Source organism: Empedobacter sp. UBA5987 (assembly GCF_002429865.1).
GTDB lineage: Bacteria > Bacteroidota > Bacteroidia > Flavobacteriales > Weeksellaceae > Empedobacter > Empedobacter falsenii_B.
In genome coordinates this window covers 1-57,671 of sequence record NZ_DJBB01000063.1, presented here as the reverse complement: position 1 = coordinate 57,671, position 57,671 = coordinate 1, and the positions used below count along the sequence as shown (strand labels likewise).

At 32.0% G+C, this 57,671-nt stretch carries 52 protein-coding genes and 3 tRNA genes (1 of these 55 running past the window's edge); 27 read left to right on the top strand and 28 right to left on the bottom strand.

Going from position 1 to position 57,671, the window contains the following annotated elements:
* Both B3J26_RS11025 and B3J26_RS11020 read left to right on the top strand, forming a co-directional pair.
* Positions 1-918, top strand: the end of a protein-coding gene (locus tag B3J26_RS11025) for a S46 family peptidase (RefSeq protein ID WP_038333656.1). 1,245 nt of this gene lie to the left of the window's left edge; only the last 918 of its 2,163 coding nucleotides appear in the window; its start codon lies off the left edge, out of view; the stop codon is at positions 916-918.
* Positions 919-1,014: 96 nt separating this feature from the next.
* Complete coding sequence (locus B3J26_RS11020; RefSeq protein ID WP_291074564.1) at positions 1,015-1,746, top strand: MBL fold metallo-hydrolase; 732 nt, start codon at positions 1,015-1,017, stop codon at positions 1,744-1,746.
* A 242-nt stretch (positions 1,747-1,988) separates the two neighbouring features.
* Here the strand turns inward: B3J26_RS11020 and B3J26_RS11015 are convergent, their stop codons facing one another.
* The 6 genes from B3J26_RS11015 to B3J26_RS10990 all read right to left on the bottom strand — a co-directional run bounded on the left by B3J26_RS11015 (position 1,989) and on the right by B3J26_RS10990 (position 7,730).
* The gene (locus tag B3J26_RS11015) at positions 1,989-2,216 is read right to left on the bottom strand and encodes a DUF6814 family protein (protein WP_125350389.1); all 228 of its coding nucleotides are present in this window, start codon (positions 2,214-2,216) and stop codon (positions 1,989-1,991) included.
* A 14-nt stretch (positions 2,217-2,230) separates the two neighbouring features.
* Positions 2,231-3,763 (bottom strand): MFS transporter, encoded by a 1,533-nt coding sequence (locus B3J26_RS11010; protein ID WP_180906341.1) that lies wholly within the window; start codon positions 3,761-3,763, stop codon positions 2,231-2,233.
* A gap of 37 nt (positions 3,764-3,800) precedes the next feature.
* Complete coding sequence (locus B3J26_RS11005) at positions 3,801-5,033, bottom strand: hypothetical protein (protein ID WP_291074563.1); 1,233 nt, start codon at positions 5,031-5,033, stop codon at positions 3,801-3,803.
* 429 nt (positions 5,034-5,462) lie between these two features.
* Positions 5,463-5,882 (bottom strand): pentapeptide repeat-containing protein, encoded by a 420-nt coding sequence (locus B3J26_RS11000; protein ID WP_291074608.1) that lies wholly within the window; start codon positions 5,880-5,882, stop codon positions 5,463-5,465.
* A gap of 401 nt (positions 5,883-6,283) precedes the next feature.
* Positions 6,284-6,658: a VOC family protein gene (locus B3J26_RS10995; RefSeq protein WP_291074561.1), complete on the bottom strand. Its 375-nt coding sequence runs from the start codon at positions 6,656-6,658 to the stop codon at positions 6,284-6,286.
* A gap of 157 nt (positions 6,659-6,815) precedes the next feature.
* Positions 6,816-7,730, bottom strand: coding sequence for an N-acetylmuramoyl-L-alanine amidase (locus tag B3J26_RS10990; protein WP_291074559.1), 915 nt, complete (start codon positions 7,728-7,730; stop codon positions 6,816-6,818).
* Between the two features lie 145 nt (positions 7,731-7,875).
* On the opposite strand from B3J26_RS10990, the gene B3J26_RS10985 reads away from it, so the two are divergent.
* The 3 genes from B3J26_RS10985 to B3J26_RS10975 all read left to right on the top strand — a co-directional run bounded on the left by B3J26_RS10985 (position 7,876) and on the right by B3J26_RS10975 (position 8,165).
* Positions 7,876-7,959, top strand: a tRNA-Ser gene (locus B3J26_RS10985).
* A 30-nt stretch (positions 7,960-7,989) separates the two neighbouring features.
* Positions 7,990-8,064 (top strand) — tRNA-Pro (locus B3J26_RS10980).
* Between the two features lie 27 nt (positions 8,065-8,091).
* A tRNA-Arg gene (locus B3J26_RS10975) sits at positions 8,092-8,165 on the top strand.
* A gap of 965 nt (positions 8,166-9,130) precedes the next feature.
* Here B3J26_RS10975 and B3J26_RS10970 read toward each other — a convergent pair.
* Positions 9,131-9,382 (bottom strand): hypothetical protein, encoded by a 252-nt coding sequence (locus B3J26_RS10970; RefSeq protein ID WP_291067372.1) that lies wholly within the window; start codon positions 9,380-9,382, stop codon positions 9,131-9,133.
* 101 nt (positions 9,383-9,483) lie between these two features.
* On the opposite strand from B3J26_RS10970, the gene B3J26_RS10965 reads away from it, so the two are divergent.
* From B3J26_RS10965 to B3J26_RS10945, 5 genes are all read left to right on the top strand, one after another.
* Positions 9,484-9,885 carry a hypothetical protein gene (locus B3J26_RS10965; RefSeq protein ID WP_221855789.1) on the top strand — a complete coding sequence of 134 codons (402 nt, stop codon included), beginning with the start codon at positions 9,484-9,486 and terminating at the stop codon, positions 9,883-9,885.
* A 64-nt stretch (positions 9,886-9,949) separates the two neighbouring features.
* Entirely contained in the window at positions 9,950-10,684 is a 735-nt protein-coding gene (locus tag B3J26_RS10960; RefSeq protein ID WP_125350403.1) for a lysophospholipid acyltransferase family protein, read from the top strand.
* A gap of 9 nt (positions 10,685-10,693) precedes the next feature.
* On the top strand, positions 10,694-11,695 hold the full coding sequence (locus B3J26_RS10955) for an acyl-ACP desaturase (RefSeq protein ID WP_280051685.1): 1,002 nt from the start codon (positions 10,694-10,696) through the stop codon (positions 11,693-11,695).
* 102 nt (positions 11,696-11,797) lie between these two features.
* On the top strand, positions 11,798-13,135 hold the full coding sequence (locus B3J26_RS10950; RefSeq protein ID WP_291074557.1) for a cytochrome ubiquinol oxidase subunit I: 1,338 nt from the start codon (positions 11,798-11,800) through the stop codon (positions 13,133-13,135).
* 2 nt (positions 13,136-13,137) lie between these two features.
* The gene (locus tag B3J26_RS10945; protein WP_291074555.1) at positions 13,138-14,145 is read left to right on the top strand and encodes a cytochrome d ubiquinol oxidase subunit II; all 1,008 of its coding nucleotides are present in this window, start codon (positions 13,138-13,140) and stop codon (positions 14,143-14,145) included.
* Between the two features lie 163 nt (positions 14,146-14,308).
* Here B3J26_RS10945 and B3J26_RS10940 read toward each other — a convergent pair whose 3' ends face one another.
* Positions 14,309-15,553: a GTP-binding protein gene (locus tag B3J26_RS10940; protein ID WP_291074554.1), complete on the bottom strand. Its 1,245-nt coding sequence runs from the start codon at positions 15,551-15,553 to the stop codon at positions 14,309-14,311.
* Positions 15,554-15,819: 266 nt separating this feature from the next.
* Here B3J26_RS10940 and B3J26_RS10935 point away from each other — a divergent pair, with 266 nt between their 5' ends.
* Both B3J26_RS10935 and B3J26_RS10930 read left to right on the top strand, forming a co-directional pair.
* A complete protein-coding gene (locus tag B3J26_RS10935; RefSeq protein ID WP_312356108.1) occupies positions 15,820-16,941 on the top strand; it encodes a metallophosphoesterase in 1,122 nt (373 codons plus the stop codon).
* 102 nt (positions 16,942-17,043) lie between these two features.
* Positions 17,044-17,361 carry a GNAT family N-acetyltransferase gene (locus B3J26_RS10930; protein WP_115002024.1) on the top strand — a complete coding sequence of 106 codons (318 nt, stop codon included), beginning with the start codon at positions 17,044-17,046 and terminating at the stop codon, positions 17,359-17,361.
* 82 nt (positions 17,362-17,443) lie between these two features.
* Here the strand turns inward: B3J26_RS10930 and B3J26_RS10925 are convergent, their stop codons facing one another.
* The 4 genes from B3J26_RS10925 to kbl form a co-directional block, all read right to left on the bottom strand.
* The gene (locus tag B3J26_RS10925; RefSeq protein WP_280037926.1) at positions 17,444-18,712 is read right to left on the bottom strand and encodes a dicarboxylate/amino acid:cation symporter; all 1,269 of its coding nucleotides are present in this window, start codon (positions 18,710-18,712) and stop codon (positions 17,444-17,446) included.
* A gap of 138 nt (positions 18,713-18,850) precedes the next feature.
* Positions 18,851-21,538: a PD-(D/E)XK nuclease family protein gene (locus tag B3J26_RS10920; protein WP_291074549.1), complete on the bottom strand. Its 2,688-nt coding sequence runs from the start codon at positions 21,536-21,538 to the stop codon at positions 18,851-18,853.
* Between the two features lie 67 nt (positions 21,539-21,605).
* Positions 21,606-22,094, bottom strand: coding sequence for a hypothetical protein (locus tag B3J26_RS10915; RefSeq protein ID WP_291074547.1), 489 nt, complete (start codon positions 22,092-22,094; stop codon positions 21,606-21,608).
* Positions 22,095-22,162: 68 nt separating this feature from the next.
* Entirely contained in the window at positions 22,163-23,362 is a 1,200-nt protein-coding gene (kbl, locus tag B3J26_RS10910) for a glycine C-acetyltransferase (protein ID WP_114999975.1), read from the bottom strand.
* A 194-nt stretch (positions 23,363-23,556) separates the two neighbouring features.
* Between kbl and B3J26_RS10905 the strand changes: the two genes are divergently transcribed.
* Positions 23,557-24,330, top strand: coding sequence for a GNAT family N-acetyltransferase (locus B3J26_RS10905; RefSeq protein ID WP_257468073.1), 774 nt, complete (start codon positions 23,557-23,559; stop codon positions 24,328-24,330).
* A 296-nt stretch (positions 24,331-24,626) separates the two neighbouring features.
* Here the strand turns inward: B3J26_RS10905 and B3J26_RS10900 are convergent, their stop codons facing one another.
* From B3J26_RS10900 to queA, 4 genes are read right to left on the bottom strand one after another with little or no spacing between them, the layout of a single operon-like run.
* Entirely contained in the window at positions 24,627-25,559 is a 933-nt protein-coding gene (locus tag B3J26_RS10900; protein ID WP_180906365.1) for a polyprenyl synthetase family protein, read from the bottom strand.
* Positions 25,560-25,615: 56 nt separating this feature from the next.
* Positions 25,616-26,569: a hypothetical protein gene (locus tag B3J26_RS10895; protein WP_291074544.1), complete on the bottom strand. Its 954-nt coding sequence runs from the start codon at positions 26,567-26,569 to the stop codon at positions 25,616-25,618.
* An 11-nt stretch (positions 26,570-26,580) separates the two neighbouring features.
* Positions 26,581-27,630, bottom strand: a complete 1,050-nt coding sequence (rlmN, locus tag B3J26_RS10890) for a 23S rRNA (adenine(2503)-C(2))-methyltransferase RlmN (RefSeq protein ID WP_038336309.1) — start codon at positions 27,628-27,630, stop codon at positions 26,581-26,583.
* 7 nt (positions 27,631-27,637) lie between these two features.
* Entirely contained in the window at positions 27,638-28,687 is a 1,050-nt protein-coding gene (gene queA, locus B3J26_RS10885; protein WP_038336356.1) for a tRNA preQ1(34) S-adenosylmethionine ribosyltransferase-isomerase QueA, read from the bottom strand.
* Between the two features lie 158 nt (positions 28,688-28,845).
* Here queA and B3J26_RS10880 point away from each other — a divergent pair, with 158 nt between their 5' ends.
* Positions 28,846-29,430 (top strand): TlpA family protein disulfide reductase, encoded by a 585-nt coding sequence (locus B3J26_RS10880; RefSeq protein WP_291074542.1) that lies wholly within the window; start codon positions 28,846-28,848, stop codon positions 29,428-29,430.
* A gap of 205 nt (positions 29,431-29,635) precedes the next feature.
* Positions 29,636-32,461, top strand: coding sequence for a GEVED domain-containing protein (locus B3J26_RS10875; protein ID WP_291074540.1), 2,826 nt, complete (start codon positions 29,636-29,638; stop codon positions 32,459-32,461).
* 402 nt (positions 32,462-32,863) lie between these two features.
* Here the strand turns inward: B3J26_RS10875 and B3J26_RS10870 are convergent, their stop codons facing one another.
* Genes B3J26_RS10870 through B3J26_RS10860 form a run of 3 tightly spaced genes read right to left on the bottom strand, consistent with a single transcriptional unit; the run spans position 32,864 to position 35,186 of the window.
* Positions 32,864-33,946: a glucosaminidase domain-containing protein gene (locus tag B3J26_RS10870; protein ID WP_291074538.1), complete on the bottom strand. Its 1,083-nt coding sequence runs from the start codon at positions 33,944-33,946 to the stop codon at positions 32,864-32,866.
* Positions 33,943-34,860: a 1-aminocyclopropane-1-carboxylate deaminase/D-cysteine desulfhydrase gene (locus B3J26_RS10865; RefSeq protein ID WP_291074536.1), complete on the bottom strand. Its 918-nt coding sequence runs from the start codon at positions 34,858-34,860 to the stop codon at positions 33,943-33,945. The genes B3J26_RS10870 and B3J26_RS10865 overlap by 4 nt, the downstream gene beginning before the upstream one ends.
* Positions 34,860-35,186 (bottom strand): hypothetical protein, encoded by a 327-nt coding sequence (locus tag B3J26_RS10860; RefSeq protein WP_114999988.1) that lies wholly within the window; start codon positions 35,184-35,186, stop codon positions 34,860-34,862. Before B3J26_RS10860 ends, B3J26_RS10865 begins: the two co-directional genes overlap by 1 nt.
* 161 nt (positions 35,187-35,347) lie before the next feature.
* Between B3J26_RS10860 and B3J26_RS10855 the strand changes: the two genes are divergently transcribed.
* Both B3J26_RS10855 and B3J26_RS10850 read left to right on the top strand, forming a co-directional pair.
* Positions 35,348-35,509: a DUF5522 domain-containing protein gene (locus B3J26_RS10855; RefSeq protein WP_160279602.1), complete on the top strand. Its 162-nt coding sequence runs from the start codon at positions 35,348-35,350 to the stop codon at positions 35,507-35,509.
* Between the two features lie 4 nt (positions 35,510-35,513).
* Entirely contained in the window at positions 35,514-36,245 is a 732-nt protein-coding gene (locus B3J26_RS10850; RefSeq protein ID WP_084106931.1) for a DUF2911 domain-containing protein, read from the top strand.
* A 36-nt stretch (positions 36,246-36,281) separates the two neighbouring features.
* Here B3J26_RS10850 and B3J26_RS10845 read toward each other — a convergent pair whose 3' ends face one another.
* Positions 36,282-36,716: a potassium channel family protein gene (locus B3J26_RS10845; RefSeq protein ID WP_280049537.1), complete on the bottom strand. Its 435-nt coding sequence runs from the start codon at positions 36,714-36,716 to the stop codon at positions 36,282-36,284.
* 185 nt (positions 36,717-36,901) lie between these two features.
* Here B3J26_RS10845 and B3J26_RS10840 point away from each other — a divergent pair, with 185 nt between their 5' ends.
* Positions 36,902-38,521 carry a glycoside hydrolase family 10 protein gene (locus B3J26_RS10840; protein ID WP_291074534.1) on the top strand — a complete coding sequence of 540 codons (1,620 nt, stop codon included), beginning with the start codon at positions 36,902-36,904 and terminating at the stop codon, positions 38,519-38,521.
* A gap of 49 nt (positions 38,522-38,570) precedes the next feature.
* On the opposite strand, the gene B3J26_RS10835 is transcribed toward B3J26_RS10840, so the two are convergent.
* The 3 genes from B3J26_RS10835 to tsaD form a co-directional block, all read right to left on the bottom strand.
* Entirely contained in the window at positions 38,571-38,924 is a 354-nt protein-coding gene (locus tag B3J26_RS10835) for a hypothetical protein (protein ID WP_038336316.1), read from the bottom strand.
* A 171-nt stretch (positions 38,925-39,095) separates the two neighbouring features.
* Entirely contained in the window at positions 39,096-39,803 is a 708-nt protein-coding gene (locus tag B3J26_RS10830) for an RsmE family RNA methyltransferase (protein ID WP_291074532.1), read from the bottom strand.
* On the bottom strand, positions 39,803-40,822 hold the full coding sequence (gene tsaD / locus B3J26_RS10825) for a tRNA (adenosine(37)-N6)-threonylcarbamoyltransferase complex transferase subunit TsaD (RefSeq protein ID WP_219034198.1): 1,020 nt from the start codon (positions 40,820-40,822) through the stop codon (positions 39,803-39,805). The genes B3J26_RS10830 and tsaD overlap by 1 nt, the downstream gene beginning before the upstream one ends.
* Positions 40,823-40,885: 63 nt before the next feature.
* Between tsaD and B3J26_RS10820 the strand changes: the two genes are divergently transcribed.
* From B3J26_RS10820 to B3J26_RS10790, 7 genes are all read left to right on the top strand, one after another.
* Positions 40,886-45,481, top strand: coding sequence for a translocation/assembly module TamB domain-containing protein (locus B3J26_RS10820; RefSeq protein WP_291074529.1), 4,596 nt, complete (start codon positions 40,886-40,888; stop codon positions 45,479-45,481).
* A gap of 212 nt (positions 45,482-45,693) precedes the next feature.
* Positions 45,694-46,164 carry an Lrp/AsnC family transcriptional regulator gene (locus B3J26_RS10815; protein ID WP_038336320.1) on the top strand — a complete coding sequence of 157 codons (471 nt, stop codon included), beginning with the start codon at positions 45,694-45,696 and terminating at the stop codon, positions 46,162-46,164.
* A 33-nt stretch (positions 46,165-46,197) separates the two neighbouring features.
* On the top strand, positions 46,198-46,899 hold the full coding sequence (locus B3J26_RS10810) for an NUDIX hydrolase (protein ID WP_038336322.1): 702 nt from the start codon (positions 46,198-46,200) through the stop codon (positions 46,897-46,899).
* Positions 46,900-46,908: 9 nt separating this feature from the next.
* Positions 46,909-47,391 (top strand): hypothetical protein, encoded by a 483-nt coding sequence (locus B3J26_RS10805; protein ID WP_219034200.1) that lies wholly within the window; start codon positions 46,909-46,911, stop codon positions 47,389-47,391.
* A 207-nt stretch (positions 47,392-47,598) separates the two neighbouring features.
* Complete coding sequence (locus B3J26_RS10800; RefSeq protein ID WP_291074527.1) at positions 47,599-49,014, top strand: L-serine ammonia-lyase; 1,416 nt, start codon at positions 47,599-47,601, stop codon at positions 49,012-49,014.
* A gap of 263 nt (positions 49,015-49,277) precedes the next feature.
* A complete protein-coding gene (locus B3J26_RS10795; protein WP_038336326.1) occupies positions 49,278-51,167 on the top strand; it encodes a DEAD/DEAH box helicase in 1,890 nt (629 codons plus the stop codon).
* Between the two features lie 116 nt (positions 51,168-51,283).
* Complete coding sequence (locus B3J26_RS10790; protein ID WP_219034202.1) at positions 51,284-52,981, top strand: AMP-binding protein; 1,698 nt, start codon at positions 51,284-51,286, stop codon at positions 52,979-52,981.
* Positions 52,982-53,047: 66 nt separating this feature from the next.
* On the opposite strand, the gene B3J26_RS10785 is transcribed toward B3J26_RS10790, so the two are convergent.
* From B3J26_RS10785 to B3J26_RS10775, 3 genes are all read right to left on the bottom strand, one after another.
* Positions 53,048-53,374 carry a hypothetical protein gene (locus B3J26_RS10785; protein ID WP_115000004.1) on the bottom strand — a complete coding sequence of 109 codons (327 nt, stop codon included), beginning with the start codon at positions 53,372-53,374 and terminating at the stop codon, positions 53,048-53,050.
* Positions 53,364-53,708 (bottom strand): phage holin family protein, encoded by a 345-nt coding sequence (locus tag B3J26_RS10780; protein ID WP_115000006.1) that lies wholly within the window; start codon positions 53,706-53,708, stop codon positions 53,364-53,366. Before B3J26_RS10780 ends, B3J26_RS10785 begins: the two co-directional genes overlap by 11 nt.
* A 63-nt stretch (positions 53,709-53,771) precedes the next feature.
* A complete protein-coding gene (locus B3J26_RS10775) occupies positions 53,772-54,131 on the bottom strand; it encodes a YtxH domain-containing protein (protein ID WP_125350224.1) in 360 nt (119 codons plus the stop codon).
* A gap of 100 nt (positions 54,132-54,231) precedes the next feature.
* Here B3J26_RS10775 and B3J26_RS10770 point away from each other — a divergent pair, with 100 nt between their 5' ends.
* Positions 54,232-55,434, top strand: a complete 1,203-nt coding sequence (locus tag B3J26_RS10770) for a pyridoxal phosphate-dependent aminotransferase (protein ID WP_291074524.1) — start codon at positions 54,232-54,234, stop codon at positions 55,432-55,434.
* A gap of 13 nt (positions 55,435-55,447) precedes the next feature.
* On the top strand, positions 55,448-56,467 hold the full coding sequence (gene murB, locus B3J26_RS10765) for a UDP-N-acetylmuramate dehydrogenase (protein WP_291074522.1): 1,020 nt from the start codon (positions 55,448-55,450) through the stop codon (positions 56,465-56,467).
* 26 nt (positions 56,468-56,493) lie between these two features.
* Here murB and B3J26_RS10760 read toward each other — a convergent pair whose 3' ends face one another.
* Together B3J26_RS10760 and B3J26_RS10755 are read right to left on the bottom strand one after the other, a co-directional pair.
* Positions 56,494-56,805: a hypothetical protein gene (locus tag B3J26_RS10760; RefSeq protein ID WP_219034206.1), complete on the bottom strand. Its 312-nt coding sequence runs from the start codon at positions 56,803-56,805 to the stop codon at positions 56,494-56,496.
* Between the two features lie 4 nt (positions 56,806-56,809).
* A complete protein-coding gene (locus tag B3J26_RS10755; RefSeq protein ID WP_219034207.1) occupies positions 56,810-57,601 on the bottom strand; it encodes a cobalamin-binding protein in 792 nt (263 codons plus the stop codon).
* Between the last annotated feature and the right edge of the window lie 70 nt (positions 57,602-57,671).

The window sequence follows — 57,671 nt, the reverse complement described above, 5'->3', positions numbered from 1 at the left end:
TATGCAGCAGCGAATGATGCAAAACGTGATGAAATGCGTCCGAAAATTCAGAATGCAATCAATGCATATTACGAAAAAATGTATTTACCTTTAGAAAAAGATTTATTGGCTGCTCAATTAAATCTTTATGCTTCTAAAGCGAGCGAAGCTGGTTTAGCGCCTTATGTTGCTGATTTAGCGAAGCAAAATAACAAGAACTTTACAGCTTATGTAAATGATGCTGTTGAAAGAAGTTTCTTCGCTGATCAAAAACAAGTTGAGAATTTCTTAATTTCTCCAGATGTAGAAGTCTTGAAAAAAGATCCTTTATATGTTTTGTCAAATGCGTTGGTAGAAAGAGCTTCTAAGCAAACAGATGAACAAGCAAAATTGAATGATGTTTATTCTAAAAACTTCCGTTTATTGGTAAAAGGTTTACGTGAGTCTAAAATTGGAAATATCTTATATCCAGACGCAAATTCTACGTTACGTTTAACTTACGGTTCTATTCAAAATTTACCAAAAAGTACAAATCCAAAACGTCAACCAGATGTTGCTTCTAACTATTTCACAACATTAGAAGGTACAGTTGCAAAACACATTGCAGGTGACGAAGAATTCGAAAATCCACAACGTTTATTAGATTTAGCGAAAGCAAAAGATTATGGACAATATGGAGATAAAGATGGATATTTACACGTAAACTTCTTATCAAATAACGACATTACAGGAGGTAACTCTGGTTCTCCGGTAATGAATGGTAAAGGTGAATTAATCGGTATTGCATTTGACGGAAACATTGAAGCAATGGCTGGTGATGTAATCTTTGATCCTAAATTACAACGTACGATTTCTGTAGATATTCGTTATGTTTTATGGGTTGTTGATAAATTTGCTGGAGCAAAACACATCGTTGATGAAATGACAATTGTAAAATAAGATTTGAATCATAATAATTTTTAAGGCTTCCTATTTTGGAAGCCTTTTTTTGTAGAGAGAATCTAAACGAATTACCTTTGTAAAAAATAAAAGTAAATGAAAGTTATTCCTCTTTTAGAAGGTGTTTTTCATGTTGATGCAAAAAAAGAGTTTCATTATTTAGGTGATAATATTGATGTTAAAAATCCCGCTGACGGATATAATCTTATTGTTCGTCCATTTTTGATACAAATTGGAGATGAAAATATTTTGATTGATTGTGGTTTCGGAACTGAAGTAGATTGTGAACCTATCATTCTAAAAAAATTACGCGAATATAATATTAATCCAAATCAAATTACGAAAGTATTGATTTCGCATTTACATAAAGATCATATCAACGGAATTGGAAATTGGGTAGGGGATCAGTTTGTATGTAACTTTCCTGAAGCAAAAATTTATATTCAACAACGCGAGTATGATTATGCGGTTGTTCAAACAAATAATTCTTATAACTATGATCGTTTAGAAAAGTTGAAATCATTCAAAAATATTGTATGGATGAATGATGATAGTGGAAATATAACGGATAATATCAAATTCGAAGTAACAGGAGGACACGTTCCGTTTCAACAAGTTTTTTGGATCAAAGAAAATGATGAAATTGTATTTTATGGAGCTGATAATCTACCTCAATTAAATTATCTAAAATATCATGCCGCTTTCAAGAATGATGCAGATGGTGTAAAAGCGATGGAAGATCGTTTGCGTTGGGAAGTTGATGCGAAAACAGAACACTGGAAAATACTTTTCTATCACGGAAAAAGAACAGATATAAAACAATTTTAGAAGTTATATTATAAATGAAAAGCCTTGTAAATGCAAGGCTTTTTGTATTTGAATTATATTTCAGTTTAACTTCGAGTACCTTTGTTGATTTTAAAATTAATTGACATAAACTATGCTAAAACTCTTAAAAAGATATTAACGTTTTATGATTTGTTTTTTATGGATTTAATAAAAAGGTTTATTGAAAATACATTTATATAAAAAAATCCTCAACATGTGTTGAGGATTTCGTGTATAGTTTTTTACATTTTTTCTTCACTGTATTCACCAAGTAACGCATAATAGCCAAAGAGTGCCATTCCAATAACAATAATTGGTGTAAGGACAAATAGAATAATAATTCCGAATACTAAATCATCTTGAGAGCCTGATGATAATTTAGGAATTCCAAATTCCATGATACAAAAGTAGGCTAAAACAAGTGATAATGCGATCCAAACGATTCCTAATATTTTTTTAATTGTTTCCATTTCTAATTAGTTTTTTAGTTAACATTTCTGTCTTTATTACTGATATAAATTGCTCCGATGATAAAACAAACAGCCGCAATTCCAATAGGATACCAAAGACCCTCTAAGTAAAACTGTGGATCTCCGTTGTTTTTGGCATTTGTTACCAAATAAGTAGAAACAGCAGGTAAAAGACCTCCAAAAATTCCGTTTCCTACGTGGTAAGGCAAAGACATCGATGTATATCTAATTTTAACAGGGAACATTTCTACTAAGAACGCAGCAATTGGACCATAAACCATTGTGATAAAAATAATTTGAATCCAAATTAATCCAACTAATTTCCATTTATCACCACTATTAATATGTGTCGATTTTTTTACAATTTCACTTACTTTTCCATCTACAATTTTTGCTTGACCATTTTCTAAATGAAGCGTTGTAACTTGTTTATAAGTCGTGCCATCTGTAAATGATTTTTGAATTGTATAAATAGAATCAGATTTTTCGTCAACATTTTTGATTTCAGCTTTTTCAATTGTTTGTGCTGCAATTACTTCTTTATTTTCAAGATTTGTTGTTTGATACATTGATTCGTAAATTGGTCGATACGAGAATACAGCGACAATCATTCCGATTAACATCACCCATTTTCGACCAACTTTATCACTCAGCCATCCAAAGAACACAAAGAAAGGTGTACCAAATAATAAAGCAATTCCTAACAAAGAATCTACTTGATCAGATTCTACATTCATCACCGTTTTCATGTAGCTCATCGAGTAAAACTGACCTGTATACCACACGACTCCTTGTCCCATTACAGCTCCAAAAAGTGCTAATAAAACGAATTTCATGTTGTAACGATTCCCGAAAGATTCTTTCAAAGGATTTTTAGAAGTTGTTCCTTCATCTTTTGCTTTTTTGAAAGCTGGCGATTCGTCCATATTTTTACGAATCAAGTATGAAACGTAAACCATCAAAATTGATAAAATAAATGGAACTCGCCATCCCCAAAGGTCAAATTGTTCTTCTGATAATAATGTTTTTGTCAATAAAATAACCAGTAAGGAAACAAATAAACCGACTGTTGCAGTGGTTTGTATCCAAGACGTCCAATATCCTCTTTCTCCGTCTGGTGCGTGTTCTGCTACGTATGTTGCAGCACCTCCATATTCGCCTCCAAGTGCTAAACCTTGTAATAAACGTAAGATTAATACTAATAAAGGTGCGATAAAACCAATTGATTCATAAGATGGAATACATCCGATCAAAAAAGTTGCTCCTCCCATTAATACTAAAGTTGCCATAAACGTATATTTACGACCAATAATGTCTCCTAATCGACCAAAGAATAATGCGCCAAATGGACGTACAACAAATCCAGCAGCAAATGTTGCTAAGGTTGATAAAAAGGCTGCTGTAGGATTATCAGCGGGAAAAAATTTAGTAGAAATTACAACAGCTAAACTTCCAAAAATAAAGAAGTCATACCATTCAATTAGCGTTCCCATAGAGGAAGCACCAATTACTTTCCAGATTGTTTTTTTGTTAGCAGTTTCGCTCATAAATAATGTGTTTTTGTGTTAATTCTTGTGTGTTTTTTTATAATAATATCATTGCTTGTATTGTTATCATGTCGTCCATGTGTTTTGGTTGATCGAAAGATTTTTGATATTCTACAGAAATTTTAGCATTCTGACCATCAATGTACCAGTTTCCACCTAATTTTAATTCGTTTGCAGGTTTTATTAGACCTTTGAAATCTCTGTAAGAATACCCTACATACGGCTGAATTCTATTACGGAATTTCCCTTCTCCTTCTTTGATGTTTTTAGGCAATAAATACCCGACATGTCCAGAAAACTGATTTCCATCTCCTACAACATTTCCTTGTACATAATTTTCGCCCATGTCCGAATTTTGATATTTCGCATAAGCTGTTATCGAAGAAGATTTTCCGATTGGCGCATCGTAGAAAGCATCAATAGCAAGATGAGTTACATTTTCTCCAATCAAATTATCATTTTCTTTTTTGACAATTGCATTACTTTGATTGAAAAATCCTGCTCCAATGTTAAATACTTTTTTAGTTCCTAAATAGGTTCCAACGCGATAAGGTAAAGCATTCGATTCTTGATCTAAGAATTGATAATCAAAATATCCTGAAACCGCATATTTTCCTTCTCCAAGTATCGCTTTTCCTAAATACTTTTCTTGTCCGTTTTCTAAAACTGTCGAAGAGTTTCCATCTAAAGTATTCGTAATAGCATCACTTAATGCTAAACGATAATTCAGTTTTCCAATTCGCCCTTTTGCAAACATTCCCAAATGATTTGAAAATTGATCAGACAAACCAAGTGTAGACCAGTCAGCTCTATTATTATCTAAGGTCAACATATTGATAGAACCTTGACCATTTCCACGAGAAATTCCACCAAAATTGTGAACTCCAGCACCAATTGCTAAATTGTTCGTTACTTTATATTGTAAAAACATTTCGTGCATGAAAAACGATACATCTGTACTTTTCCCCATCGGAGAAAGATTATTATCATAAATTCCATTTGCACCAAAATGCGTTAAAATCATGAATCGATCATTGATTTGTGAATAAGCAAGAACGCGCGCTCGTTTGATAGAAAATCCATCATTGGCGTGTTTTCCTTCGTAATCCTGAAACCAAGTTTGTCCCCAAAGAATAAATCGGACATATTTACTTCCTTCTGGATTTAATTTAACAACCAAACCGCCATCATATTCAGAAGCGTATTGAGCCTTCAATTCCGTGGCTCCAAAAGTGGATAGTAGAGCAAGTGCGACAAAAATTTTTTTCATTTTTTAATAAATGGTGTTAGTTGTACATTATTTGTGATTTTGTATTGACTTAATTAATAGACTTAAGTTTGTCTAAAATAATGTATTGAATAATAATAATGCTTTTTTTGATAAAGAATTTCTTTTTTATTTTATTAGTGTAAATAATACGCTAATATTTTTTTTAATTTCTTAAAAAAATGTCAAGAAAAGTTTTAAGTTGATAATCTGAGTTGGATTTATTTCAGAAAATTTATCAAAAAAAGATGCAATAATAATCTTATTATTTATTAAATCAAGAAATAATTATTGACTAATTGATAAAATATAGAAGTAATTTATTCTAAAATGTTATGATTTAGTAAAATATAATCTGAAATTATTTATTCTGATTAGAATAGTATAAGTAGAAAGCATAAAAAAGGTTTCGATTTTGTTCGAAACCTTTTTTTAATTTATTGTAATTCTAAGATAATCTAACAATGCGATACAATTCTCTTTGGAAAATTGCGCGCCTTTTAATTGATTATCATTCGGATTTATCGTGAAGTTATAAGCCGTTTTGAAATTGGCTTGTTTTAAATTGGTCTGATAGAAAATGGAGTGAGCCAAATTGCAGTTCATAAAATAGGCTTGACTAAGATCTGCAAAAGAAAATTCTACATTTTGTAAAGAACAATTGCTAAACTTCGTCTTTTCTAGCGGTAGTTCATAAAAAGATGAATCGTTTAACGTACAATTTTCAAATGAAATGCTTAATCCAAATTTATTCGAATTTTCGAGATTAAAACCAATCATTTTACAATTGATAAATTCAACTTGCTGAAAGCTTGTGTTTTCTAAAGTCGAATTACTCAAATTACATTCGATAAATTGACATTGAATAAATTTGATGTCGCTTAAATCTAATCAATTCAAATCACAATTTATAAACTCACAATTCTCATATTCACCAGATATATTTTGATTTTCTGAGAAATTAATTTGTTCAAATTTTTCTTCGAAATGATAATCCATAAGCTATTTTTTTACGATCAAATTTCTTAGGGCTAACCAGAAAATCATCACAATCATGTCAATGTAAATAGTAACTTTTAATTGATCGATTTGCGAACAAAGATTTTTTCCTGTTATAGTAGAAATACAAATGTCAACTCCGTCGGTTTCATATTTTATATGAACCATAGTGTTAATAATCATGTAAAAAACAATTGGAATAATCAGAATAATTATTGCTAATACAATGTTGTAATATCGTTTTGAGATCATAATTAATCTTCGAATGTAACTTCTATTTCTTGTCCAAATTGTAAGATATAACCATTGTTGTCGTAGATTGCAAATTCGCGCATATCCCATTCAAAGGCTTCAATTTCATACACAACTTCGCAATCATCTTTTACTTGATTCCACAACTCGTCTATATTGTCTACAACAAAATAAAAAGAACCTGTGAAATTAGCTCGTTCAAAATCAGCACCTTCATTTGGATAAGCCAACATAATTTCTACATCGTCTTTTTGCAAGCAAGCCCAAATCCAATCTTCATTTTGATCAGCAATTTTAAATCCTAATTTTTTATAGAATTTTGTTGTTTTTTGTAAATCTTTTGTCCAAATTATTGGGCGCAAACTTTTAAAAGCCATGTTATATTATTTTGGATAAAATTACTTCAATTTTTCTTAACTCTCAATTCCATTTTAAATGATAATTATGCTATTTATTCATATTATTTGACCGAAAGTTTATCCCATAAAAAAACTCCTAACAAGTAGGAGTTTTATTCTCTAAATCAAAACTGATTTATGGATTATATTTTTTGTTCAACGCTTTCAAGATAGCCCAAGTTTCAGCATCTACAACTCCATCGTATTTTTCTGGACGGAAATGCATCTGAAATGCCACAATCGCATTCTTAGTTTGCGAATCTATCATTCCATTTGTAGGAACGTTGTACCCATATTTCTTAAGATCTGTTTGCACTTGAGTGATAAAAACCGAACTTGTAGTATCCCAAGGGTATTGTTGCATAAATAGATATTTATCCGCATCATCGTACCACGCACCAACACCATAATCTGTATACAATTTTTTCCAAGGGAAAAGTGGTCCTGGATCTGGCTTTCTACCTGGCGCAACATCTGCATGCCCAATTACATTGAAAGGAGAAATATTGTAACGTTTTACAATATCTTGCGCTAATTCACCCACTTTTTTAATTTGATAATCTGGATAAGGCGTGTAATTTGGATAAGCATCTGTTCCTTTGTTTCCAAGATTCACGATTTCGATACCAATAGAAGAAAAATTTAGATTATCTAACCCTTTCCAGCTACTAACACCTGCATGCCATGCACGTTTTGTTTCGTCAACTAAAAGATTAATTGTTTTGTCATCATAATCATTTACCAAATAATGCGCACTTACATCTTTCTGAGTCAATACTTTTAACGATAATTCTGTATTGATTGCTGTGTAATGTAACACTAAAAATCGCACACGCTCATCTTGCGAAATAGATGGATAATAATCTGTTGTTACCTTGTACTTGTCGAGTTTTGCAGCTCGAGTCATTTCCGGTTGATCTGTTTTTGAATTAATAATGACTGTGTCACGAATTACTTTTGTAATTGTTTTTGGTGGAACTGTTTTAGTTGCACAACTAGCCAAAATAAAAAAACAAGAAATTGCGGAAAATACTAATCCTTTAAAATTCATTCTTTTAGTTCTAAATAGTCTTTTGAATAGCCAAAATTAAGCCAAATAATTTAATTTTTTTTCTAAAAAGACTTGTTTTGCAATAAAAGTCAATATATATTTGCAACCGCTTTATGAGACTAATCAGTCTTATTTTTAAAAGTTAGGAGAGGTGCCAGAGCGGTAATGGAGCAGATTGCTAATCTGTCATCGGGAAACCGATGCCAGGGTTCGAGTCCCTGTCTCTCCGCTTTTTTAAAGCTAGAAATAAAACACCACTCGGGGTGTAGCGTAGCCCGGTCATCGCGCCTGCTTTGGGAGCAGGAGGTCGCAGGTTCGAATCCTGCCACCCCGACGAATTTTAGTAATAGAATTTTGGATTGGTCCAGTAGCTCAGCTGGATAGAGCAACTGCCTTCTAAGCAGTAGGTCTCAGGTTCGAATCCTGACTGGATCACAATCTAAAGAAAACCCATACTGATTATCAGTGTGGGTTTTTTATTTATTTCTGATTTATTATAGTTTAATTTTCAAGTGAATTGTAAATCACTATTTTCAGTGAGATGCTTTATGTAATGTTTACTTATTTTTATTTTAAATAAATTGTATGAATCAACCAACTAGAATTAAAATATTAAGAATATTTTTAGGATTGACAATATTCTTTTTTTTCTGTTTTATAATTATGTTTAGTATTAATGGAACTGAAATAGCAAGAAGTCAAATTTTTTTGTTTGATTTTATAGCATTTACAGGAATTTTATCTTTTATTTTGTGTCCACTTTTTTCAATAATATCCATTATTTTTAACTATAAAAACTGGATATTATATCTTGTATTACTTCTAAGTTTTATTCCTTATTTTGGAATTTCAAAACTATTTGAACATGCTAATTTCGGAGGAAGTTTTTAATAAAATTTCGTCTTTCTAAATATGATTTTTCATTTTTATACTCAAACGTATTCATACATAAACTGATTATAAATTTTTATCTTTTCGTAACCAATGATAAAATGACTTATTTGGTATTTTGTTGATTTTTCAAAAAACGAAGACTTATAAAGATACTAAAAAAAGTTAGAATACTTACAAAAAAACATTTTTGTGTCCGCATTTGTCCACATTTGTCCGGTTTTGTCCACATCTGTCCTATTATTATTTATTCAATAAAGGTAACAAGAAAAATAAAATTCTTTTCTACGCCTCTATTTATCATGTTTTTGAGCAATATAGATTTTTAGTTGTTTTTTAGCTTGTTCGACCATCCTTCGACCGTTGTTCGACGAAACGGCATTTTCGTCGAACAACGGTCGAAGAAACCTCGAAGGAAAGTAGAAGAAAAAATGTAGAATTCTATTTTTTCAACAATGGATATTGTATTGTTATTTAATTGTGTTTTTAGGGGAAATTATTTTATCACATTATTGTAAAACATCTTTCCCTTTTTCACTCAACTGCTTAAAGTTAATTGCAGGAATAGTTGGATTCAATTCAGATTTGAAATTGGTAACACTTGGCGTTTCAAAAAAATCTAATTCGTATAAACCATCTTCCACGAATTGACAATCATCAGTTAAAATATAGATTTTAGGAAAACTTGGTTTTCGTTCTATTTTTACTTTTTTGATGTTATTTTGATCCGTAAAAACTTCTCCTTTCTTTGTGTTCGCCATTGTTTCTTATTTAGAGAACAAATTTCTTAATAAAATTGAATATTTAAAAAATCAATCCGTAATATTCAAAATATTTCTACCTTCGTTACAAATAAAACCACGTGAAATATACAATTCAAGCAATACTTTTGTTTTTTGTTTTAGGATTAACAAGTTGTTTACCAACCAAAACAGTTTCCGAAACTAAAGTTGTGACTTCAGAAATTAGCGATTTGTCGGGTAAATGGAATATAAATGATGGAGGAGATTACATTATTTTTGAAGATGCAACGAAAAAAATGGTAATGAAAACGGTTTGCGGAATTATTACGGCTGATTATACCAAAATAGATCAAGCTATAATTTTTAATCATTTAAAACAAGTGAATTCTGATTGCGAAATTCCTCAAAATTTGATTCAAAATTTGCAAAAAACTGCATATTTTAAAGTAAAATCATCAAATCAAATTACTTTTTATGATGAAGCTCATCAAGAAAAGCTAACTTTGAAATTAATAAAGTAAATCGCCTAGAAAAATATATTATGCTTAGCATAATTTTTTATTAAATTTGTCTAAATTTCTAATGTTGAAGAAAATTTTAAGTTATCCGTTATCTATAATCTTTTATATTTTTTATGGATTAACGTTGTTGGTAATGCATGTTGTGCAATGGTTGTGCTACAATTTGGGAGGTTATGCTGCTCATCACAAAAGTGTAAAAGTGATGAATGGTCTTTTGGTTTTTTGGACAAGAATTTTAGGTACAACGTATACCTATAAAGGAAGAGAAAATTTGAAACAAAATGTACCATTGATTTTTGTGAGTAATCACCAAAGTATGTATGATATTTCTCCGTTGGAATATGATTTGGCTGATTATCATCCTAAGTTTATTTCGAAAATAGAATTGGGAAAAGGAATTCCCAGTGTATCGTACAATTTAACGCATGGAGGTTCTGCATTAATCGATCGTAAGAACGGAAAACAAGCAATAGAGGAAATAAAAAAATTAGCGCAATACATTCAGAAAAATAATTATTCAGCTATTATTTTTCCAGAAGGTACAAGAAGCAAAAATGGAGTACCAAAGGCTTTCAAAGAAAATGGATTGAAAGTTTTGACGAAATATGCTAAAGACGCTTATGTTGTTCCCGTTACGCTAAATAATACGTGGGAAATAGAAAAGTGGGGTAAATTCCCGATGTATTTGGGCGCGAAAGTAACGATACAATACCATAAACCCTTAAAAGTGAGTGACTATAAGTTTGATGAAATATTCGAGCTTACCGAAAAAACTGTAAAAAGTAGTATAACCGCATAAAATAATTATATGTCAATAAATAATGTTCGCCTGGAAGTAATGCAATTTCTTGAGAAAGATATTGATGCTTATATGGACAAATTCTTAGTTCCAGCCGATAAAATTTGGCAACCAACAGATTTTTTACCGAATTCTCAAACAGATTCTTTTTTTGACGAAATCAAAGAATTACAAGAGCTTTCGAAAGATTTGCCAGATGATTTCTGGATTACATTGATTGGTGATACCATTACCGAGGAAGCTTTGCCAACCTACGAATCTTGGTTGATGCAAATGGACGGTGTGGTAGATGAAGAAGGAAATTACCTAGAAAATGGTTGGGCAAAATGGATTCGCCATTGGACAGGAGAGGAAAATCGTCACGGTGATGTTTTGAATAAATTTTTGTATTTATCAGGACGTATCAATATGCGCGAGGTTGAAGTAACAACGCAACATTTGATAAATGACGGTTTCGACATTGGAACAGCACACGATCCTTACAAAAACTTTGTTTACACAAGTTTTCAAGAATTAGCAACTTATGTATCGCACAATAATGTATCAGCAATTGCAAAAAAATACGGAGCGAAAAAATTATCGCGTATGTGTAAAATTATTGCAGGAGATGAAATGCGTCACCATTTAGCTTACACAGAGTTCGTTCGTCGTATCTTCGAAGCTGATCCTTCTGAAATGATGTTAGCTGTTCAACATATGTTCAAACTTAAAATTGTAATGCCAGCGCATTTCTTAAGAGCTTCTGGTGAAGAAAGAGGAACTTTGTTTGATGCGTTTTCAGATGCAGCGCAACGCATTGGTGTGTACACAGCGTTTGATTACATCGATATTATGCGAAAATTAATTGAAGCTTGGCAATTAGATAAAATCTCTGGATTGAATGCTGAGGCTGAAAAAGCAAGAGATTATATCATGAAATTCCCAGATAGAATGGATAGAATTTCACAACGTATTGTGATTCCTGAAGATGGACCACAATTCAAATGGTTATTACCAGCTACGTCTAAATAGATTATTCTAATCAAAATCATATAAAAAAGAGGCAATTCAAAATCGAATTGCCTCTTTTTATTTAGTAACTTTAACCAACAAACAAATTATAAACAATTACTTATGGACGATTTTATTGCTGCCAGAAGTCAGATGGCGATGTCGCTTGCCTTTCACATTGTTTTTTCGTGTGTTGGAATGGTGATGCCTTTTATGATGGCAATTGCTCACTACAAATACCTCAAAACTAAAAACGAAATTTACAAAGGGTTAACCAAAGCTTGGAGTAAGGGAGTTGCAATTTTATTTGCTACGGGAGCTGTTTCTGGTACAATGCTTTCGTTTGAGTTAGGATTATTGTTTCCTAAATTTATGGAACACGCTGGACCAATTTTCGGAATGCCATTTTCGTTAGAAGGAACAGCTTTTTTTATTGAAGCCATTGCTTTAGGCTTTTTTCTTTATGGCTGGGACAAATTTAACAAATGGTTTCATTGGATTTGTGGTATAATCGTTGGCGTTAGTGGTTTAGCTTCAGGAATTTTGGTTGTTGCTGCAAATGCTTGGATGAATTCTCCGTCAGGTTTCGATTTTGTAAATGGTGAATATCTTAACATAGATCCTGTAAAAGCTATGTTCAATGATGCATGGTTTTCACAAGCATTGCACATGACAATAGCAGCTTTTTGTGCGACTGGATTTGCGGTTGCGGGTTTACATGCTTATCTTATTTTGAAAGGTAAGAATGTAAATTTTCATCGAGAAGCATTCAAAATTAGTTCTGTTTTAGCAATTACAGCAGCAATGTTAGCACCTTTGAGTGGTGATATTTCGGCGAAAGATGTCTCAAAACGTCAACCGATTAAACTGGCTGCGATGGAAGCGCATTTCAAAACAGAAGAAAGTGCTTCATTTGTTTTGGGAGGAATAGTGGACGAATCAAAAGAAGAGATTAAATATGCGATAAAAGTTCCGGGTGTATTGAGTTTCTTGGTTCATTCAGATTTCAAAACACCTGTAAAAGGTCTAGAAGAATTTCCGAAAGATGAATGGCCGCCTGTGGCAGTTGTACATTATGCTTTTCAGATTATGATAACATTCGGAATGTTGATGATGGGAATAGCTGTGATTTATTTGATTGCTCAATTTTTTAAGAAAGATTGGCGAACAAAACGCTGGTTTTATAAATTGTTTATGATTGCGACACCTTTTGGATATATCGCTTTAGAAGCAGGTTGGACGGTAACAGAAGTTGGTCGTCAACCGTGGATTATTTACGGAATTATGCGAACGGTAGATTCCATCACTTCAATGCCAGGAATACAATATTCCTTTTACATTTTCACGTTTGTATTCATCACATTGTCCATTATTTTGGTGTTCTTAATGAATCGACAAATACAAATGGTTGCGAAGCTTTATGATCCAGAAGATCCAAATTATAAACCAGAAAAACATTAAGTATGATTTACGTAGTAATAGCATTTTTGTGGGTTGCCATCTGTTTATATTTAATTTTAGGAGGAGCAGATTTCGGTGCTGGAATTGTCGAATTATTCTCTGAAAAGAGTTACAAAAAACGTACGCAGAAGATTATGTACAATTCGATAGGACCTATTTGGGAAGCAAATCATATGTGGTTAATCATTGCAATTGTAATTTTGTTTGTTGGTTTTCCTAAGATTTATGCAGATGTTTCCAATTATTTACACATTGCGTTGGTGATTATGTTGTTGGGAATCATCGCACGTGGAACATCGTTTACGTTCAGAAATTATGATGCAATCAACGATAAATGGCACAATTTGTATGATGTCATTTTTACTTATTCAAGTGTTGTAACACCTTTGTTTTTGGGTATAATAGCAGGATCTATCGTTTCGGGAAGTATTGATGATAATGCACTTTCGTTTCAAGATGCATATATATTTTCGTGGTTAAGTTGGTTTAATTTTTCGGTTGGAATTTTCACTGTTGTGATTTGTGCTTTCTTGGCTTCGGTTTATTCAATTCAAACTGTAAAAAATGATGAAGATAAAGTGATTTTAAGAAAACGTGCGAAGATTTATACAGCTTTAATTTTTGTTGCTGGCGCATTGGTGTTTGCTGTTTCACTATGGAAAAACATTCCATTATTTAGTTGGATTATATCAGAAATTTACGGTTATATCGCAATTGCAATAGCATCAATCTCGATTGTATTATTACTTTCAGCCTTAAATAAAGCGAAGGATTCTTTGTTGAAAGTTTATGCTGGAATAATTGTGATGATGATTTTGTTTGCAGCATCTTATTCGCATTTTCCGAGTTTGGTATTATTTAAAGATGGTTCAACATTATCTTTATTGAAAGATTATGGCGCAATGAGCACAATAAATATGTTAGCTTGGGCATTATTACTCGGCTCGATATTTATTTTACCATTTCTATTTTACTTGATTTATTCATTTAATCAGAAGCAAAAAATATAAATACGCGTTCCAAATTTTTATTACAAACATACTCGTTTGTAATTAACCGAGTCTTTAGGAAAGGACAAGTGAATTGATAAATGAAATAAATCTGTTTAAATCTTTAGAACAAGGAAGATAAGAAAAAGAGCCTTATTTCGATTTGAAATAAGGTTCTTTTATTTTAATTATGTTTTGCTTGCCATTCTGCAATTTCTTGCTCATTCAGCAAACAAGAATTTAATTCTTGTGTAACTTTTTCTTTGTCCAAACCTTGTCCAATAAAAACAAGTTCTATCATTCGATCTCCCCATTCTTTCGACCATTTTGCATCAATCGTTTTTTGATTAAATTGATACGCTGCAAACTGAATTCTTTCGTCATATGGTATCGAGCACCACCAAGCCCCCGCAGGATCAATTCGGATACTACCACCAGCTTGACTCAAGAATATAGCTTCATCAGGACGATTTGCTAACCAAAATAAACCTTTGGAACGGTAAATCGTTGCAGGAAAATGATCATTCAAATACGTTAAAAAACGTTCTGCATGAAATGGAATTTTTTGTCTGTAAACAAAAGAAGTCATTCCATATTTTTCTTCCAAATGATCGTGGTGTTTGTGCGTACAATGTTCACCACATTCATGATCATGGTCGTGATGATGATGGTGATGCTCCTCTTTTTCTTGCTCTTCTAATAATTTTACCCAAGCATCCATATCCTGAATTTTCTCAAAATCAAATAAATTGGTGTTCAAAATTTCAGTTAATTCAACGTGAGAAAAACTTGCAGGAATTATTTTAGCAGAAGGATTTAATTTTGTCACAAACGCTTCAATATTCATCAACGTTTCTTCTTCAACCAAATCCATTTTATTCAAAATAATCACATTCGAAAATTCAATTTGATCGATTAAAAGATTCACAATCGGACGATTATCTTCTCTATTTTCTGTAAAACCTCGATCAAAAACATCTTCATCAGTTCCTAAATTTTTGAAGAAATTATAAGCGTCAACTACAGTTACCAACGTGTCTAAACGCGCAACTTTTGGCAAATCAATTTTACCATCTGGAGAAACAAAATCCAATGATTGCGCAATAGGACCTGGATCAGAAATACCAGAACTTTCGATAACCAAATAATCATATTTTTCTGATTGTGCCAACTTCTCAATTTCTACAATCAAATCTTCTCGCAATTCACAACAAACGCAACCATTGCTCAATTCAACCAATTTTTCATCCGTTTGAATTAAATCATTTTCGCGAGAAACCATTTGAGCATCAATGTTTACTGCGCCCATATCGTTCACGATAACTGCTACTTTAAGTCCTTTTTTGTTGTGTAATATATGATTAAGAAGTGTCGTTTTTCCGCTTCCAAGAAATCCAGAAAGTACCGTTACAGGTAGTCTATTTTTCATAATTTATGCTTAAAAATATATTACAAAGTTACGTTTTTATCACGCAAATTTTTGTTCAGAATCATTTATAAATTTTATAATGTTCTGTTAAGAATTTAATAATGAATCACTGTTAAAAAGATTTCTTTTATTTTTGTTCAAAATCAAATAAAATAATGTTTGTTTATAGTGTTATCACGTCAATAATTATTTCAATAATACTTGAAATTTACCTATATTTTAACTTTAAAAAATTCATTCAAAACAACTATATTCTTTTCGGAAATATGCTTTTGTGGTTACTTGTTTTGGGTAATTTTGGATATAATCTAATCTTTTTTGATCGTAATGTTGGTCAAACACAAACGACAATGTGGGCAACAGGTTTGTTTATGTTGTTTGGTTTTCCTCGAATTATTTTGGTTCTATTTTTCTTGATTCAAGATATTTTTAGAGGATTTGGTTGGCTATTTAATCGTGCAACAAATCATCCAACAAAAGAAGATTCTTATTTACCTTCTCGCCGAAAATTTGTAATGATTTCTGGATTAACAGTGGCTTCAATACCATTTTTTAGTTTGATTTATGGAATGACATTAGGAAAATATAATTTCAAAGTAATCAAGAAAAAATTGGCGTATCAACGTTTGTCAAAATCGTTTGACGGCTTCAAGATTTTACATATTACAGATATTCATTCGGGAAGTTTGGATAATCGTGAAAAAATAGAATATGCTGTCGATTTAATTAATCAACAAGAGTTTGATATATTGTTATTTACGGGAGATATTGTCAATAATTTTCATTGGGAAATGGATAAATGGTACGATGTTTTTTCGAAAATAAAACAAGCGCCACACGGTAATTTTGCGGTGTTAGGAAATCATGATTATGGTGAATATTCGGATTGGAAAACGGAGGAAGAAAAGCAAGATAATTTTGAGAAAATCAAAGCGATTTTCCCTAAGATTGGAATGAAATTATTATTGAATGAAAACCGATTTATTACAAAGAATGGTGAAAAAATTGCGTTGATTGGCGTTCAGAATTGGGGAACACGATTTAAGAAATTAGGTGATATTGATGCAGCTTCGAATTATGTAAATACAGAAGATTTTAAAATTGTGATGTCTCATGATCCTTCGCATTGGAATGAGATATTGAAAAATCATCCGAAACATTTTGACTTGACTTTGTCTGGACATACGCATGGAATGCAATTAGGAATTGAAGTTCCGAAAATTGGTTTGCGTTGGAGTCCGGCGCAATATGTGTATCCGCAATGGGCAGGTTTTTATGATTTTGAAGGAAAGATTATCAATGTAAATCGCGGATTTGGTTATCATTTTTACCCAGGAAGAGTAGGTGTTTGGCCAGAAATAACATTAATAGAGTTGAAATCAGTATAAAGTATTAGGAAAAAGCAATCAAAGTTTTTGATTGCTTTTTTGATGTATATCAATTCTGAAAATAGATTTTTATCGGATTATTGTCATAAAAAAAGAAATAATATGAATGAAGAATTAATTCCTTTACAGGTTGTAAAAAATGAATCAGCTTTTCGTTTTGAGCTGAATGTAGACGGATACATCGCTTTTATAGATTATAAAGAAGAAGATGATATTATCAAATTGATTCATACCGAAGTTCCTGAAGAATTAGGAGGAAGAGGCGTTGCAGCTGCTTTGGTAGAAAAAACATTGGTTTATTTGGAGGAACATAAAAATCCTTTGTTTCCGTATTGTCCTTATGTATATGCCTACATCAAGAAACATCCGGAATGGAAACGAATTGTTCATCCTAAATTCTCTAACTATAACGAATTGTAATCGGTTAACGAATGAGATTATTACAAGAAATGCGACCTTAATCAGGTCGCATTTCTTGTAATATTTTTGAAAAGCAATTTATTTAAGCTTTGTGATGATCATCATCGTGTGTATATGTTTGCTCAATTGCGACGTGTCCTTCCCATTTATCAACTGCAACAGTCGATAAAGCATTTCCAAGAACATTCGTCATCGAACGAGCCATATCACAGAAATGGTCGATTGGTAAAATCAATGCGATTCCTTCTGGTGGAATTCCAAACATCGAACAAGTTGCAACCACTACAATTAATGAAGCTCTTGGCACACCTGCAACACCTTTTGAAGTAAGCATTAAGACTAATAACATCAAAATTTGTTTCTCGATCGGCATGTGAATTCCATAAACCTGCGCGATAAATAGCGACGCGAACGTCATGTACATCATCGATCCATCTAAATTGAAGGAATATCCGAGCGGTAAAGTAAACGAAATAATTTTCTTTTGAGCCCCAAATTTTTCTAATTCTTCAACTAATTTTGGGAATACAGCTTCTGATGAAGTTGTAGAGAAAGCGATTAATAATGGCGCTTTGATGTGTCTTAATAAGTCGATTACTCGTTTTCCTAAGATGAAATATCCAACCAAAATTAAAACAGCCCAAAGAAGCAAAATACCAATTACGAAGGCGATTAAATATTTAACATAAAGTAAGAATATACCGAATCCGTACGTTGCAATAGCAGCAGAAATAGTTCCTAAAACTCCTAATGGCGCAGTCCACATTACATATCCAACCATGATTAAAACGATATGTGAAATTTTGTCTAACGCTTTCGTAATCATTTCTCCTTCTTTTCCATAAGCTGCCATTGCGACACCAAAGAAAATAGAGAAAACAACGATTTGTAAGATTTCATTCGTTGCAAATGATTCGAAAACAGATTTAGGAATCATGTGTGTAATGAAATGTTCTAATGTAAGCGAAGCTTGACCTTTTAATAAATCTTGAGCAGAACTTGAATCGATTTCAATGTTCAATCCTTCTCCAGGTTTCATTACATTGATAACAATAGCACCAATCACCAAAGAAGTAAGTGAAGCTGTGATAAACCACCCCATTGCACGTCCACCAACACGTCCAACCATTTTCATATCACCCATTTTAGCAATACCAACTACTAAAGTTGAGAAAACTAAAGGCGCAATAATCATCTGAATAAGACGAATGAAAATAGTACCAAGAAGTTTTATGTTAGTAGAAAATGTTTTAATAAATTCTGGCGAGGTATTATAATGTACATATCCTCCAAGCGCAACCCCGATAAGTAGGGCAATAATAATAGCTATAAAAAGTTTATTGTTTTTCATTATGCGATTTTAAACTTTTCCAAAACTACTATTTTTTAGCAAATTATTAAGAATATAAATCGATTTATACACCAAATTAAATATAAAACCCTTTGTATGTAGTGTTTACAAAGGGTTTTCTTTATGGTGTATTGAGTACTATTCTGGTTGTTTGAACGGAATTTCTTGATTTAAAATCTCTTCTATTAATGTTGACATCGGTGCGGTAGAATTTTCGACAATCGAATAATCGATGGTTGTATTTTTATCTACAGAAAGTTTAATCAATTCTTTATTTGGAAATTTGATGGGATAAATACACAATTCAATGTCTTTATTTAGATTTTCTTTGTCTGCATAAAATAAATGTGCGTAGAAAATTAATTGCAATTGTTTGGCTTTATCTTCTTTTTGGTAAACGGTTTCTATTTCTTCGGTTTTTACCGAAATATCTTTTGCATAACCAGTTTTGTAATCAATAATTCGGATTTGATTATTGACAGAATCAATTCGGTCTATTACACCTTTCAGTTTTACAATTTTGCCATTTGTTAGCGAGAAATCAATTTCATGCTTGCTTTCCAAACTTTGAATTATAAATTCATTTTCCTTTGCTGTAGTCACATCTTTAGATAAAACGCCATCTACAATTCGTTCTGCAATTTTATAGATCAAATAATTTGGTCCTTTATCCAAATGCCCATCTTTATATTCTTTGCTAAAATGTTCTTGTAAGGTTTTATCTTTTATTTTTTCGATATTTTTGAAATCATTTTCATGCAAAATATGTCCAATATAAGGCGTGTACAAATCCTCTAATGCGCCGTGTACAATGTTTCCTAATGTTCTTGCGCTTACAATTTCTTCGGCTTCTTCGACTTCATTCACATTAAAAACACGTTGCTCATAAAAATCTAACGGATTGCGTAAATAGGTCGAAAGTGAAGATGGAGAAATTCCATATTCAGCCCAATTTTGAAGCTTTGCCATTGTTTCATCAGTTTTTAGAACAATGATTTCTTTTAAAGGTTTTGTGACAAAACTTGGTGCAGCAAAAGTTTCTTTCACTTCGTGATTACTTTCAAATTTGATTTGAGCTAAAAAGCGAGATTTTTCTCCAGAACCCATTCCATCAGCTTCGGTATCGTACACGAAATAAGCATTTTTCGCACGCTGAATCAAACGATAAAAGTGATATGCATAAATCGAATCATTTTCTGTAAAAGTATTCAATTTCATTTGTTTGCGAATATCATACGGAATAAATGTATTGTTTTGTCGTCCCAAAGGCAAAATTTCATCATTCACAGAAGTCATGATAATATTATCGAAATTCAATAAACGCGTTTCCAATAATCCCATCAATTGTAAACCTTGTAAAGGCTCTCCAATAAAGGAAATTGTCTCGGAAGAAACGATTTTGTTGTACAATAAAAACAAGGTTCTGTAATCTTTGATATCATCAACACTCAACAAATTTTCGTGCAATTGATTGAAAACTTTTTTGAAAAAGAACAAATATTCTTTTGTCAATAAATCGTTCATCGAAGGATGATGCAATAAATCGTCTGTCCAATTTTTTAGATGATGAATAAATTCAGTGATACTTTTCGGAATATGAAAAATAGATTTAAAGATTGATTCTCCTAACGAATTCTGAATAGAGTTTTGTGAATTAAATATTCTATTTTGTAATCGAATATCTCCAATTAATTTTCGACTTTCTTCCGTGCTAAAAAGAGATAATGTTTTATTTTCAAGAATTTGTAAGACATTTTTGAAATAAAACATGGTTCCTTTTCCTAACTTCTCCCGATTCATTTGCAACTCAAAAATTGATTTGAAAAATTGCGCTAACGGAACCGAACGCAAGGGAATTCCCATCGAAATATTAAGGTGCGTGATATTTTCGGGCAACGAATTGAGAATTGCTGGTAAAATAGATTCATCAGCCAAAATTAAAGCTGTATTTTTTATTTCATCTTCGTTGAGATTTCTAATTAAATCAGCAATATATTTTGCTTGTCCAACTTGTTTTGCGACACCAATTGTTTGCAAATTTTTGGGTTTCGAAAATTCATCAACCACCCAATTTATCGGTTTTATTTTCTCTTTATATTTACGAAGAAAAGAACCCGCTTCCTGATTTGGATTTTCGTAATAATATTTATCTGCATCAAAATATAAAGTGGCTAAATTCTCTTTTTCTAAACGAAAAATCAATGCTTGTTCTGCTTTTGTCAACGCATTAAATCCAGCAAAAACATAATGTGAAGTTCTATTTTCAACAATTTCTTCAACTTTTTCGCTCGCAATTCTGAAAACCATTCCAGCATATCCTTCTTTCGAATCCAATAAATCTTGTTGTAACTGAAAATATAATTTCGAAACAATTCCCCAAAACGTTAAGTGATTTTGAATGATTTCATTTTTCCCAATCTCAATTTTTCCATCTCCCCATTGACTAATTCGTTCCACCGAAACCAAATAGTCTAAAACTTTATGTGCAGGCTGCAAAGAAGCATCGATATCATCAAAATCTTTCAAAACAGTTGGTCCCCATTTGATAAAATCTTCGAAAGAATCAGGTTTGTCAACGATTTTTTTATAAGCTTGATACGCTTTGAACCATAGATTAATTCCAGAAATAATTTCTAAACCAGAAAGTTCGCTCATCAATTCTTCAATACTTTTCATTTGTGGAAGAATGATATTTTGCGCTTGACGCTGAAATTCTTGTTTGAAGAATAACATCGGACGTTTTCCTGGTAAAACTAAAGTGGTGTTGATAAAGTTTTTTTGATTTTGGACTAAATCTTTTACAACATTTTCTATGAATTGAGCCATTTTGAAATTTTCTTTCGTTGAATTGTTGTAAAAGTAAGGATTTTGAGAGACAATTAGTGGCGTTGAATTATTTTACTTCTTGAACTTTTTCTTTAAATAATTTTTCAAAAGTTTCAGTGATTTTATCCTCAGACATTTTTGTAGCAACAAAATATAATATGAATCCAAAAAATAACATCGGAATAGAAATTAAAGGTAAAAAATTATGAATTCCATTAGTAATAATTTGAAAAAGTGAGATTATAAAAAATAAAGTCACAATACTTATCCAAACAATGAAAAATATTGAAACAAAAGAGTTTAATTCTAAATTGTAAACAATAGTGGTTTTATTGTCGTTGGTATTGAAATGACCAATAATTTGAGGATTAAAACTATTTCGTCCGCTAATCGTTTTCATCAAATTGAAATGATCTTTATAAACTATCCCTTCAAATTCATATTTACTTTTAGAAAAACGAATTCTTTTTTCTTCTGTATTATCATTTAGTATTTTAAAAACTTCTTGTTCAGAAAGATTTGTCGTTATTTGATATGTTTTATTTTTGAAAAGCATAAGTTAAATATATAAAAAAGCGACTAAATATTTTTAGTCGCTAATATAATATTGAAAAAAAGAAATTCTTACTTAATCACTCCTAATTCTTTACCAACTTTTGTAAAAGCAGCAATTGTATGATCTAATTGCTCTTTTGTATGTGCTGCAGATAATTGTACACGAATACGTGCTTTATCACGAGGAACAACAGGGAAAAAGAATCCGATTACATAAACACCTTCATCTAATAATTTGTCTGCCATTACTTGAGATAATTTTGCATCATACAACATAACAGGTACAATTGCAGCATCACCTTCTGGAATATCAAAACCAGCAGCAACCATTTCTTTGCGGAAATATTCAGCATTCCACATTACTTTATCACGTAAAGTTGTGTCATTTTCTAACATTTCTAACACTTGCAAAGCAGCGCCAACGATTCCAGGAGCTAAAGAGTTAGAGAATAAATATGGACGAGATTTTTGACGTAACATTTCGATGACTTCTTTTTTACCAGAAGTAAATCCACCCATTGCACCACCTAAAGCTTTTCCTAAAGTAGATGTAATGATGTCTACACGTCCCATTACTTCGTTGTGCTCATGTGTTCCACGTCCAGTTTTTCCAATAAAACCAGTTGCGTGAGAATCATCAACCATTACCAAAGCATCGTATTTATCAGCTAAATCACAAACACCTTTTAAGTCTGCAACGATACCATCCATAGAGAAAACTCCGTCTGTTACAATAATTTTGAAACGATGATTTTTTTCTGAAGCTACAATTAATTGAGCCTCTAAATCAGCCATATTATTGTTTTTATAACGATAACGAGCAGCTTTACATAAACGAACACCATCAATAATAGAAGCGTGGTTTAATTCATCAGAAATAATAGCATCTTCTTCTGTAAACAAAGGCTCAAAAACACCACCATTTGCGTCAAAAGCAGCAGCATATAAAATCGTATCTTCCATTCCTAAGAAATTAGCGATTTTTTTCTCTAATTGTTTGTGTACATCTTGCGTACCACAAATAAAACGAACCGAAGACATTCCGTATCCGCGGTCATCTAACATTTTTTGAGAAGCTGAGATAACGTCTTTATTATCAGATAATCCTAAATAGTTGTTCGCACAAAAATTAAGTAATGTTTTACCATTTTCTAATGTAATTTCTGCACTTTGAGGAGAAGCAATGATGCGTTCTTTTTTGAATAATCCTTGTTCTTCTAAATCATTCAATTGCGTTTGTAAGTAGTTTTGAAATTTATCGCTATACATAATAAATCACTTTTTGTTTTGATATGTTTCATACAAATATAAATGTTTGCGGGCATATTTTTCGTATTTTTGTGAGATATAAAAATTTAAATTAAGTGGATTTTATTATATTATTTTTGTTCTCGGTACAATATTATTTTTTAGCTAAGTTTTTTAAGAAGAACAAAGTTAAAACAATTCTAAGTGTTATTGGAATGTATTTTTTTGGAATTGTTCTATTAGTATTTGCATTAGTGGCTCTTAAAGTAACTAGTATAATTGATATTGATATCATGAATCCTGTTGAATTGAGTAAGTCAAAATTTGTTTGGATTGGAGAAACAATTATTTTTCTATTTATTGGTGTTTTCTATTACTATCATCTTAAACGTAAATGGACAATGGAAATGTTTTCTGCAGATATCGAAAAGCGTAAAGATGAAATTCTACAAAATTTAGAAGTTAATCAAAAAATAAATCCAGTAAAATTGGACGTTTATCCTCATTTTCATACGGTTAATGAAAAAAATATTCATTTGGTTCAACCTTTAGCAAATGAGATTTGGAACGAATGTTACAAAGATTTATTATCCCAAGATCAAATCAATTATATGATTGATATGATGTATAATACTGACAAAGTAAACGAAGGAATTGCAAATGGAGATGTTTGGGAAATCCTGAAAATTGATAATGTTCCGTCTGGTTATTTGCATTACAAATTAGATGAAAATAATACTGTTTTCTTATCCAAAATTTACTTGAAAGAGTCTAATCAAACCAAAGGAATTGGACAATTGATGTTGAATAGAGTTGTAGATTATGCGCGAGAAAAAGGAGCAAAAGCTGTTCATTTAACAGTGAATAAACACAATGCGAAAGCAATTCGTTTTTATGAGAAAAATGGTTTCAAGAATATGGAATCAAAAACATTTGACATTGGAAATGGATATATTATGGATGATTATATTTATCAGAAATCCATTTAAAAATAAGGTTTTAATCAAAATATAAAGTCATTACGGTTTGTAATGGCTTTTTTTATGTTGTAAACAAAGTGTCTAGAACCAAGCTGACTTAATTCGTAATGTCGTGAGGTTGATTTAGTTTTTAAAGTGATGAGAAGCTGAATTCAATTCAGCTTGACATTTTCCGCTAATTTATTATTGAAAATAGATCTTAATTTATCGGAGTCATATTGAACTTGTTTCAATATCGCATCCAGAGCTTAGAACTGTTAATTCTTAATGTAAAACAAAAAGGACTTCAATTAGAAGTCCTTTTGTTATTTTTCTCTTTCGATAACGTATTTCACCATTGTTTCCAATGAATTTCGAAATTCACTTTCTGGGAATTCGTATAGTATATCTAAAGCCTCTTGGCTATATTGTTTCATCATTTTTTGCGTGTACTCAATTCCGCCGTGATCTTTTACATACTGAATAATTTCTCGTACACGTTTTTTGTCATTGTTGTAACGTTTTACCGAATTAATCAACCATTTTTTGTCTTTTTCATTCGCTGTATTGATTGAATAAATCAACGGTAACGTCATTTTTTGTTCTTTGATGTCAATTCCGACAGGCTTTCCAATTGCATTAGAAGTGGTATAATCAAACAAATCATCTTTAATCTGAAAGGCAATTCCAACCAATTCACCAAAACGATGCATTTTTTTCGCTACTTCTTCCGAACAACCAACAGAACGTGCTCCAGCCTCACAACAAGCTGCGATAAGCGTTGCCGTTTTCATTCGAATAATCTCGAAGTATACATCTTCTGTAATATCAAGTTTTCGCGCTTTTTCGATTTGCAATAATTCACCTTCCGAAATTTCCTGTATCGCAACCGAAACAACTTCAAGTAAATCAAAATCTTTGTTTTTAGTCGAAATAATTAAGGTCTTTGACAAAAAATAATCTCCCACCAAAATAGCTACTTTGTTCTTCCAAATCGCATTAAGTGAAAAGAAACCACGACGCAATGTACTATCATCCACTACATCATCGTGTACTAAAGTTGCGGTGTGAATAAGCTCGATAAAAGAAGCTGCACGATAGGTACGTTCTTGTACTTCGCCATTTAATTTTGCAGTTAAAAATACAAACATCGGACGCATTTGTTTTCCTTTTCTGCGCACGATATAATTGGAAATACGGTCAAGAAGCGAAACATTACTCTTCATCGATTCGAAGAATTTCTGTTCAAACAATTTCATTTCCTCCGCGATCGGAGCTTTAATCAAATCTACCGTGTTACCCAAAATTTATTTTTTTAATTCGTAAAATTATTGATGCAATGTACAACCTGTTTTGCATAGAATCCTTTATAGTTAAATTCCTCTCCGCTAAAACAAATTTTGTTTTCGGTTGGCAAAACTGAAATACCTTCCAATTGTCCCAACTGTGTCGTGAAGCCCAAAGGTAAACTTATTTTTTTAACTTGAGAAGTGAAGAATAACTGATTGTTATCTTTTGGCAAATCGAACCAATTGATAAAAGTTAACGCTTCTTTTGTGTAGCCCAATAGATAAATTCCTTTGGTAGAACTATTTACATCAGCATCGATATAAGCAGCAGCTACAGCGTAATTTGTAGGAAAAGTTTCTAACTTTTTGGCTGCGTGTTTTTTAGAAGAGTCAATAGGAACAACATAATGAGACGTTGACATATTTGACCATTCTTTTGTAAAAATATGCAATTGATTTTGGTAGACAAAAAATGCTTCTGCGTCCCAATTTGTCGTCATATTTTTGAACTGAAAAGTTTCTTGTTCTGGATAATAAAATTCTATTTTTTCAGCTTTTAATTGCTGATAAGATTTTGAATAATCGATGTTTGATTTCTGGATAAAATAAATGGCTAAATCTTTTCGTTTGCCCAAATTATTTCCAAAATCAGCAAAATAAATTCGATTATCATCCGAAGACAATTCTTCCCAATCGATATTTGGAGCATTTGTGATGAAAATAGTATTGATAATTTTACCTGTTTTTGCATCAAAACGATACAATTCTGGTTTGGAATCAGAATCGTTTAAACCCCAAAAAGAAGCCACATTTTTATCTTCTTTTTCATATTCTAAAGTCGAAATTTCGTTCAAAGTAGGCGGTAAGTTGATACTTTCCATTTTATAATCATCAATAGAAATTGTATCGATGTTTTCTACTATTTGCGCGAAAGAGAATTTAGTCAGAATCAAAAATAAAAATATGGCTAAATATTTCATTTGATTATGTTTTAATCATTTCCAGTTTTATTGGCTAATTGTCCGCAAGCTGCATCAATATCTTTTCCGCGACTACGACGTACATTTACCACAATATTGTTGGATTCTAAAGCTTTGATATAATTGTTAACTGCTTCTTCTGATGCTTGTTTGTAGATTCCGTCATCAATCGAATTATATTCGATAATATTCACTTTAGAAGGAATTTTTCGACAGAATTTTACCAATGCATCGATATCTTCTTTTTTATCATTAACACCGCCCCAAACAATATATTCGAACGTAATTCGTAAACCTGTTTGTTGGTACCAATATTGAAGACTATCCATTAAATCCGTCAACGGAAATTTAACAGAAAAAGGCATAATCACATTACGAACTTCTTCTCGAGCCGAATGTAAAGATACCGCAAGGTTAACACGTAAATCTTCGTCAGCCAGTTTTTCAATCATTTTAGGAATTCCCGAAGTAGAAACTGTAATTCGTCTTGGAGCCATTCCTAGTCCTTCTGGCAATGTGATTTTTTTGATGGCAGAAATTACTTCGTTATAATTTAACAAAGGTTCTCCCATTCCCATAAATACGATATTGCTTAAAGGACGATTGAAATAACGTTTACTTTCTTCATCGATAATCACAACTTGATCGACGATTTCGGCAGCTGTTAAGTTACGCATACGTTTTAATTGCGCTGTTGCACAAAAAGTACAATCCAAGCTACAACCAACTTGCGAAGAAACGCATGCAGTTGTGCGAGAATCAGTCGGAATTAAAACAGATTCCACAACGTTACCATCATGAAGTTTAACCGCATTCTTGATGGTTCCGTCGTTAGATTTTTGTAGAAGATCAACTTCAACAGGTTGAATTTGGAAAGATTCTCCCAATTGCTCACGTAGAGCTTTTGAGATATTCGTCATGTCATCAAATTGATGCGCATTCTTTTTCCATAACCATTCGTACACTTGTTTTGCGCGGAATGATTTTTCTCCAATCTCTTTGAAATAATCTTCAATCTCAGCTTGTGAAAGCTTTCGTATATCTTTTTTTGTTGTACTCAAACTTGTCTTATAAGATTAACATTGCATCTCCGTAAGAGTAGAATTTGTATCCTTCTTTTACAGCTTCGTTGTATGCTTTCATTGTTAAATCGTGACCAGCAAACGCAGAAATCATCATGATTAATGTAGATTTTGGCGTGTGGAAGTTTGTAATCATACAATTTGCAATAGAGAAATCATATGGAGGGTGAATAAATTTGTTTGTCCAACCATCAAAAGCATTTAAATGACCATCTGCAGAAACAGAAGATTCGATAGAACGCATAGAAGTTGTACCAATAGCACAAACTTTTTTCTTCTCGTCAATTGCACGATTTACTAAATCAGCAGATTCTTGAGGAATAATAACTTGCTCAGACTCCATTTTGTGTTTAGATAAATCTTCAACCTCTACAGCCTGAAAAGTTCCTAAACCAATGTGTAATGTTAATTCAGCAAAATCAACTCCTTTGATTTCTAAACGTTTTAATAAGTGTTTAGAAAAGTGTAAACCAGCTGTAGGCGCAGCAACTGCTCCTTCGTGTTTTGCATAAATTGTTTGGTAACGCTCTGCATCTTCTGGCTCAACGTCACGTAAAATATATTTTGGAAGTGGAGTTTCTCCTAATTCTTTCAATTTTGCACGGAATTCTTCGTAAGATCCATCAAATAAGAAACGTAAAGTACGTCCACGAGAAGTCGTATTGTCAACAACCTCTGCAACTAATGTATCATCATTATCGAAGAATAATTTATTTCCGATACGGATTTTACGCGCTGGATCAACCAAAACATCCCATAAACGAGTCTCAGCATCTAATTCTCTTAACAAGAAAACTTCGATTTGAGCACCAGTTTTCTCTTTGTTACCCATCAAACGAGCAGGAAAAACTTTCGTATTGTTACGAATCATTACATCTCCTTCGTCGAAATACTCGATAAGATCTTTAAATTGTCTATGTTCAATTTCTCCGGTGTCACGGTGAACAACCATTAAGCGAGCTTCGTCTCTGTTTTCAGAAGGACGATCTGCTAAAAGTTCTTCAGGTAAAGTAAAGTCGAAATCGGAGGTTTTCATTTTCATAATTGTACAATTTTTTGCAAATATACGATGTCAGCACCCCCTTTGTCAAGTGAAATGAGGTATTTTATGAAATTGCTAACGTTTAAATGTTTATTTTTGACGAAAGACTTATAGATATTATCAAGTTTTTTAATACTTATTTGAAAAATAAAATGAAAACGAACCTACTAATTTTGTCCGCGATTTTCACACTTTTTAGTTGTAATAAATCTGAACAAAAGAATGAAGAATCTGCTGAAATAGAAAAGATTGATTCTGTTGCAAAAAAAGAATCACCAGAATCTGAAATTCCGAAAGAATTGATAAAAGCACCAGATTTTTCTTTGGCTGATATCAATGGAAAACGATTTGACTTATCAGATTTCAAAGGAAAATATGTCTACATGGATATTTGGGCAACATGGTGTGGACCTTGCAAAGTTCAAATTCCTTTTATGAAAGAATTGGAAAAACAATTTCATGATGCGCCAATTCATTTTGTAAGTGTTTCTTTGGATAAATTAGAAGATAAGCCAATTTGGGAAAAAATGGTGAGAGAAAATCAGATGTCTGGTGTACAGTTATTTGCAGGAAGAGAAGATAACTTTGGCTTTGATTATAAGATAGAATACATTCCGACTTTTATTATTTTAGACAAAGAAGGAAATATTATGATAGATCGTGCACCTGCTCCGATGGATTATCAAACAGGAGGAATCAATCAACAATTGGTTGATCTTCTCAAGATGATGAAATAAAAAAAATAGTTTTTAAAAATGCCTCTAAAATTATGCTTTTTAGAGGTGTTTTTTTTAATGTATGTAGATTTATTTTCTTAAATATGTTTTAATAAGTTATTAAAATGGTGTTTTTATTAATTATTTATTAAATAATTCCGTATTATTTTTTTGTATTGATATTTAAAATGTATATTTGTATTACTAATATTTAATGAATTAATACATGAAGAAAATTTTACTATTATGTGGTATAGCGCTAGGTATTGGCGCGAATGCACAAGTCTCAGTTAAAGAGGGGTTCGAAGGAACAGCGCTTCCGACGACTTGGGTTGGAGCTGGAGGTTATACACCAGCTAGCTATACAGGAGTGTATAATAATGCGGGGTGTACTGGAGCTGACAGAGCTTGGGGAGCTGCTTTAGTGGGAACTGCTGCCTCTGGAAAAACAGCTACTCTTACTTATACTAAGCCTGCTGCGATGGTGACTAATGGAAAGCAAGTTGATATTAGCTTTGATTATGTCATAGAGGATTTCTTACAAAATAATGTAGGGGAACTTAAAGGAGATATTCTTGTACAATATTCTACTGCTTCTATAGGGACTACTTTTACAACAGTTTCAACGATTCCATATAGTGGAACAACAGGTGAATGTGTACATGTTACAGCCTCTATAGCTGATGGAATTGTTAATGGAGCAAATTTTAGGTTTAGAATTTCAGTAACAAGTTCAAGTGCGAATAATACTAACGGAGCATTAGTATTCTTAGATAATATTTCAATTGTACAAAACGTTGATGCTATTCCAAGTTGTACTACTCTTTCTGCTCCAGCAGATGGTGCGACAGATGTTTTTGTAAGACCAACTTTTACATGGGGAACTGCTACAAATGCACATGCTTACAAATTGTATTTAGGAAGTGTGTCAGCAACTTATAATGCAATAAATGGAGAAGAACAATCTTCTGGTTATATGTTACCAGCAGCTCAAGCATTGGCGGCTAATACGAAATATTTTGCTAAAATTGTTGCAACGAATAATTTAGGAGATGCTGTAGGTTGTGTGGAAACTACATTTACAACAGGTGAAAATTCGTTTGCTCCTTATTGTGGACCGATTATTAGTACGATTCCTGCTCAGATGTTTCCAATTAAATCATTCAAATTTGGAGATGTTGAAAAAATATCTGATGAAGCGGCTACTACTTTTGGAACGTATGAAGCTCATCAAAATTTTACAGCAACAAAATTCGAAATCAATGATGATGTAACGTCGGTGCCATTTACTTTATCTGGAATAGGATCGGGAAGTAATAATTTTGCTACTGTGATATACATCGACTGGAATGAAGATGGTGATTTTGATGATGCAGGAGAAGCTTATTTCAATACAGCTGGTACAATGTTGGTATCAAATGTTGTAACAGGTGGTTTAATTAATTTAAAAGGAGATTTAGCTATTCCAACAGGTGTTAAAGCAGGAGAGAAGAGAATGAGAGTGAAATATAATTTCACAGGGGCTACAGCTATTCATAATTCTCTTTCTACAGCTTGTTCAGATGTTGGAAATGGTCAGGTGGAAGAGTATACAATTAAAGTAAAATCTACTGCACTTACTTATTGTGATGCTCAAGCGACTTCTACTAATAATGATTATGAAAGAATAGTTAATGTTAAATTTGCAGACATAGATAATGCATCGACACCTTTATATGATAATAATGGATACGAAGATTTTACTAATATAGTAGGTAATGTTCAAACAAATAAAGGATATCCAATTGAAGTTAAGATTGCTAATTTTTCTCGTGATAAAACAAGTATTTGGATTGATTATAACCAAGATGGAGTATTTACAGATGACGAAAAAACAAATATGACTGTAAATGCAGCTACATCAACAGGGCTTGTTAAAATACCTTCTAATGCAAAATTAGGAAAAACTCGTATGAGAGTTAGAACGGCATTTCTTACAGATCCTCAGCCATGTGGAAATACTACATTTGGTCAAGTCGAAGATTATACACTTGATATAAAAGAAGGGGTAGCAACACTTCCTGATTGTGTTACAATTACAGCTCCAACAAAAGATGCAGTTAATGTAGCAACAACTACTAAAATTACTTGGAATACTGTTGATAATGCAGATAAGTATAAAGTTTATATAGGGACTTCTTCTGGAGTTTATGATATAGTAGATGGAAAAGAAGTTACAGAAACAAGTTATGCTACTTCTATGGCTGCTAATACGAAATATTTTGTAAAAGTGGTAGCTTCAAATGAAACAGGTGATGCAACAGGATGTGAAGAGATTTCATTTACAACAGCTGCTAACTATACTTATTGTAACAACGGAATTAATATGATTTGTAACGATGGTGATGTTATTGAAAATGTAACATTTGCAGGAGTTAATAAAGATTCTAGTTGTAGTGGAGCAACAGGTTATTCTGATTTCACATCATTGGTTGCAGAAGTGTCTACTGGAGGAACTTATCCTATTTCTGTAAAAGTTGGACCTTCAGGTGATGGTTGGTTATATGAATCTGTAGGTGTGTGGATTGATTTTAACCAGAATGGTACTTTTGAAGAAAATGAGTATACTTACGTAGGAACAGGACTTGCAGAAGTTCTTACTAAAGATATAATTATTCCTGCTGATGCAAAATTAGGAAAAACAAGAATGAGAGTTGTATTATCTGCATCAAAAGCAGATGCTTTTGGTCATCATTTCGCTTGCGGACCAAATAATGCAAACGAGGCATATGGTGAGATGGAAGATTACACTGTTAATGTAGGAAAATTAGGTGTGTCAGATATGAGTAAAACTACGATATCAATATATCCTAATCCATTCAAAGATGTGTTAAGAATCTCTGATGTTAAAGATGCTGTTTCTATTGTTGTTACTGATCTTTCTGGAAGAACATTAGCAAATATGAAACCAGCTACAGAGCTTAATTTATCAGCACTTAGCAAAGGTGTTTATATTGTAACAATTAAATATGCTGATGGAAGTACTAAGACAACAAAAGTTGTTAAAAACTAACTTTAGATATTAATTTTAATAACAAGCGCCACCCAATTTGGGTGGCGTTTTTTTTGATATAATTCTAATCGTTTATAAATTAATGAAACTCTGAATCTTAATGATAAACCTAAATTGTAAAGCTAAAACATATATACATCATATAATTCAGCTTAAAACCTAAGCTTTAAAATGAAAAAGGATATCATCGTTATTTATTTTTTTTTATTAATCTAATTTAGTAAGTTAAGTGTTGATTTTTAAGTGTCTGTTGGTGTGTCTAGTAAATGTGGAAGATTTATAAATGAGATAATGAAAGTTTGTTAAATTAGGATTTGATTAGTTTAAATAATTAAATGTTTTCTAAAACGATGAAATAAAAAAAGCTTCCTTTTGGAAGCTTTTTTAAGTTTATTGAAATTATTATGCTCTAACTTTTGTTTTCAAATTAATTCGTTGTCCAACTCTAGGTTGTTCACCTGGTTCCATACGATTTAGCTTGTATAGATTGTTAACTCTCACACCAAAACGTTGCGAGATCGTGTACATATCGTCACCTTCTTGCACTTTGTACGAATAATCAGAACCTTTTGTTTTCTTTTTTCCGAAGAATACAATTTGTCCATCTTTCAATTTAGAACCCATTTGTATTTCATTGAAATTCGCAATATCCGAAGGAACTTTGTTGTACGTTTTAGAAATTGTCGCAATTGTTTCTCCTGCTTGTGCAACAATATAAGGAATATTATTCTTGTGATTTTTAATGCGAGTTGTAGGATTTTGAGGACGAGTTTCGTAAGCAATTGTTTTGTTATTTACACTAGGCTCATTTTTCTCTATACTATTATTATTTGGTTGATAAGACGCTAATGCAATTTCTTCTTTGATTGTTTTAGATTCTTTCTTCGTTTTAGATTTCGATGAATTATTTGCCATCATCATATCATCCTGATTGTTGTATAATGTATACAATTTTGTATAAACTTCTTCTGGAGAAATCTTATCAAATTGATCTAAATTATATTTCTCAATTCTCGAAATTAATTTTGAAGCATATTTTGGATCAGTTGCATAGCCAGATTTTTTCAGACCATTTGCCCAAGCGTTATAATCTGTTGGATCTAAGAAAAATAAAGCTTTGTAATAAGGTCTTAAAGCTAAAAATTTAGAATGATCTCTATAACTTTCTTCAACTGAAGAATATTTTCTAAAACATTCACCTTTCGCATCATCATCGTGATAAATACGAGGTTTATCCAACGACCATTCTTCAGGACCTTTACATTTTATTCCAAAATGATTATTGGCTTGATCGGCTAATTTACTTTGTCCGCCTCCAGTTTCCAATAATCCTTGTGCTAACGTAATACTTGCCGGAACTTTGTAAAGTTGCATTTCTTCAACAGCTAAAATAGCATGTTTTCGAATGTAAGTTATGTCTCTACTTTCTTGTGCTTGCGTCGAAATCGTCAACACTAAGCTAAAAACGTATAACAATTTTTTCATTCTATAATATTTTTGTTCTTCTTCTTTAAAAGTTTGTTCATTCCTTCAATTCCTTGCAATCCGCCTGTATGAACCAAAAGAATTTTAGAATTATCACTAAAATAATGATTTTTAATTAATTTAAAAATACCAAAAACCATTTTTCCAGTGTAAATAGGATCCAATTGAATATGGTTAATTCGCTTGAAATCATTTACAAAAGTAATTAATTCATCCGAAACTTTCCCATATCCGCCAAAATGATAATCATTAAAAATAGTAAAATTGGTTTTATTTGTCAATTTTTCGATTTCATTTTGGATAAAATCTCCCTTTAAACTCGGAAAACCTAAAATTTTTTGATGAGGTTTCGAACTTTCAATCAATCCAGCAATTGTTCCGCAAGTTCCGATTGCCGAAGCAATAAAATCATATTCGAAACAATCATCGTACAGAATTTCTTCGCAACCTTTTATAGCAAAATCATTTGTGCCTCCTTCTGGAATAACGTAAGTATTTGGGTATTTAGTGTTTAAATGATTAATAAATTCTACTTCATCCTTTTTTCGGTATTCTTCCCTCGAAATAAAATGCAATTGCATTCCACATTTTTTTGCAAAACGTAATGTAGGGTTTTCATCGATTTTATCTTTCAATTCTTCTCCACGAATAATGCCAATAGTTTCGAAATGATGAAGTTGACCAGCTGCCGCCGTTGCTGCAATATGATTGGAAAAAGCACCACCAAACGTTATCAATTTTTTGAAACCTTGTTTTTCAGCTTCAATAAAATTATATTTCAGTTTTCGGTATTTATTTCCAGAAATTTCGGGATGAATCAAATCTTCTCTTAATATAGAAAGTTGAATATTTTGAGAAGTTAAATGTTTGATGTCAATGTTCTGAATTTGAGCTTTATAATCGTTCCAAATCATTAGATGTATTTTAGAAAACTATAAAATTTTCGTTTTTTCAAATAATTCAAATTGTGTTCGTTTGCATAAGCTTCACGCTCAAAACTAATATTGCGATAAGCTTTGTGTTGATCGCGATATTGAATTAATCGGATCGCATATTCAATCAAATAAAAAGGATAGAAAAAAACAACCAAAAGTTCGAGTTGCTGAATGATATGAATGGTTTCGTGATTGATTAAAACTTCATCATTTTTCAGTTTTTTATCTCTCAAAAAAATGAAAGGAAAAATGGTGATTCCAATAAAATTTTTTCGGAACAAATGACTCAAAACAACTACAAACATGATTTAGGTAATTCGATTTTGTTGCAAAATTAATCAATCTGAGAAGATATTGATTTAAAAAGCATTAAAAATCGTAAATTTATAGGAAGTTTCGCAAATAATTATCATACCAAAATTAATGATAGTTTATAGATAAAAGTTGTAATTTCACAGCATTAGAAATGAAAAAGTTTGAAGAAGGAGATTATTATTTATCTCCAGAAGGTTTCAGAATATTTACTGAACAATATCTAAAAAAAAGAGGATATTGTTGCAAAAGTGGATGTAAACATTGTCCGTATGGATACGACAAAAAAACAGATAAAATAAAGAATAAGAAATAATTATATGAAAATAACATCAACAGTTTTGGCTTTGTTAATAGGGAGTTGTGCTTTTGCGCAAATGAAATTTCCTGCGGTAAGTTCTCATGCTGAAGTTGAGCAAAAAGTAGGTTTGACAGAATTTGAAGTTGAATATAATCGACCAAATGTAAACGGAAGAAAAGTATTTGGAAAATTGGTACCGAATGGAGAAGTTTGGCGAACTGGTGCGAATGAAAATACGGTCATCAAATTTGATAAACCAATCAAAGTGAATGGACAAGAGTTGGCTGCTGGCGAATATGCGTTGTATAGCATTCCGAATAAAGAGGAGTGGGAGGTAATTTTTTACAAAGACACGAAAAACTGGGGAAATCCGAAAGAGTGGAAGGAGTCGAATATCGCTTTGAAAGTGAAAGCTCCGTCAACAAAATCGATGAACAAGACAGAAACGTTTGAGATTCGTTTTACAAATGTGACGCAAAAATCAGCGAATTTGGTATTAGCTTGGGATAACACAACGGTTGTTTTGGATATTGAAACGAATACAATTAACGAAGTTTTAAAAATGATTGGAGATCAATTGAACGAAAATTCTTCTGCAAGAGATTTTTACAATTCGGCAAACTTCTATTATTCGAATAAATTGGATCGAAATCAAGCGTTGAAATGGGTCAATACAGCTTTAGAAAAAGATGCAAATGCGCCAGATTATTACAAAGAATTGAAAGTTAATTTGGAAAAAAATAAATATTAATTAAAAATCCCTTCAAAAATTTTTGAAGGGATTTTTTTATTGAGTAATATTCTTCTTTAAGATAATTTGTAGGTAAGAAAACATCAACGCAGTTGACCAGCCTACCATCATAATTCCGTTTATAGCTTCTAATCCAGCCATAATTTTCCATTCGCTATCAATCACAACATCACCGTAACCAACGGTTGTAAAAGTGATTAATGAAAAATAGATTGCTTCTTGAAAACTATATAAATTGTCAATATTTGGATTGAAATAAAAAGTAGCCGCCCAAATTGTACATTGTGCACCGTGCAATAAAGTCAAGAAAGATACTGAAATTGCCATTTGCCAAAGCACTTCACTAAACGTTAATCGTTGTTTTTTGAGATTATATTTATGTAGATATTTTAGCGAATAAACCGTAACAGTTGATTGTAAAATAACATTTACACAAATAATCAATACGCCAAAACATATAATTAGAAACATATTTTTATCAATTATAGATGAGTACAAAAATGTAAAGAATAAAATTTATAGAACACTTTTTGAAGCGAAAAATTTTGTAAATTTAATAGAGAAGGAAAATCTAGATATCCTAAATATTTGATAAAATCTGGATTAATAAAGCTTTATTACTAATTTTGTAACGCTAAAAATACATATTTCAACGAATGAAAATTAATTTTAAATATATTTTGATGTGTTTCGGAATAGCTACAATTGGCTTATCTTCGTGTGCTTCAAATAAAAATTCGAAAAAAATAGTTTATAAAAAAGTAGAATCTAAGCAGCCTATAAAACCTGTCGAATCTACGAAGTCAACCATTGCTACTACGCCAAAAACTGAAATTCCGAACAAGAAAGATGAAGTTTTTACAGTAAAACTACCTGAAGTAAATCGTGAGTTTCGTGCAGCTTGGGTAGCTTCTGTTGCAAATATTAACTGGCCTTCTAAAAAAGATTTGACAACAACGCAACAAAAAGATGAAGCAATAAAGTTGTTGGATATGTTAGAAGCAAACAATTTTAATGCTGTTATTTTTCAGGTTCGCCCAGCGGCAGATGCTTTGTATAAAAGTAATTTCGAACCTTGGTCTTACTTTTTAACTGGAGAAGAAGGTAAGGCGCCTTCGCCATATTATGACCCGTTAGAATTTTGGGTGGAAGAAGCACACAAACGTGGAATTGAGTTGCATGTTTGGTTAAATCCTTACAGAGCGCATCACAGTAGTGGAGGTCCAGTGACAAACGAATCGATGGTGAAAAGATCGCCAAGTAATGTGGTGAGATTGAAAAATGGCATGTATTGGTTTGATCCTGCTGACAAAAAAACGCAAGATCACGTTTCGGAAGTTGTTCGTGATATCGTTTCGCGTTATGATATTGATGGTGTTCATTTTGATGATTATTTCTATCCATATGCATCGTATAATGGTGGTGCAGACTTTCCAGATAATTCAACTTGGAATGTTTACAAGAATAATGGAGGAATGTTGTCGAGAGCAGATTGGCGTCGTCAAAATGTGAATACAATTATTGAGCGTATTTATAAAGAAATCAAAGCAGAAAAACCTTTTGTAAAATTTGGTATTAGTCCTTTTGGAATTTGGAAACCAGGATATCCTGCTGGAATTACAGGTTCTTCGCAATATGATGAATTGTATGCAGATGCAAAATTATGGTTGAACAAAGGTTGGGTTGATTATTTTTCGCCACAATTGTATTGGCCAATTAATTCGACAGGACAAAGTTTTCCGAAATTATTAGAATGGTGGAAATCAGAAAATACACATAACCGTCATCTTTGGCCAGGTTTGAATACGGTAGAAGTGAAAGTTTCAGATAGAACAACTGAGATTACAAATCAGGTAAAAATGGCTGGAGAGATTTTGCAAAATAATGTAGGTGTTATTCACTGGAGTATTGCTGGATTAACGAAAAATCCTTCGATGTTGAGTTATCTAAAAGAAGGTCCATACAAAACCAAAGCTTTGGTGCCAACTATGAATTGGATTAAGGCAGATCGTTTGGCAAAACCAAGTTTGTCTGTAAATGCAAAAGCATCAGAAGTTGTGATGAATTGGAACGATTATAAAATGAATTCGAATGTATCGAAATGGATTTTATACACACGTTACAACAACGATTGGGAAACGTCTATTTTGGATAAAACCAAAACAAACCAAACAATTTTGAAACACAAAGATGGTAAAAGTTTAACAGCAGTTGCACTAAAAGCTGTCGATCGTTTAGGAAACGAAAGTGATTACGTTGCTCAAAAAATTAATTAAGAATTGAATTTCTCTCAATATAAATCCTCAACATAAGTTGAGGATTTTTTTATTTTTTTCTCTTTAAAATATAATAAAGCGCATCGTTATCATTTTCTTTTGATGTGTAGGCAAACTGAAATTCATATCCGTTTTCAGACATAAAATTCAACGCATCAATCATCGAATTGAATTTCACTGAAATTCCGCGTTCATCTTTTATTTTCAAACCATTTTTCAGTGAAAAAGATTTGGTTTCTTGTCCAAAATCCAATCGAATATTCATTTTTGTACTCAAACCTCGCCCAGTTCCAATAATCTGTACATAATCAACATTGATATCTTTAATCGGAACATCATTTACAGTTTGCGCAACCGAAAAATTACCGATGAATAATCCCAAAATAAGTGCTAATTTTTTCATAAGTTTTAAATTTTGATAAAGATATTTATTTTCGAATGAAAGAAAAAAGCTGTTTCAAAAGACTAAAATTAGTCATGTCATTTCGACGCATGGAGAAATCTGTAATTTAGATTTCTCATTTCACTACGTTTCATTCGAAATGACATTTTTGAAACAACTTTCTTAATTATATTATTTCAATCCCCAATCAACAGCAAAAACAGCTTGTAAAGCTGCAGTTTCAGTACGGAAACGTTGATGTCCAAGACTAATTCCTGTAAAATTATGATCTTCTGCAGCGAAAATTTCATCTCTCGAAAAATCACCTTCAGGACCAATCATAATCAAAATTTTCTGCGGATTATTTTCCAAAACTGTTCGTAAAGGCGTACGTTCAATATCCGCTTCGCAATGCGCAATACATTTCGTGAAACCTTCAAAATCCTGTTTGATAAATTCATTGAATTTTGTCAAATCATTTACTTTTGGCAAATACGCTTTCAACGATTGTTTGGTTGCAGATTGTACAATTTTTTCAATTCGTTCAATCTTAATATTTTTTCGTTCCGAATGAAAAGTTTGCAAAAATGTAATTTCATCAATACCAATTTCGGTTGCTTTTTCCAAGAAAAATTCCAAACGTTCCATTGTTTTAGTTGGTGCAATTGCAATGTGCAAATAGTAATTTTTTTGCTCGAAATTTTCCTTTAAATCAATTACTTTTCCTTCAACTGCTTTTTTAGAAATCGACGTAATTTCAACTTGAGCCAAATTTCCTTTTCCATCTGTCACGTGCACCAAATCGCCTTCATTTCCGCGTAAAACTTTTGCAAAATGATGACTTTCTTCTTCGTTGAGAATAGCTGTGTCATGATGAATTTCTCCAAAAAATAATTTCATTAAATATGGTATTTAGCTACAGATTTCGCTGTGTTTTCTGTAAATAACTCTTGATCAAATTTTAAACTTCCAACCATTGCAATCATCGCTGCATTGTCTGTTGTATAAGCAAATTTTGGTATAAAAGTTTTCCAACCAAATTCAGTTTCTCCATCTTTTAATCGTTGACGAATTTCAGAATTTGCAGAAACTCCACCTGCAATTGCAATTTGTTTAATTCCAGTTTCGTCCGATGCTTTTTTTACTTTTTCCATCAAAATATTTACGATAGAACGTTGAATAGAAGCGCACAAATCATCAATATTTTCTTCTATAAAATTTGGATTTGCTTTGACCTCTTTCTGAATAAAATATAAAATTGACGTTTTGAAACCGCTAAAACTAAAGTTTAAACCATCAATTTTTGGTTTTGCAAATTTGAATTTTGTAGGATCTCCAATCTTAGATTTTTTGTCAATAATTGGACCTGCAGGATATGGTAAGTTTAAAATTTTACCTGCTTTATCAAAAGCTTCACCAGCTGCATCATCAATTGTTTCACCTAAAATTTCCATCTCAAAATAACTGTTGATTTTCACGATTTGTGTATGTCCACCAGAAACAGTCAAACATAAAAATGGAAAAGTTGGTTTTTCGTCGTTGGCATCTTCAATAAAATTTGCCAAAATATGTGCTTGCATGTGATTAACCTCAATCAACGGAATATCCAATGATTGACTGAAAGATTTCGCAAAACTTCCGCCAACCAAAAGCGATCCCATCAATCCTGGACCACGCGTATACGCAATTGCTTTAAGTTCTTCTTTGTTAATATTTGCCTGTTTTAGGGCTTGATCTACGACGGGAACAATATTTTGTTGATGTGCTCTCGAAGCTAATTCTGGTACTACGCCACCATATATTTCGTGAATTTTTTGGCTTGCCACAACATTAGAAATAATTTTATTTCCGTCAATAATTGCTGCGCCTGTATCATCACAAGAAGATTCTATGGCTAAAATGTAGTTTTTATCGCTCATAATTCCTTGTAGAATAAAATTTATAACTTATTTTTACCCTGCAAATATCGTAAATTTAAACCATTGAAAATAGTCAGACGAATAGGAAGATTTTTATTGTCGTTGATTATACTCGTTTTAACCCTTGTTTTAACAGTAGCAATCGCAATACAAATCCCTGCGGTACAGACAAAAATAGCTCACTTTGCGTTAGAAAAATTAAATAAATCGCTGAACACACAAATGTATGTGGATTCGGTGGATATTGATTTTTTTGGACGAATATATTTCCATGGCGTTAAGATAAAAGACGATCATAAATATGATTTTATGAAGTCGAAAACCTTGGAAACGACAATTAATCTTTGGACACTTTTGCCAGGAATCAAAAAAGATCATATTGATTTGAGTGAGGTAAAATTGATTGAACCCGAAATTCGTGTGATTACGTACAAAGGCGATTCGATTTCGAATTTTATCAAATTTGTCAATGGTTTTAGTTCTGATAAACCAAAAGATCCGAAAAAGATTTTCAAATTGGATGGAGATTTTATTTTGGAAGATGGTAAAGTTTCAATTGTTAATCAAAATTCTGGAAATGTTTGGTTGGATTCGAAACAACTGAATTTGACGGTTAAGAAATTTCGATTAGTTGATTCTGATATTACGGCTGATTTAGAAAACTTCTGCTTTGTTGCGACAAAAAATAAAGAAACGTATAACGTACAAAACTTTACAGGAAAAGTTCATTATTCGAAAAAAGAAATTCGAGTTGGGAATTTAAATTTACGAACGGATACGTCTGTTTTAAACGGAAATTTATTATTGAGTTACAATCAACCTTCGGATATGTCTGATTTTAATAATAAAGTTCGTTGGGACGTTTTTTTTGATCGAGGATCTAAAATTAATTTTAAAGAAATTCGCTATTTCACTGATTTATTTGATAAAAATTCTTCGGTTGATTTATATGGAAAAGTAAATGGAACCCTGAATAATTTAACATTTACAGATTTCGAATTGAAAGGAGAAGATAATTATGTTGGTGCTTCTCGTTTACAATTGCAAGATGTGACACATGGTTCTTCGCTAAATTTTTCGACAAGAAATGTAAAAATCAATACATCCTATCAAAAAATTGTAAAGTTACTTCCAACCTTTGTTTCTAAGAAAATTCCGAATATGTTGACTCGTTTTGGAAACTTAAATTATCGTGGTGATATTTCATTAAATCCAAATGAAATTCATGCGAATGGTTACGCAGTTTCTGGACTTGGTGATGCTGATATTAAAGCTCAAATTAGGAATTACAAAGATGTAAAATCGTTAATTTATAAGGGAACTTTAGATGCGAAAAATCTTAATCTTCGTCAATTAACAAATGCAAAAGATTTGGGTTATGTAAGCGGAAAATTTAGATTTGATGGAAAAGGAACTGATCTAAAAAATATCAATTTAAATTTAGATGGAAATCTTCGTTACATCGATTTGATTGGAAAAAGATATCAAAATATTACAGTAGATGGCTTGGTCAAAAATTATCAGTTTAATGGTTTATTTGATATCAAAGATCCTAATCTAAATGCACAATTGAACGGAAAAATTAACTTCAGTGGAAAACCATATGATTTTGATTTTACATCAAACATTCGTCAAGTTAATTTAGATTTTCTTGGAGTTACAAAAAATCTAAATGCAATAGTACGTGGCGATGTTGAAGGGAATTTTAAGCTGACAAATATTAATGATTTTAGGGGAAATATTGATGTCAAAAATCTTTATTTCCGTTCTAAAAAAGATACGTTAGAATTGGCTCATGTTATGTTGAGTTCTCAAATAGATGGTTCTCATAAAATTATGACATTAGATGTGCCAGATTATATGAAAGCCACTGTTGATGGGAAATTTAATATTACAGAAGTTGCAAATGTTATCAATAATTCGCTTGTAGATTTGGTGCCATCTTTTCGTCATAAAAAAGTTTCGCCAAATCAGGCTTTTTCGTTTGATGTTTATGTGCAAGAAAATTTATTACAATATATCGATCCATCGATTTCTATTGAGCCAGATACACATGTTAAAGGTTATATTGATGGTACGAAAAATCAATTGGAAGCGACATTGGATACTCCAGGTATAAAATATGCAGGAATTCAATTGTTTCAGTCGAATGTTAATCTAAATACAATTGCAGAACTACCAACGTTGAATGCGAAAATTGATAGTATGAAAGTGAGTGGAGTTACGATTAATGCGATTAACGTAAATTCGATTCCGAAGAATGATACAATGATTGTCAAAACAGATTTTAATATTGGTCGTAAGAATCCAATTTTATTTAATCTAAATCTTTTTCACACAGTTCAGAATAATAATGATTTGATTTTTGGATTTTCACCTTCGACAATACAAATAGATTCGACACAATGGACAATTAATCATTTGAATGATGCAAATTCTAATCGGGTAATTTTTAATCGAATCAATAAATCATTAAAAGTTGAAGATTTGTCATTAGAATCGGAAGAACAATATTTAAAAGTAAGTGGTTTATTTAATAACAATGTAGATTACAATTTCAATGCTGATTTTAAAGATTTGCATTTAGAAAAAATCATTCCTAAAACATTATTGAATAATCTAAAAATTGTCGGTATAGCGAACGGTAAAGTAGATATTATTCGTACAAAAGAAAAGTTAGAACCAACACTTGAAGCTAAAATTGATAAGTTAGGTTTAAATGATTTTGAGCTTGGTAATTTGACTTTACAAGGAGGTTATAATGTAGCGGATAAACAATTTAATTTTGAAACAAGTTTACAGAAAGAGCAAATTCAATCGTTGGTTGCTTATGGTAATATTATTAATAAACCAACAGGTCCTGAAGTCGATGTAGATGCCAATTTTGATGAGTTTCATATCGATTTCTTAGAAGGATTCTTAAAATCTGTTTTCTCTAATATGCGTGGAACGTTATCTGGTGATTTAAAAATTACTGGACCAATTGATTTACCAAATCTTAGCGGAAATATGATTGCAAAAGATCTTGGATTAAAAGTTAATTTCTTAGGAACAGATTATTTATTTGAAGGAGAAAATGAATTACTTGTTTCGAAACAAGGAAAAGGACAAGGGATTATTATGTTGAATGATATTGCGTTCAAAGACACAACTTTCAATACAAAAGGAAAAGTTGATGGAGCAATTCTTTTCCGCAACTTATCTAAATGGGGTCTCAACTTAGATTTTGATACCGATAATTTATTGGTGATGAACACATCTATTAAAGACAATGAATTGTTTTATGGAAAAGTATTTGCGAAAGGAAATGTATCTATGTTTGGTGCGGTAGAGGAATTGGAGATTGCTGGAGATGCGACAGTGGTTGGAAATTCTGAGTTAACGATAAATACAGGAAGTACAACAATTGAGTCAGAAAATAATTTGGTACGTTTTGTTCCTAACCAACATCTAGATGAAAAATCGAAAAATAACGAGCCTCACGCACCAAAAGGAATGTCGATAGATGTCAACATCAATGCGTATCCAAATGCGATGGTGAATTTGATTTTTGATGCAGCTACAAATGATAAAGCAACAGCGCGAGGAACTGCAGAAAATCTTAGATTCTTAATGAATAAAGCAGGATTGAGTATTACAGGGGTATATAATATAGAAAGTGGAACATATGAGTTTAGACAATTTCCGCTGATTCCAAAAGATTTTAAAATCAAAAAAGGATCTTCGGTACAATTTGCAGGAAATCCACTTGATGCAACGCTTAATATTACAGCTGAATATCAACGTTCGGTGTCAAATGTTGGAGACTATTTAGGTGTAGGATATTCGCAAATTTATGATGCTCTCTTATCAATTAATATTTCTGAAACGTTGAAAAAACCTATTATCGATTTTGGATTAACAATTCCTAATGCAGGTTCGGATATCAATTCGCAGTTACAATCAAAATTCCGTTCAAATACAGAAGAACAGATGCTTCAGTTTAGTTATATCTTATTGACAGGTAAATTTGGTGATGCTTCGGCTGTTCAATCTGGTGTAACAAGTACAGCTGCTGATATTGGTTTATCGACAATTGCGGGTATGTTGTCTTCTATTGCGAACAATGTAGATATACAAATGGAGTATGTCGGTGGTAGTGCGCAATCGGAGACAAATGATAAAATTAGAACTTCTGTTTCTTATCGGGTTAATAATCGTTTAAGTTTACGTGGTTCGTATGGAATTGCGGTTACAAATAATAGAAATGTACAAGAGAACTTCGATGGGAATTTTGATGTTTCTTATGATATCTCGAAATTAAACAATGGATCTTTGGTCTTAAAAGCATTTACAAAACCTACAACTTTCGGTTTATTGCCAGGAATGGAAAATAACTTAAATCAAAGTTTCGGAGTAGGAATTCAGTACAACAAAAGCTTCGATACGTTTAGAGGATTTTTAGGTTTAGATGAAAATAAACGAAAAGCAAAAGCTAAAAAAGAAGAGCAACAGCAAGAAAGATTTGATTCGATTGTACTTCCGAAACAGTTTAAAAGTGAGGAAAGAAGAATAGATTCTACTCGTCAAACTACAAAAGATACGGTCAAAGTTACGTATCAAAAAAGTACTCAACCTAAAGTGGAACAAAAACGTCGTGGTTTAGTCAAAATTAAATAAAAAAAAATGAGTTTATTGTGGTTAGACAATAAACTCGCGCAAACAAACAAAAGTGATTAGTTCTTTCTTTTTTGAACTATTATTATAACAAAAGTAAAATATTAAATAAATCATTAAAAAATATTTTGAAGTTTGTTTGTTTTATTTATAATTTTGCTAAAAATTAATTCGATTTTTTATTAAAATAATAATAATAATCAAAAATTAGGAAAATGAATTACATAATTGATGATGTTGATAAGAAAATTTTGATGTATTTGATTGACAATACAAGAATGCCATTTACAGAAATTGCAAAGAAAATGAATGTTTCTGCTGGTACTATTCACGTACGTGTCAAGAAATTAGAGGAGGCTGGAATCATCAAAGGAACTACACTAATTACAGATTATGATAAAATGGGTTATCAGTTTGTTGCGTATGTAGGATTGTTACTTACAAAAACAAACAAAACTCAGAAAGTGATAGATGAATTATATAAAATTCCTAACGTAACAGTGGTTCACGTTGTGTCTGGAAAATATAATATTTTCTGTAAAATTCGTGCAAGAGATACTTCTGATGCGAAAGATGTTATCTACAAAATTGATCAAATTGATGATGTATTGAGAACAGAATCTATGATTTCGTTAGAAGAATCTTTTAACGATAAAAATAGATTGATGCATTCAATTTTTCATTAAAAATAAATTTCAATTTATTAATCATCCCACAAAATGACAGACGAAGAAAAAGAAAAATATTTTCAGGTCGCTCTATGTTCAAGTCTCGTACTTTTCGGGTTTGATGGAGAAGATCTCAAAATATTGGTGTACAAAAAACTAAACGACCCTTTCAAAGGAGCATTGGTTTTGCCAGGAAAATATATTGCGCCAACGGTAAGTAACGATCAAGCAATTCACGAATTGTTGATTGAGAAAATTGCTTACGATGAGCATCAAACATATATTGAACAATTGAAAGCTTTTACAAAAGTTTTTCGTAATCCATTAGGACGTGTTGTAAATGTTGCTTATTATGCTTTGGTTAAGTTGACACCTCAAATAGAGGAAAAAGTGAAAACACAAGGTGGAGAATGGTATGCTTACGACCGTGTTCCGGATTTGGCTTTTGATCATAATGAGATTGTAAAATATGCAAAAGAGCGTGTAAAACGTCGTGTGAAGCGTCGTCCAGTAGGGTTCAACTTACTTGGAGATGAGTTTACAATTGCGCAATTGCAAAGTTTGTATGAAAAAGCCTTGAATCGTGAGTTGGATAAACGTAACTTTAGAAAGAAAATCTTTAATTCAAATTTAATTATCGAAACTGGTAATACAACAGATCCTAAACAACATCGTAAAGTATCTAAATTGTATCGTTTTGATGAAGAAAAATACGAAAAATTGAGTTTGAAAGGATATGATTTCTTATTTTAAAATAAAGCTATGACAGATCAAAAAGTAGAACAAAATCAAGAACGTGACGATATTTTTGACACAAAAGTTTTAATGTCGGATAACACCAAAACAAAAGATTTGAAACACGAAGGAAACAAAACATCATTCCTTTTCAAGTCAATGATCTTTATAATGGTTTTCTTGATTTTGAGTATTCTTTATCGTGGTTATCAATTATTGGTGACAAATGATTATTTGTTCCGCCAAATGATGAACGAAGATGCGCCAGAAATGCCAAAATGGTATCCAATTTCGACTCTTGTTTTAGGAGTTATTGCATTGATAGGTATCTTTTTAGTGAAATCTTATAAAAGAATTGGTGTATATATGGTTGTGACATCATTATTTGTGTCAGCAGCAATGCAGCCCGAATTTATGGCAGATGGAACACTTTTTACCATGTTTACATTATTTGTGTTTATAGGTTATGGTTTAGCGATTATCTATCCATATTGGCACAAGTTTAAATAAAAACTTAATAAAGTCTAGAAAAGAGGTTACAATTAGTTGTGACCTCTTTTTTTGATGCTAAATAATTTGTGTTAATATCATTCAATATGAATATTTTAAGCTTATTAATTGTTTAAGTTGATAAAAAAACTGCTTAAATAAAGCGAATATGAGAATTTAACGGCTATATTTGTCTTGTGTGGAAATAATATAAATTAAAAGTACAAAATGGATTGTATTTCAGTATTTGATATGCTCAAAATTGGCGTTGGTCCTTCAAGTTCGCATACTTTAGGTCCTTGGCGCGCTGCAGAAGCTTTTCTGAAAGAATTAGATGCTGCATCTATCTTTAATAAAATTACAAAAGTTCGTGTAGATTTGTATGGCTCTTTATCACTTACGGGTAAAGGACATGCAACTGATTATGCAGTAATGTTAGGGCTAAGCGGTGCTGATCCTGAATATATTCCTGTTGATGATATTTCGAATATTATTAATACGATTAATACAAATAAGCAATTAAATTTTGGAAATAAATTTTTAATTGATTTTAATCCTGAAACTGATATCGTTTTCAATCGTGAGTTTTTACCTTTTCACGCTAATGGCATGATGTTTACAGCTTTCTATGAGAACGAAGAATTATCTTCTACGTTTTATTCGATAGGAGGAGGATTTATTACAAAAGAGGATGATAGAGCTACCAATACAGATGTCACTTGTGCTTTTCCATATTTATTTAATACATCAACAGAGTTGTTAGAATTTTGTTCAAAAGAAAATAAATCGATTTCTGAAATAATGTTCGAGAATGAAAAAACAATCCGAACTGAAGATGAAATTCACCACGAATTAATGCGTGTTTGGAATACCATGTTAGAGTGTATGTATATTGGTTGTCATACAGAAGGTATTTTACCAGGCGGATTGAACGTGAAACGTCGTGCTTACGATATGCACAAGAATTTGGTTGGAGCAACACCTTATTCTAATCCACAAGAATGGATTGCTTCAATCCGAAAAACCAAAGTATATTTTCGCGAAATCTTGAAATGGGTGAGTTGTTTTGCTCTTGCTGTTAATGAAGTAAATGCTTCGTTAGGTAGAGTTGTAACAGCGCCAACAAATGGAAGTGCAGGAGTTATTCCAGCAGTTTTGATGTATTATTTGGTGATCGAAAATCATAAAGCTGGTCAAAAAGAGATTGAACAATTCTTAACAACAGCAGGAGTTATTGGTTCTATTTTTAAGAAAGGAGCAACTATTTCTGCGGCAATGGGAGGTTGTCAAGCTGAGATCGGTGTATCTTCAGCTATGGCTGCAGCTGCATTATGCGAATTAATGGGAGGAACTCCTGCGCAAGTAACAATGGCTGCCGAAATTGCAATGGAACATCATTTAGGTTTAACATGCGACCCGATTGGTGGTTTGGTACAAATTCCTTGTATCGAGCGTAACACAATGGGAGCGATTAAAGCGATAAATGCAGCAGAATTAGCACTGGATACAGATCCGTTGACTGCGAAAGTTCCGTTAGATAAAGTTGTGAATACGATGTGGGAAACTGCAAAAGATATGAATAATAAATACAAAGAAACTTCTGAAGGAGGTTTGGCAGTTGCTGTAAATATTGCAGATTGTTAGTAACTTATTTATTATCAGTAAAATAATATTATGTGTATTAATTGTAAGGATTATGAATGTGTGTTGTGTATTTCAAAAATAATCCTTACATTTGCACAGCCTTTTAGAGTTAAGGTACGGATGTTAAAGAATATTCATTTAGGGATTTTTTAGGCTGCTCAGCCATTTAATTTTATTCTTTCATATCTGTTGGTTAAATAATTTAAAATAAAACCGTGATATGAAATATAAATGAATTTCATTATCTCGGTATCGTATCTAACATGATTACATTCAAAGAATTAGGACTTCAAGAAGAAATCCTAACTGCAATTGAGAAAATGGGCTTCGTTAACCCATCTCCAATCCAAGAAAAAGCTATTCCTCAAATCCTTTCATCAGATCAAGATGTTATTGCATTGGCGCAAACAGGTACAGGAAAAACTGCAGCATTCGGGCTTCCGGTTTTAAATCAATTAGACAGCAATTCAAAATCAGTACAAGCAATTATTTTGTGTCCTACTCGTGAATTATGTTTACAAATTGCAAAAGAATTAGAATCTTTTTCTGCAGATATGCGTGGAGTACGTGTACAGGCAGTTTACGGTGGTGCTGACATCGTTAAACAAATTAGAGGATTAAAAGATAATCCGCAAATCGTTGTAGGAACGCCAGGTCGTACAATGGACTTAATCAAACGTGGCGCATTAAAAATTAATGACATCACTTGGACAGTTTTAGATGAGGCTGATGAGATGTTGAACATGGGATTCCGTGACGAAATTGATTCTATCTTAGAAACAACTCCAGAAGAAAAACAAACTTTATTATTCTCAGCTACAATGCCTTCAGAGGTTCGTCGTATCGCTTCAGAATATATGCACAATCCAGTTGAGATTGCTGTAAGTAAAGTAAATACTGCATCAAAAAATATCGAGCATCACGTTTACTTAGTACGTTCTTCTGATCGTTACTTAGCTTTAAAACGTTTGGCCGATTATTACCCAAATATTTATGGTATCGTTTTCTGTAGAACTCGTCGCGAAGCGAAAGACGTAGCAGATAAATTGATGCAAGATGGTTACAATGCAGACGCATTACATGGAGATTTATCACAATCACAACGTGATCACGTGATGGAGAAATTCCGTAACCAAAACATTCAAATCCTTGTTGCAACAGACGTTGCTGCTCGTGGTATCGACGTAAATGAGTTGACTCACGTAATCAACTTCAATTTACCAGATGATCCAGAAGTTTATGTACACCGTTCAGGACGTACAGGACGTGCAGGTAACAAAGGAATTTCTATCATTATTTCAGGAGGTCGTGAAGCGCGTAAAATTAGAGATTTAGAAAAATTAATTGCTTCTAAAATCGAACCTAAAAACGTACCAACTGGAGCAGAAATCTGTGAAAAACGTTTAATTTCTTTAATCGATAAAATCGAAAACATCGAAGTTGATGAAGAATTAATCGAGCCTTACATGGAAACTGTAAACGAAAAATTGGCAAACTTAGATCGTGACGATTTATTAAAACGTTTCATGACAGTTGAGTTCAATTCTTTCTTAGAATATTACAAAAACACGAAAGATATTTCTTCTGAAGGAGATCGTGGTGATAGAGGAGATCGTTCTTCTAATCGTCGTGGAGGTCGTGATTTCTCTCGTTTCTTTATCAATATTGGTCAAAAACACAACTTACGTGTTCCAAATTTAATTGGTTTAATCAACGAGCAAACTCGTAACCGTAACATCGAAATCGGAAAAATTGAAATTTTACGTAATTTCTCTTTCTTCGAAGTTGATACACAATTCGAATCATTAGTGTTAGAATCTTTCAAAGATGCACAGCGTGATGGTGTAGATTTAGATGTTCAAATCTCTAAACCAGAACCAAGACGTGGTGATGGTGAGCGTCGTGGAGGAGATCGTCGTCGTAATGACAGAGGAGGAGATTCTCGTGGACGTGGTTTCAATAGTCGTCGTGATAATGACCGCGAAAGAAGTGGAGGTTATCGTGGTGGAGATCGTGATCGCGGAGGAGACAGAGGTGGATTCCGTGGAGGAGATCGTGACCGTGATTCAAGAGATTCTAGAGGTGGAGATCGTGGTGGTTACCGCGGTGGAGATCGTAACAGAACAGGAAATTCAAGAAGAGGTAGAGATTAATATATTCTCAACAAATAATAACAAAAAGGATGATTTTATTAAATCATCCTTTTTTTATTCATAAAACTTCTGTTTGAATAAATAATTTTTCTATATTTATTCAAAACCACAAATAAATGACAGTACAAGAATTGTTTAGCTCTATTCGATTATCCATCGAAGAAGAGAATTATACGCAATTAAAACAGATTAAAATTTTCAAACCAGAGAAATTCAATTGGGTGAAGGATATTTTTGAGCCTTATAATGTTGCTCAATTAGGAACTCAAAAAGGTTTAATTTGGAAGTATAATGAAGAACGAGAAGATTATACTTTTCAGAATTTAGCTGATAAATACAATCAATTTTTAAACTATTTAAGAAACAAAGGAATTGTACAAGGAGACAAAATGTTTTCTCAAGTTCCATTATTACCGATTACTTGGATTGGTTATTTGGCTTCTATCAAAGGTGGATTAATTATTATTCCAGCCGCAACAACTTTAGAAGCAAGGGATTTAACGTTTAGATTCGAGTCTTCTTTTCCAGAAGTTGCTTTAGCAGATCAAGCAAATGCATCGAAAATAGATGAAGCAGAAGCAAAATTTGATAAAAAGATTAAGGTAAAATTAATCACAGAAGGCGAGCGAGAAGGTTGGATAAATATCAATGAGTTATGGAAAGAATCTATTCAAGCTGAGGCTGCAGATACAAAACCAGACGATGATTTATTCTACTTTTTTACTTCAGGAACGACAGGAATGCCGAAAGTTGTGGTGCATACGCATTACACTTATCCGCTTGGAGGTTTCACGACTTCTTCTTGGGTTGGAATGAAAAAAGGTGATTTACATTATAATATTTCTCAACCAGGTTGGGCGAAATTCTTTTGGAGTAGTTTTTTTGCTCCATGGAATATGGGTGCGACAATTTTGGGTTATCATTCAGATAAATTTGTTCCGAAAGAACAATTACAAACCATTCAAGATTTGGGTGTAACAACTTTTTGCGCACCACCAACAGCTCTGCGTGTATTGATTTTAGAAGATTTGAAAAGTTATGATTTCAAACTTCGTCAATGTGTTGCAGCTGGTGAACCGCTTAATCCAGAAATTATAGATGTCTGGAAAGAAGGTACAGGAATTACGATTCGTGATGGTTATGGACAATCAGAATCAACTGCGATGATTGCGAATTTGCCAAATGAGAAGATTAAATATGGATCGATGGGAAAACCTGCGTTTTTATACGATATTGTGATTGCTGATGATGATGGAAATATTGTACAAGATTGCGAAGAAGGAAATATTTGTGTTGTGCATAATGAAGAAACCATCAATGGAATTTTCAAAACTTATTTGATTCAGAAAGATAAAATGGCGAAAGTTTTCAAGCATGGATTATATTATACAGGAGACAAAGCTTATAAAGACGAAGATGGTTATGTTTGGTTTGTTGGGCGTGATGATGATGTGATAAAAGCGTCTGATTTCCGTGTAGGACCATTTGAAGTAGAAAGTGCTTTGTTAGAGCATGATGCCATTATGGAAGCTGCTGTTGTGGCAAGTCCGCATGATTTGAGAAGTAATGCTGTAAAAGCTTTTGTTATTTTAGCACCTGGAAATGAAGCTTCGGAAGAATTAGCAAAAGATATTTTTAGATATACAGAAGAGCATTTAGCACGTTACAAAATTCCACGTATTGTGCAGTTTGTGGAGAGTTTACCAAAAACAATTTCAGGAAAAATACGTCGAGTGGAATTGCGTAACCAAGAAGCTGTTGATAAAAAGAATAAAACGATTATACCAAACGAATATTTTCACGAAAAATATTAGTCGAGCTTAAAATTAACACACAAAAAAACCACTTCAAACGAAGTGGTTTTTTAATATCAAATAATTTTATAATTTTTCTTCTATATATTCCTGAATTTTATTCGTAATAATTGGAACCGCTATCATAATCAATCCAGAAATTAAAATTTTTGTAATTCCCTTCATTGGATATTTTTTTGAAGCTTTATCTCCAGCCCAATTTAATGCACTTTCAACTTTAGAAGAAGTAAAACTTGTATCGGATTTTAAGTTTGTTACAAGATTAACTGCTTTATTTACAAATGAATTTTCATGTTTATTTTCAGCAACTTTCATTTGTAATTTTAGTTTACGTTTTGCCATTCGCAAATCGTCTAAATTTTTTATCGCAGACATTTGTTCTTTATTCTTCATCGTCGTCATCTTCCTGGTTAGACATAGCTTCCATCGCGTTTTCTACGGCAATATTTGTCAAGAAAAGTTTTAATTTCTTTCTAAATAGAATAGAAAAAACCATCATTAAGAAATAAATTCCAGTTACAGCAAGAAAACCTAATCCTGTATCATTAAAATAACCTCCCAAAATAAATCCTAATGCTAAACTTCCTAATAATAATAGAAACAAAGAAAATACGGCAATAATTAATACATAAATACCGCTCGCCAACATATTACTCAGCGAATCTACGAGATCGTATTTAGCTAAAGTTATTCTATTATTAATATAAACTTTTAGTTCATTAAACATAAAATTGATTTATTTCAGACAAAGTTAATTATAAATTTTAAGGAATGTTGTATTTCGAAGAAATTAAACTCCTACGTTTTCTTGAAATTCGTCTTTTAAATCTTCTTTTGTTTGGTTTGCTTTAGATTTTAAATCTTTTCCAGCTTCTTTCGCTTTTGCTACAAACTCGTCTTTTTGTTCTGCTAATTTTGATTTTACTTCGTCTAATTTAGCTTCTAATTCTTTTTTTGTTTTTTTCGCTTTATCAGAAAAATCATTCGCGTATTTGTCTAACTCTTTTTTGTATTTGTCAGCTTCTTTTTTTAATTTTTTGCGAGTGTCTTTCCCTGATTCTGGCGCATATAATAAACCTACTACTGCTCCGATTGCTGTTCCGATTGCTAAACCTGCTAATAATTTAGTTGCATTATTTAATTTACTCATAATAAAGTTTTTTTTGAGATTAAACGTTTTTTATATTTACACTTTAAAATTACAAAAACAATACCAAAGAATTCAAATCAAATTTTAAAAATTACAATAAATGTTAATATTATCTGAAAAATCACAAAATATGCCAGCTTCTCCAATCAGAAAGTTGGTGCCATACGCAGATGCAGCGAAAAAAAGAGGAACGAAAGTTTATCACTTAAATATTGGACAGCCCGATATTGAGTCGCCAAAAGCTGTTTTAGAAGGATTGAAAAATTTTCCTTCAAACATTATTTCTTATACGCACTCAGAAGGAACGTTGGAATATCGCCAAGCTTTGGCAGATTATTTTACAAATCGAGGAATCGAATTAACACCAGAAAATTTTATTGCAACATTAGGAGGTTCGGAAGCTTTATTATTTATTTTCGGAATTATTGCAAATCCAGGTGATGAAATTATTATTCCAGAACCTTTTTATGCAAATTATAACGGATTTACATGTGAAAATGATGTAAATATTGTTCCAGTTCCATCTACAATCGAAAATAATTTTGCTCTACCATCTGTTGAGGAGTTTGCGAAAAAAATTACAGATAAAACACGTGCAATTTTAATTTGTAATCCTGGAAACCCAACTGGATATGTATATTCGAAAGAAGAATTAAATCAATTGAAAGAATTAGTTCTTAAACATGATATCTATTTAATTTCGGATGAAGTTTATGCAGAATATTTATATACAGAAGAAGAATTTACATCTGTTTTAAGTTTTCCAGAACTGAAAGATAATGCAATTGTAATTGATTCAGAATCGAAACGTTTTTCTTTATGTGGAGCACGTTCTGGAGCTTTGATTACACGTAACGAGAAATTCTTAAAAGCTGCAATGTTATATGCACAAGCGCGTTTAAGTCCTGTTGAAATTTCTCAATACATTGCAACTTTAGCCCACAGAAATGTTGGAACTTATTTCGAAGATTGTCGTACAGAATATTTAAAACGTCGCAATACATTAGTTGCAGGTTTACAGCAAATTCCGGGAGTGGTTTGCCCAAATCCAAAAGGGGCTTTCTACTGTATGATTCAATTACCAGTTGATAGCGCAGAGAAATTTGCAATTTGGTTATTAGAATCTTTCTCGTCAAATGGAGAAACAGTAATGTTGGCGCCAGGAGCAGGATTTTATTCAACTCCAAATTCAGGAATTCAAGAAGTTCGTTTGGCTTATGTTCTGAAAGAAGAAGATTTGGTTCGTTCTGTTGAAATCTTGAAAGAAGCTTTAGAACAATATCCAGGAACAATTAAATCATAAGAAAAATAAGAAGATGGAAATCATCGAAAATTATTCATTAAAATTATATAACACATTTGGAATAGAAGCAAAAGCAAAATATTTTGCTGATGTTGCGACTATTCAAGATTTGCGAAAAGTGTTGGTTTTTCGTCGTCAAAAAGATTTACCGATTTTATTTATTGGTGGAGGAAGTAATATGCTTTTTGTAGACGATTTTCCGGGAATTGTGTTAAAATTGAATTTGAAAGGAATCGAAATTATCAATGAAGATGATGATTTTGTGTACGTAAAAGCGCAAGGAAGCGAGAATTGGCACAATTTTGTTGAATGGACGTTGCAAAATGATTTTGGAGGATTAGAAAATCTTTCGTTGATTCCTGGAAATGTTGGTACGGCGCCGATGCAAAATATTGGTGCGTATGGCGTTGAGGTCAAAGATTATATTGAAGAAGTTCAAACATTAGTTTTGGAAACGGGTGATGAGCGTACTTTTACAAATGAAGAATGTCATTTTGGTTACCGCGAATCTGTTTTTAAAAATGAATTGAGAGGTCAATATGTCTTGGTGGCAGTTACGTTTAAACTGACAAAGAAAAATCATAAACTTCATGTTGATTATGGTGCAATAAAATCTGAATTGGAAAAGGAGCAAATTTTTGATCCAACGATTCAAGAAATTAGTGCAGCTGTGATCAAAATTCGTCAAAGTAAATTACCAGATCCTTCGCAAATAGGGAATTCGGGAAGTTTCTTTAAAAACCCTGTGATTTCGAATGAAGAATTTGCTGAGATTGAAAAACTTCATCCAGAAATTTCTCATTTCAAAACTGATTTAGGTGTAAAATTAGCTGCTGGTTGGTTAATAGAACACGCAGGTTGGAAAGGAAAACGTTTTGGAGATGCGGGAGTTCACGACAAACAAGCTTTGGTCTTGGTGAATTATGGAAATGCAACAGGACGCGAAATATATGATTTGTCTGAACGAATTATAGAAGATGTGAAAGCCAAATATGGCGTAACATTGGTTAGAGAAGTCAATATTATACAATAAATTAAATCCCGCTTTCAGCGGGATTTTTATTCTTCTTCTTTATTGATTTTTAATTTAGAAATTCCAATTATTAATATAATTCCGAATGCTATGTATAAAAGTTTTTCGAGAATATTTGTTACTATATTTAGTTCATAAATTGAAACACCAAGATATTCTTTTATAGATAATCTTATTATTGATAATAGTAATATAGAAATTGTTATGAAAATTAGATAATTACTAAAACTTATTTTTTTTCCGTGAGCAACAATAGAAATAATTAATAATAAAATATCGAATACGAAGTGAAGGACTAAAATTACTTTAGTATACAAAATTAAAAAATCCGGATCCATATATTTATTTATAATTTGTAATAATCTCCACAATTTTATCCAAACCATCGGTTAAAGCAGCAGGACCAGGTTGTAAAATCAATTCAGATTTTATTTCGTATAAATGATTTTGTTGAACTGCTTTTACATTTTCGAAACCAATACGTTGTTTTACTTTTTCTGGTTTGAACATTTTACCACACCAAGAACCAATAATAATTTCAGGGTTACGTTCAATCACTTGTTCAGCCAACAAAATACGATCTTTAGCCAAAGCTTTATTTTTGAGTTCTGGAAAAGCTAATTTTCCTCCAGCAATTTCTATCAAATCATTTACCCAAGCGCTTCCCGAAATAATTGGTTCGTCCCATTCTTCAAAAAAAACTGTTGGATGATAGGGAAGGAGAGCAGCTTGTTGTTTTACTTCTTCGAGTTTCTTTTCATAAGATTCAACTAATTTTAATCCTTTATCTTGGCAACCAATCAATGAAGTAAATTGCACAATCATATTTAAAATTTCATCAACTGTTCGGTGATTAAAGATAAACACATTGATTCCTCTTCTAATTAATCCTGCTGCAATATCTGCTTGTAAATCCGAATATCCTACAACTAAATCTGGTTTCAAATTGATGATATCTTCAAATTTAGCATCTAAAAAAGTTGAAACTTTAGGTTTTTCTTTTCGTGCTTGTGGCGGACGATATGTAAATCCACTAATTCCTACTAAACGATGTTGTTCATTAATGTTATACAGAATTTCAGTTCCTTCTTCGGTTAAGCAAACAATGCGTTGAGGATATCGATTTGATGACATTTAATTATGATTAATAATAACTAAAATTAAGATTAAAATATGTAAAATAAAAAGAGGCTGTCTCAAAAGG

Bases quoted from the DNA above. Each gene is read 5' to 3' on its own strand.
- kbl (WP_114999975.1), bottom strand. From the start codon at position 23,362: ATGTATAGCGATAAATTTCAAAACTACTTACAAACGCAATTGAATGAT.
- queA (WP_038336356.1), bottom strand. From the start codon at position 28,687: ATGAAAACCTCCGATTTCGACTTTACTTTACCTGAAGAACTTTTAGCA.
- B3J26_RS10920 (WP_291074549.1), bottom strand. From the start codon at position 21,538: ATGGCTCAATTCATAGAAAATGTTGTAAAAGATTTAGTCCAAAATCAA.
- B3J26_RS10860 (WP_114999988.1), bottom strand. From the start codon at position 35,186: ATGTTTGTAGTTGTTTTGAGTCATTTGTTCCGAAAAAATTTTATTGGA.
- B3J26_RS10760 (WP_219034206.1), bottom strand. From the start codon at position 56,805: ATGGATCCGGATTTTTTAATTTTGTATACTAAAGTAATTTTAGTCCTT.
- B3J26_RS10900 (WP_180906365.1), bottom strand. From the start codon at position 25,559: ATGAAATTGTTTGAACAGAAATTCTTCGAATCGATGAAGAGTAATGTT.
- B3J26_RS10905 (WP_257468073.1), top strand. From the start codon at position 23,557: ATGTATTTTTTTGGAATTGTTCTATTAGTATTTGCATTAGTGGCTCTT.
- B3J26_RS10875 (WP_291074540.1), top strand. From the start codon at position 29,636: ATGAAGAAAATTTTACTATTATGTGGTATAGCGCTAGGTATTGGCGCG.
- B3J26_RS10815 (WP_038336320.1), top strand. From the start codon at position 45,694: ATGAATTACATAATTGATGATGTTGATAAGAAAATTTTGATGTATTTG.
- B3J26_RS10865 (WP_291074536.1), bottom strand. From the start codon at position 34,860: ATGATTTGGAACGATTATAAAGCTCAAATTCAGAACATTGACATCAAA.
- murB (WP_291074522.1), top strand. From the start codon at position 55,448: ATGGAAATCATCGAAAATTATTCATTAAAATTATATAACACATTTGGA.
- B3J26_RS10770 (WP_291074524.1), top strand. From the start codon at position 54,232: ATGTTAATATTATCTGAAAAATCACAAAATATGCCAGCTTCTCCAATC.
- B3J26_RS10970 (WP_291067372.1), bottom strand. From the start codon at position 9,382: ATGGCGAACACAAAGAAAGGAGAAGTTTTTACGGATCAAAATAACATC.
- B3J26_RS10870 (WP_291074538.1), bottom strand. From the start codon at position 33,946: ATGAAAAAATTGTTATACGTTTTTAGCTTAGTGTTGACGATTTCGACG.
- B3J26_RS10945 (WP_291074555.1), top strand. From the start codon at position 13,138: ATGATTTACGTAGTAATAGCATTTTTGTGGGTTGCCATCTGTTTATAT.
- B3J26_RS11010 (WP_180906341.1), bottom strand. From the start codon at position 3,763: ATGAGCGAAACTGCTAACAAAAAAACAATCTGGAAAGTAATTGGTGCT.
- B3J26_RS10845 (WP_280049537.1), bottom strand. From the start codon at position 36,716: ATGTTTCTAATTATATGTTTTGGCGTATTGATTATTTGTGTAAATGTT.
- B3J26_RS10940 (WP_291074554.1), bottom strand. From the start codon at position 15,553: ATGAAAAATAGACTACCTGTAACGGTACTTTCTGGATTTCTTGGAAGC.
- B3J26_RS10990 (WP_291074559.1), bottom strand. From the start codon at position 7,730: ATGAATTTTAAAGGATTAGTATTTTCCGCAATTTCTTGTTTTTTTATT.
- B3J26_RS10925 (WP_280037926.1), bottom strand. From the start codon at position 18,712: ATGAAAAACAATAAACTTTTTATAGCTATTATTATTGCCCTACTTATC.
- B3J26_RS10790 (WP_219034202.1), top strand. From the start codon at position 51,284: ATGACAGTACAAGAATTGTTTAGCTCTATTCGATTATCCATCGAAGAA.
- B3J26_RS10780 (WP_115000006.1), bottom strand. From the start codon at position 53,708: ATGTTTAATGAACTAAAAGTTTATATTAATAATAGAATAACTTTAGCT.
- B3J26_RS10785 (WP_115000004.1), bottom strand. From the start codon at position 53,374: ATGAAGAATAAAGAACAAATGTCTGCGATAAAAAATTTAGACGATTTG.
- B3J26_RS10830 (WP_291074532.1), bottom strand. From the start codon at position 39,803: ATGAAATTATTTTTTGGAGAAATTCATCATGACACAGCTATTCTCAAC.
- B3J26_RS10895 (WP_291074544.1), bottom strand. From the start codon at position 26,569: ATGAAATATTTAGCCATATTTTTATTTTTGATTCTGACTAAATTCTCT.
- B3J26_RS10955 (WP_280051685.1), top strand. From the start codon at position 10,694: ATGTCAATAAATAATGTTCGCCTGGAAGTAATGCAATTTCTTGAGAAA.
- B3J26_RS10755 (WP_219034207.1), bottom strand. From the start codon at position 57,601: ATGTCATCAAATCGATATCCTCAACGCATTGTTTGCTTAACCGAAGAA.
- B3J26_RS10935 (WP_312356108.1), top strand. From the start codon at position 15,820: ATGCTTTTGTGGTTACTTGTTTTGGGTAATTTTGGATATAATCTAATC.
- B3J26_RS10835 (WP_038336316.1), bottom strand. From the start codon at position 38,924: ATGAAAAAATTAGCACTTATTTTGGGATTATTCATCGGTAATTTTTCG.
- B3J26_RS10995 (WP_291074561.1), bottom strand. From the start codon at position 6,658: ATGGCTTTTAAAAGTTTGCGCCCAATAATTTGGACAAAAGATTTACAA.
- B3J26_RS10850 (WP_084106931.1), top strand. From the start codon at position 35,514: ATGAAAATAACATCAACAGTTTTGGCTTTGTTAATAGGGAGTTGTGCT.
- B3J26_RS10795 (WP_038336326.1), top strand. From the start codon at position 49,278: ATGATTACATTCAAAGAATTAGGACTTCAAGAAGAAATCCTAACTGCA.
- B3J26_RS10840 (WP_291074534.1), top strand. From the start codon at position 36,902: ATGAAAATTAATTTTAAATATATTTTGATGTGTTTCGGAATAGCTACA.
- B3J26_RS10775 (WP_125350224.1), bottom strand. From the start codon at position 54,131: ATGAGTAAATTAAATAATGCAACTAAATTATTAGCAGGTTTAGCAATC.
- B3J26_RS10950 (WP_291074557.1), top strand. From the start codon at position 11,798: ATGGACGATTTTATTGCTGCCAGAAGTCAGATGGCGATGTCGCTTGCC.
- tsaD (WP_219034198.1), bottom strand. From the start codon at position 40,822: ATGAGCGATAAAAACTACATTTTAGCCATAGAATCTTCTTGTGATGAT.
- B3J26_RS11005 (WP_291074563.1), bottom strand. From the start codon at position 5,033: ATGAAAAAAATTTTTGTCGCACTTGCTCTACTATCCACTTTTGGAGCC.
- B3J26_RS10915 (WP_291074547.1), bottom strand. From the start codon at position 22,094: ATGCTTTTCAAAAATAAAACATATCAAATAACGACAAATCTTTCTGAA.
- B3J26_RS11015 (WP_125350389.1), bottom strand. From the start codon at position 2,216: ATGGAAACAATTAAAAAAATATTAGGAATCGTTTGGATCGCATTATCA.
- B3J26_RS10855 (WP_160279602.1), top strand. From the start codon at position 35,348: ATGAAAAAGTTTGAAGAAGGAGATTATTATTTATCTCCAGAAGGTTTC.
- B3J26_RS10810 (WP_038336322.1), top strand. From the start codon at position 46,198: ATGACAGACGAAGAAAAAGAAAAATATTTTCAGGTCGCTCTATGTTCA.
- B3J26_RS10880 (WP_291074542.1), top strand. From the start codon at position 28,846: ATGAAAACGAACCTACTAATTTTGTCCGCGATTTTCACACTTTTTAGT.
- B3J26_RS11020 (WP_291074564.1), top strand. From the start codon at position 1,015: ATGAAAGTTATTCCTCTTTTAGAAGGTGTTTTTCATGTTGATGCAAAA.
- B3J26_RS10800 (WP_291074527.1), top strand. From the start codon at position 47,599: ATGGATTGTATTTCAGTATTTGATATGCTCAAAATTGGCGTTGGTCCT.
- B3J26_RS10930 (WP_115002024.1), top strand. From the start codon at position 17,044: ATGAATGAAGAATTAATTCCTTTACAGGTTGTAAAAAATGAATCAGCT.
- B3J26_RS10805 (WP_219034200.1), top strand. From the start codon at position 46,909: ATGACAGATCAAAAAGTAGAACAAAATCAAGAACGTGACGATATTTTT.